Annotated in this window: 43 protein-coding genes and 1 pseudogene (1 of these 44 running past the window's edge); 12 read left to right on the top strand and 32 right to left on the bottom strand. The window is 42.9% G+C overall.

Features of this window, described 5'->3' with window-relative positions; translation table 11 throughout:
- From ACRD67_RS00220 to ACRD67_RS00120, 21 genes are all read right to left on the bottom strand, one after another.
- A protein-coding gene (locus ACRD67_RS00220; protein WP_430964934.1) for a UDP-glucuronic acid decarboxylase family protein crosses the window boundary here: on the bottom strand, positions 1-310 show its beginning. Its footprint begins 677 nt before the window's first position; the window shows 310 of its 987 coding nt (coding positions 1-310); the start codon lies at positions 308-310; its stop codon lies beyond the left edge, outside the window.
- Between the two features lie 115 nt (positions 311-425).
- Positions 426-1,775, bottom strand: a complete 1,350-nt coding sequence (locus ACRD67_RS00215; RefSeq protein ID WP_430964933.1) for an exopolysaccharide biosynthesis polyprenyl glycosylphosphotransferase — start codon at positions 1,773-1,775, stop codon at positions 426-428.
- Between the two features lie 86 nt (positions 1,776-1,861).
- Positions 1,862-2,944, bottom strand: a complete 1,083-nt coding sequence (locus ACRD67_RS00210) for a DUF1972 domain-containing protein (RefSeq protein ID WP_430964932.1) — start codon at positions 2,942-2,944, stop codon at positions 1,862-1,864.
- Positions 2,945-3,276: 332 nt separating this feature from the next.
- Positions 3,277-4,482, bottom strand: a complete 1,206-nt coding sequence (locus tag ACRD67_RS00205; protein ID WP_430964931.1) for an O-antigen ligase family protein — start codon at positions 4,480-4,482, stop codon at positions 3,277-3,279.
- Positions 4,463-5,947 carry an O-antigen ligase family protein gene (locus ACRD67_RS00200; protein WP_430964930.1) on the bottom strand — a complete coding sequence of 495 codons (1,485 nt, stop codon included), beginning with the start codon at positions 5,945-5,947 and terminating at the stop codon, positions 4,463-4,465. Before ACRD67_RS00200 ends, ACRD67_RS00205 begins: the two co-directional genes overlap by 20 nt.
- Positions 5,948-5,971: 24 nt before the next feature.
- Complete coding sequence (locus ACRD67_RS00195; protein WP_430964929.1) at positions 5,972-6,505, bottom strand: hypothetical protein; 534 nt, start codon at positions 6,503-6,505, stop codon at positions 5,972-5,974.
- A 513-nt stretch (positions 6,506-7,018) separates the two neighbouring features.
- Complete coding sequence (locus ACRD67_RS00190) at positions 7,019-8,353, bottom strand: hypothetical protein (RefSeq protein WP_430964928.1); 1,335 nt, start codon at positions 8,351-8,353, stop codon at positions 7,019-7,021.
- Between the two features lie 119 nt (positions 8,354-8,472).
- Positions 8,473-9,717, bottom strand: a complete 1,245-nt coding sequence (locus ACRD67_RS00185) for a lipopolysaccharide biosynthesis protein (RefSeq protein WP_430964927.1) — start codon at positions 9,715-9,717, stop codon at positions 8,473-8,475.
- Positions 9,718-9,847: 130 nt separating this feature from the next.
- Positions 9,848-10,075, bottom strand: a complete 228-nt coding sequence (locus tag ACRD67_RS00180) for an integrase core domain-containing protein (RefSeq protein WP_430966168.1) — start codon at positions 10,073-10,075, stop codon at positions 9,848-9,850.
- Between the two features lie 133 nt (positions 10,076-10,208).
- Positions 10,209-11,096 (bottom strand): phosphotransferase family protein, encoded by an 888-nt coding sequence (locus ACRD67_RS00175; RefSeq protein WP_430964926.1) that lies wholly within the window; start codon positions 11,094-11,096, stop codon positions 10,209-10,211.
- 3 nt (positions 11,097-11,099) lie between these two features.
- Positions 11,100-12,212 carry a hypothetical protein gene (locus ACRD67_RS00170; protein ID WP_430964925.1) on the bottom strand — a complete coding sequence of 371 codons (1,113 nt, stop codon included), beginning with the start codon at positions 12,210-12,212 and terminating at the stop codon, positions 11,100-11,102.
- A gap of 53 nt (positions 12,213-12,265) precedes the next feature.
- Positions 12,266-13,327, bottom strand: coding sequence for an N-acetylneuraminate synthase family protein (locus ACRD67_RS00165; protein WP_430964924.1), 1,062 nt, complete (start codon positions 13,325-13,327; stop codon positions 12,266-12,268).
- Positions 13,328-13,336: 9 nt separating this feature from the next.
- Positions 13,337-14,965, bottom strand: a complete 1,629-nt coding sequence (locus ACRD67_RS00160) for a cytidylyltransferase domain-containing protein (RefSeq protein WP_430964923.1) — start codon at positions 14,963-14,965, stop codon at positions 13,337-13,339.
- Positions 14,966-14,997: 32 nt separating this feature from the next.
- The gene (gene rfbD / locus ACRD67_RS00155; protein ID WP_430964922.1) at positions 14,998-15,879 is read right to left on the bottom strand and encodes a dTDP-4-dehydrorhamnose reductase; all 882 of its coding nucleotides are present in this window, start codon (positions 15,877-15,879) and stop codon (positions 14,998-15,000) included.
- Entirely contained in the window at positions 15,876-16,424 is a 549-nt protein-coding gene (gene rfbC, locus ACRD67_RS00150) for a dTDP-4-dehydrorhamnose 3,5-epimerase (RefSeq protein ID WP_430964921.1), read from the bottom strand. The genes rfbD and rfbC overlap by 4 nt, the downstream gene beginning before the upstream one ends.
- Positions 16,421-17,293: a glucose-1-phosphate thymidylyltransferase RfbA gene (gene rfbA / locus ACRD67_RS00145; protein ID WP_430964920.1), complete on the bottom strand. Its 873-nt coding sequence runs from the start codon at positions 17,291-17,293 to the stop codon at positions 16,421-16,423. Before rfbA ends, rfbC begins: the two co-directional genes overlap by 4 nt.
- A complete protein-coding gene (rfbB, locus tag ACRD67_RS00140; RefSeq protein ID WP_430964919.1) occupies positions 17,290-18,342 on the bottom strand; it encodes a dTDP-glucose 4,6-dehydratase in 1,053 nt (350 codons plus the stop codon). The genes rfbA and rfbB overlap by 4 nt, the downstream gene beginning before the upstream one ends.
- Before the next feature lie 47 nt (positions 18,343-18,389).
- Complete coding sequence (locus ACRD67_RS00135) at positions 18,390-19,382, bottom strand: hypothetical protein (protein ID WP_430964918.1); 993 nt, start codon at positions 19,380-19,382, stop codon at positions 18,390-18,392.
- 2 nt (positions 19,383-19,384) lie between these two features.
- A complete protein-coding gene (locus ACRD67_RS00130) occupies positions 19,385-21,079 on the bottom strand; it encodes a DUF6909 family protein (RefSeq protein ID WP_430964917.1) in 1,695 nt (564 codons plus the stop codon).
- A 54-nt stretch (positions 21,080-21,133) separates the two neighbouring features.
- Entirely contained in the window at positions 21,134-22,630 is a 1,497-nt protein-coding gene (locus ACRD67_RS00125) for a GH3 auxin-responsive promoter family protein (protein WP_430964916.1), read from the bottom strand.
- A gap of 7 nt (positions 22,631-22,637) precedes the next feature.
- Positions 22,638-23,507, bottom strand: a complete 870-nt coding sequence (locus tag ACRD67_RS00120) for a M23 family metallopeptidase (protein WP_430964915.1) — start codon at positions 23,505-23,507, stop codon at positions 22,638-22,640.
- A 199-nt stretch (positions 23,508-23,706) separates the two neighbouring features.
- Here ACRD67_RS00120 and tatA point away from each other — a divergent pair, with 199 nt between their 5' ends.
- The 4 genes from tatA (at position 23,707) to ACRD67_RS00100 (ending at position 27,573) form a co-directional block, all read left to right on the top strand.
- Positions 23,707-23,892, top strand: coding sequence for a twin-arginine translocase TatA/TatE family subunit (gene tatA / locus ACRD67_RS00115; RefSeq protein ID WP_430964914.1), 186 nt, complete (start codon positions 23,707-23,709; stop codon positions 23,890-23,892).
- Positions 23,893-24,175: 283 nt separating this feature from the next.
- Positions 24,176-26,710, top strand: a complete 2,535-nt coding sequence (locus ACRD67_RS00110) for an OmpA family protein (RefSeq protein ID WP_430964913.1) — start codon at positions 24,176-24,178, stop codon at positions 26,708-26,710.
- Positions 26,711-26,939: 229 nt separating this feature from the next.
- On the top strand, positions 26,940-27,110 hold the full coding sequence (locus tag ACRD67_RS00105) for a DUF6747 family protein (protein WP_430964912.1): 171 nt from the start codon (positions 26,940-26,942) through the stop codon (positions 27,108-27,110).
- Positions 27,111-27,402: 292 nt separating this feature from the next.
- Positions 27,403-27,573, top strand: coding sequence for a DUF6747 family protein (locus ACRD67_RS00100; protein ID WP_430964911.1), 171 nt, complete (start codon positions 27,403-27,405; stop codon positions 27,571-27,573).
- Between the two features lie 46 nt (positions 27,574-27,619).
- Here the strand turns inward: ACRD67_RS00100 and ACRD67_RS00095 are convergent, their stop codons facing one another.
- The 3 genes from ACRD67_RS00095 to ACRD67_RS00085 all read right to left on the bottom strand — a co-directional run bounded on the left by ACRD67_RS00095 (position 27,620) and on the right by ACRD67_RS00085 (position 31,598).
- Positions 27,620-28,642 (bottom strand): DUF4837 family protein, encoded by a 1,023-nt coding sequence (locus ACRD67_RS00095; RefSeq protein ID WP_430964910.1) that lies wholly within the window; start codon positions 28,640-28,642, stop codon positions 27,620-27,622.
- Between the two features lie 11 nt (positions 28,643-28,653).
- Positions 28,654-30,285, bottom strand: coding sequence for a LysM peptidoglycan-binding domain-containing protein (locus ACRD67_RS00090; RefSeq protein WP_430964909.1), 1,632 nt, complete (start codon positions 30,283-30,285; stop codon positions 28,654-28,656).
- 119 nt (positions 30,286-30,404) lie between these two features.
- Positions 30,405-31,598 (bottom strand): phosphoglycerate kinase, encoded by a 1,194-nt coding sequence (locus ACRD67_RS00085; RefSeq protein ID WP_430964908.1) that lies wholly within the window; start codon positions 31,596-31,598, stop codon positions 30,405-30,407.
- Between the two features lie 151 nt (positions 31,599-31,749).
- Between ACRD67_RS00085 and ACRD67_RS00080 the strand changes: the two genes are divergently transcribed.
- Both ACRD67_RS00080 and ACRD67_RS00075 read left to right on the top strand, forming a co-directional pair.
- Positions 31,750-32,901: a DNA polymerase III subunit gene (locus ACRD67_RS00080; protein WP_430966167.1), complete on the top strand. Its 1,152-nt coding sequence runs from the start codon at positions 31,750-31,752 to the stop codon at positions 32,899-32,901.
- A 10-nt stretch (positions 32,902-32,911) separates the two neighbouring features.
- Entirely contained in the window at positions 32,912-33,310 is a 399-nt protein-coding gene (locus tag ACRD67_RS00075; RefSeq protein ID WP_430964907.1) for a DoxX family protein, read from the top strand.
- 70 nt (positions 33,311-33,380) lie between these two features.
- Here ACRD67_RS00075 and ACRD67_RS00070 read toward each other — a convergent pair whose 3' ends face one another.
- The 7 genes from ACRD67_RS00070 to ACRD67_RS00040 form a co-directional block, all read right to left on the bottom strand.
- Positions 33,381-33,887, bottom strand: a complete 507-nt coding sequence (locus ACRD67_RS00070; RefSeq protein WP_430964906.1) for an OmpH/Skp family outer membrane protein — start codon at positions 33,885-33,887, stop codon at positions 33,381-33,383.
- 161 nt (positions 33,888-34,048) lie between these two features.
- On the bottom strand, positions 34,049-35,179 hold the full coding sequence (locus tag ACRD67_RS00065; protein WP_430964905.1) for a glycerate kinase: 1,131 nt from the start codon (positions 35,177-35,179) through the stop codon (positions 34,049-34,051).
- A gap of 354 nt (positions 35,180-35,533) precedes the next feature.
- The gene (locus tag ACRD67_RS00060) at positions 35,534-36,361 is read right to left on the bottom strand and encodes a class I SAM-dependent methyltransferase (protein ID WP_430964904.1); all 828 of its coding nucleotides are present in this window, start codon (positions 36,359-36,361) and stop codon (positions 35,534-35,536) included.
- On the bottom strand, positions 36,339-36,881 hold the full coding sequence (locus tag ACRD67_RS00055) for a hypothetical protein (RefSeq protein ID WP_430964903.1): 543 nt from the start codon (positions 36,879-36,881) through the stop codon (positions 36,339-36,341). The genes ACRD67_RS00060 and ACRD67_RS00055 overlap by 23 nt, the downstream gene beginning before the upstream one ends.
- Before the next feature lie 99 nt (positions 36,882-36,980).
- The gene (mnmG, locus tag ACRD67_RS00050; RefSeq protein ID WP_430966166.1) at positions 36,981-38,849 is read right to left on the bottom strand and encodes a tRNA uridine-5-carboxymethylaminomethyl(34) synthesis enzyme MnmG; all 1,869 of its coding nucleotides are present in this window, start codon (positions 38,847-38,849) and stop codon (positions 36,981-36,983) included.
- Between the two features lie 7 nt (positions 38,850-38,856).
- Positions 38,857-39,276, bottom strand: a complete 420-nt coding sequence (ybeY, locus tag ACRD67_RS00045) for an rRNA maturation RNase YbeY (RefSeq protein ID WP_430964902.1) — start codon at positions 39,274-39,276, stop codon at positions 38,857-38,859.
- Positions 39,269-42,664 (bottom strand): coiled-coil domain-containing protein, encoded by a 3,396-nt coding sequence (locus ACRD67_RS00040; protein ID WP_430964901.1) that lies wholly within the window; start codon positions 42,662-42,664, stop codon positions 39,269-39,271. Before ACRD67_RS00040 ends, ybeY begins: the two co-directional genes overlap by 8 nt.
- A 73-nt stretch (positions 42,665-42,737) precedes the next feature.
- Here ACRD67_RS00040 and ACRD67_RS00035 point away from each other — a divergent pair, with 73 nt between their 5' ends.
- The 3 genes from ACRD67_RS00035 (at position 42,738) to ACRD67_RS00025 (ending at position 46,477) form a co-directional block, all read left to right on the top strand.
- Positions 42,738-43,778, top strand: a complete 1,041-nt coding sequence (locus ACRD67_RS00035) for an alkane 1-monooxygenase (protein ID WP_430964900.1) — start codon at positions 42,738-42,740, stop codon at positions 43,776-43,778.
- 88 nt (positions 43,779-43,866) lie between these two features.
- Positions 43,867-45,375, top strand: a complete 1,509-nt coding sequence (gene gltX, locus ACRD67_RS00030; protein WP_430964899.1) for a glutamate--tRNA ligase — start codon at positions 43,867-43,869, stop codon at positions 45,373-45,375.
- Positions 45,376-45,541: 166 nt separating this feature from the next.
- Positions 45,542-46,477 (top strand): SPFH domain-containing protein, encoded by a 936-nt coding sequence (locus ACRD67_RS00025; protein WP_430964898.1) that lies wholly within the window; start codon positions 45,542-45,544, stop codon positions 46,475-46,477.
- Between the two features lie 248 nt (positions 46,478-46,725).
- Here the strand turns inward: ACRD67_RS00025 and ACRD67_RS00020 are convergent, their stop codons facing one another.
- Entirely contained in the window at positions 46,726-48,411 is a 1,686-nt protein-coding gene (locus ACRD67_RS00020; protein WP_430964897.1) for a glutamine--tRNA ligase/YqeY domain fusion protein, read from the bottom strand.
- A gap of 281 nt (positions 48,412-48,692) precedes the next feature.
- Here ACRD67_RS00020 and ACRD67_RS00015 point away from each other — a divergent pair, with 281 nt between their 5' ends.
- The 3 genes and pseudogenes from ACRD67_RS00015 to ACRD67_RS00005 form a co-directional block, all read left to right on the top strand.
- Complete coding sequence (locus ACRD67_RS00015) at positions 48,693-50,951, top strand: T9SS type B sorting domain-containing protein (protein WP_430964896.1); 2,259 nt, start codon at positions 48,693-48,695, stop codon at positions 50,949-50,951.
- 6 nt (positions 50,952-50,957) lie between these two features.
- Positions 50,958-53,069, top strand: coding sequence for a PorP/SprF family type IX secretion system membrane protein (locus ACRD67_RS00010; RefSeq protein ID WP_430964895.1), 2,112 nt, complete (start codon positions 50,958-50,960; stop codon positions 53,067-53,069).
- Positions 53,069-57,671 (top strand): annotated as a pseudogene (locus tag ACRD67_RS00005) (T9SS type B sorting domain-containing protein); the annotation flags it as partial. The gene ACRD67_RS00010 and the pseudogene ACRD67_RS00005, both read left to right, overlap by 1 nt.

The following is a 57,671-nucleotide window of genomic DNA, read 5'->3' as shown; positions in this document are numbered from 1 at the left end:
GTCCCAATAGGTTATGCGTTCCCAAAGCCCCCACCTTTAGGGTCTGGATAGGAATCTTCAGATAGTCAATGGGGCTTGCTGGAGAGGCAAAATGAAGGATATAATCCAATTTGCCAGGAACATGGACAAACTTGGTGACGTCATGATGGTAGAATTCAAAGTTTTCGAGCTTAAAAAGGTGTTCTATGTTCTTTAAGTCGCCGGTAATCAAGTTGTCCATGGCGATCACATGGCATCCTTCCCTTATAAAACGGTCGCATAAATGCGACCCCAAAAATCCGGCCGCTCCGGTAATCAATACTTTTTTCATTCGTTATGTTCGAAATAGAGTTTATGAAGAAGTCACAAAAGTAGAAATGTAATGCCGGCCTACCAATTATTTCCGTATAAAACCACTTTTTTGGGATAAACAAAATGTTTGTCCCCTAATACGCCTTTTCTTGGCCTTTGATAACGTTTAAAAACGTTTGAACAATTATTTTGATATCCAATAGGATCGACCAGTTCTCAATGTAGAAAACATCATATCGTATGCGATTGATAATTTCATCATCACTCTCAATTTCCCCTCTTAAGCCCTTGGCCTGAGCCAAACCAGTTATTCCTGGATTAACAAAATGCCTTAACATATATTTCCCCACTGTTGTTCCATATTCATGGTTCTGTCGCCATAAATGAGGCCGTGGTCCTACCACTGACATTTGTCCAATCAAGACATTTACGAATTGCGGTAATTCATCCAGACTTGTCTTCCTTAGGAACGCCCCTAATTTTGTTATCCTTGGGTCATTTCGTGTAGCGGATTGTTCAGTGCTCTCATTGGCGACCATGGTCCTGAATTTATAACACCCAAATCCTTCCTCTTTGAATCCCGGCCGGTTTTGTCTAAAATAGATAGGGCCCTTGGAATCCAATTTAATCAATAACCCAATTATCGGCATGAGCCAGGACAAAAAGAACAACAGCACAAACAGGGAAAACAGAAAGTCGAAAGACCTTTTATAAAATCGATTGAAGGGATCGTCCAAGGGCAGTTCCCTCAGCGAAAGGATGGGGAAATATTCATAATAATCAAGTTTCAAATACTTGGTGAATATTTCTCGATTGTCCGGGATGAATTTTAAATTTATCAGGTTGTTATCCGCATAGTTCACAAACCGGCCAATTTCGTTGTTTTTTAAATCATTTACGGAGCAATAAATTTCATCTATGCCATTGTCCCGAATGAAATTGAGACATTCTTCCATGTCAAAACCAGATTTTTTAGGCGAGAACTGTTTTATGACATGATACCCATATTCGCCATGCTTCTTGAACATTTTAACAAGTTGATCTGTTTTTTTGTTCTTGCCGATTACCACCACATGCCTTAGGCTTCCCTTTACCTTTGCCCGGTATTGCATCAAAAGGTAATAGTTCAGAAATTTTAATACAAGTACCGAAACAAAGACAGACAAAAAGAAAATTCCCAGATTCAATCGACTAATATTAGGTTGTTTAAAGAACCCTATAAAAGCATAAAGGGTTAAAAAGAAAAACACAAATTGCCTAAATAACAGCTTCAAAATATGGGTCACCTTGGTAAAGCGATATATCTCGTAAAATTCATTCTTAAACGAAATTATAACCCATGCCAAGGAAATATAGCTATGAAAAAGTATGGGAAATTGAAAGAGTATGGGTAAATAGTACGCAAATAGATTGATGACCACCAAATCCAAAAAAAATGAAATCGGATGTATAAAACCTGAGTATCTTCCTTTGGTAAAAAACATTTGTCGACAATAAATAAAAATGTTCTGGTAATTCCCTTTTTTAATTCTGAAATTGGTCCAAAGACCAAACAGCTCACCGTGGGTGCCTAGATTTTACTACACATAAAATCTTCATACTTTTTATTGATAATATTCCACGTAAAACTAGTGTCTATTTTATTCCGATTACTCTCCAGAAAATTCAAGTGATCGCTTTTTTTCAGAGCCATTGCGAGCGCGACGTCTTCCGAGCTATTAAAGTATTTGGCATCCTCCCCAAGAACACCTTTGTTGAACGCATTGTTGTGAGCAATGATGAAACTGTTAGATGCCATAGCCTCCAATAAAGAAGGATTTGTACCCCCTACGGAGTGACCGTGAAAATATAGGTTGGACCAATGTCTTAAGTTATTAAGATGTTCAATGTTAAAGATGCCGCCAAGAAAACGAATATTTGTATGCGCTTTGAATTTGTCTTTCAGGTAACGCCCAAATTTGGTTTGGTGCTTTCCGATTACAAGGAAAACCCGATTACTATTACTGGCCACTACCCCGTCCAAAATTACCTCCAAATTGTTCTCCGGTTCGAATCGGGCGACCAATAGATCGTATTTATACTTTTCTACCCCGTATTCTTCAATGATTTGTTCCGAAGGCTCATGAAACAATTCCGCGCCATAAGCAATGTATTCTGATTTTTCACCATACTCCGCAAATAGATATTCTTGTATCCCAAGGGAATCTGCAATCAAAAAATCACTTGTTTTAATAGCAAGTCTTTCGGCATACTTAAGAAAATAACGAACGGGTTTTGAGTATTTGCTTCGTTTCCACTCCAGCCCATCCATGTTAGAAAATATGACTGGTTTTTTTGGCAGTAACCATCCCCATATTGAGCTACTTGTATACCCCAACTGGAGAATTACGTCATATCCCCTTTTTCTGCTATCGCGAATACAGTTAAAGTCATAGATGAACTGCCCAAAAGTCCCAAAAATATATTCTGGATCTATCTTATGGATAATTTTCACCTTTTTCCATTCCTCCTCCTGATAAATATGGTTATGTGAATTATAAACATAGACTTCATGGCCGTGATTAACGAGGTATTGGGACAGGTATTCTGCAAACTGCTCAAATCCACTATAATTGTTGGGGATGCCCCGCGTGCCAATAATTGCAATTTTCATAAAACGTCTAACTTCATAATTCTGCAAATATAATATAATAATTGCTCTATCGAAGGTTACAATACGAGCTTCACCACCATGAAACCCAGATTTGCTGCATCTGACCAAAACAGCGCGCAAATGAAAGAAAACCTGAACAGCAACGCAGCGTTTATGGCATATGTACGCGGTAAAAAATTAAACCTTACCTTATCCAACCCTGATGGGTTTCCGTAAAAAATGTTTATGTAAAAAAGAATTGGAGTTCTTACCAAACGGTTTTACTATTTAGAATAGTTTGGCGCTACCAAAACCTTAGGTAAAGCATTTGTTTTCATGAACGCAAATCCGTACTATTCCCTAGGTTTCAATAAAAACAGGCAACTAAAAAAGGCAAAATTGTATATGGCCCATTGTCTGGTGAATATGGACTCTGTTATTGCGGTTAATACAACCAAAAAAAACCAAAAGATTGCCAAAGTATTCCTGTAGGCCAGTGCTCGTCTTAATGGCCATAAAAAAGCCGCAAACAGCAATAGCAAGCCCACTATTCCATAATGCAAGAGCGTCTGTAAATACTGACTATGAGCGTGGTACTTATGTTTTAATGGAATTTTTAAATCTCTAGTCTCAAACTCTTTTAGCAGCAAAGTATCGGCCTTTTTTTCCCCTAATCCCCACAAGAAATTTTCCTTAGAAACCGTGTAGGCACTTTCCCATATATCATAGCGCAGCGAGGCGCCTGAATAAAAATTACCTTTTTTATTAACCTTCAAAACCCTGTTCTTAATCACTGGGTTTTGAAGTGCAACAACAAAACAAATGCCTATTATTCCAGAAGCTATCAGCATTTTTTTTAATACTCCCTTTCCAACAACTACAAGATATGCCGGAACAAGTATTAACATGCACAAAATGGCATTTCTAGCTGCAAGTAAAACAATGCTCAAAGTGAGCAAGGTAAATGCGAAATAGTAGAAAAACTTATTATTTCCAAAATGCTTAAGCTTTACCAGAATTAATAGGGCAAACACATAAAAAAAACCGAGATATATGGGCTGAATGCCAAAGGGTTCAACAAGAAATTGATATGTAAAATACCAAAAATTTATCCCTTCATCCCTTATCAACACACCTCTGTAAATTGCAAACCCCAAGTTCACGGTAGCGTTTACCAAACACCCGATTAAAAACCATTTCAAAATAATTGGCAAATACCCCTTCATTTTGTTTGCCTGAAAACCTATTACCAACGGAAGTAACAAAAATGACAAATAGTAATAAACGACATCAACAATATTGGACGCATGTTCCACAGTCTCCCTAATAGCAATAATTAGGAATAATGCCATTAGGACCAGATTGAATTGCTTAAAATCGACTTTTATGTTTCCTTTAAATACATCATTTAGGGTAATCGTTATTCCAATGAAAAGAAAAAGGAAAAAGGCAATTGAGTTTATTGCAATACCTAGCGTAAAGGACAGTGCAAATAAAGCCGCGCTCCATTTAAGCGGGTCTGCTTTTGTTACAATTTTCTCAAAGGTTGTCAGGTTCATAGCGCAATTTAATGGTTATACACAGACAAAAGAGAAGTAGAGCCGATACCTGATGTTTAAAGAACCCTGCATTGGATAGGGCCGCTATACTCATGGCAAAATTAATTACATACAGATGAGACAACGGGCTATCGGTTTTCTTCTTTATTTTGGCAAAAGGTGGAAACGGATAAAAGAAAACCGTCCAGGCAAATAGCAGCCCTAGCACAATCCCATATTGGGACATAAGAGCCAAGTAATCATTATGCGTATCTAAAAGTACTTTGGGAATTTTGTTGTCTTCGCTATACAAATTCTTATGCCTATTCCATCTACCCACTCCAATCCCGACAGAAGGGTTTTCAACAATCATATTCAGGGATGCGTCGAAAAAGTCAATTCGCGATCTTATAGAAGAGGTCTGTTCCGTCCATTTGACATTGATGATTTTGTTCAAACTTTTTTCAGAAAAATCTATTTCAATCTTATCAGAAATTTCCCGATACGAGTACCGTTCTGGAATATAATTATTGTTGGAAGCTATAAGGTATGTAATCCCGAGCAAAAAAATGCCCATGACCACTTTCAAGGAATTGACGACAATCTTTTTATGATTACTCAGCAAATATATTGCGAAATAGGCCAAAATTAGGGTAATTATGGCTCCTCTTGTCTCTGATGCAATAATTATGACAAGGGCTATACCAATAGCAGAGAAACCCACTATACGGGATACTTTACGGTGCCTCACTAAAACAACCATATATAGGGCAATTGCGGCAGCGATATTGGCAAAGGTATTGAGTGAAAGACTCCCGCTTATGAGTCGGCTCGTGCCACGAACACTAGAATTGATATACGCTTCGATCAATAGAAATGAGAGGCTAATCACAAAACTAAAAACAATTTGTTTTTGATATTTTTTTAGGTTGTACTGCTGCACTAAAATGAGAAATAATATGAGATATCTTATATGAAAGGTATAGGCAAGAAGTATATTAACGTCCCAGAGATCCAACGCATTAAAAATATGTGCCACAAATGCAAAAAGAAGAAAAATCAAAAGGATCTTTAGTGGTAAGGTGAATTTGACGGTCTGTAATCTTGACGAGCTTTCTGTTAGTTTGAGAAGAATTCCCAAAATAAGATACAAATCTATTCTTGTAATAAGTGGAAAAAAAACCTGATCTCTATCGTCAATATTCGTTATGCGAACACTAGGAAAAAGATCATCAATAGGAGCTGGGAACGCAAGAATTACAAAGATGAGAAACAAAAAGTAAAAATTCCGCTTCCACACGGCGAGCACACATATACCCAGGAAGAGAGCAAGGGAAGGAAGCGTTAGCGCCCCAAGATTAAAAAAGATAATATTCCCTAGGTGGGCAAACGGTAAAGTAATAAGCATCCCTCCATAAACTGCCAACAAAAATGCCACAACGTAAATGGTGAAAATTTTATTCTCACTAACCCGTAAGTTTTTCATAGTGAAGGATATTGGCTCCTGATATTAGAATAGAATTACTTTGTTAACAAAATGGGCAATGTTAAAAGAGTTTAGATAGGGATCATATTTGCCATTAACATCTACAGTCCGCACCGTAAAGTCTTGAAAATTGAAATCCAATCCGGGATTTGGCCTAAAATATTTCTTGATTTCTTCCTTCGTGAAGGTATGAGTGGTTTCATTGTACCGAAATGCCAAATGACCAAAAGTCATTTCCCCTTGTTCCCTGTTTTTGCCAAAATCTATTCTAATGTGCGCTGGAAACTCCAAAAGATCAATCACATACTCTACAATTTGAAATTCTTCCGCGCCCTTCACATCAACACTAACACTCCTTTCTGCATTATAATCCTCATCTTCGTCTCTATAAAAAAGTTCAAATTGATCATCCTTCGGAATCTTGATTCTGAGCTCCACGATAAGCTGGTCCTCGTGTTTATTTTCTTGGGATTTCCCCCCTTGTTTGCAAGCCCCAAAAAGCAGCATTATTCCCAATAAAAATGGCTTCATTAAAAATCCTGGCCGTACATTTTTCATATAATTTTCTTTACTATTTTGGGAGCATCCTACAAAAGATGAATTCGAATCTTAAGTTTTTCAAATATAGGCCATATTTTGTCCAAATGACGCTTTTTTGTCCCTATGGTAGGGGAAAACGGTAATATTATTACCATACATCACCTTTAAACTTATCAGGCCAGAAGAGGGGCGGGATAGGAAAGGCTTGCATATTTCAATCACTTCTTGCAAAGGGCAATTTTGAGTAATCCCCTCCGTTTAGAGGCAACCCTTTTTTTAAACCAATCTGATAAGGGTGTGATGAACAAATTGATTTGAGCTAAATAATACCTTCCGAAATTCTGTAGAGTCTTCAACTTTGGCCTCTACCCCATTACTGGAGGTGTGCTTATCATTATCGTTTCTGAGGACGATTCCTTTGAAGTCTACTATAGGAACGACAATTCAGCTGTCATAGAAATAATTACTCTTTCCATAAGTAACATTATGCTGCTTTAGTTGTAAGTGTTTAGCCTTAAATAAATAAATCGTTCAGGCAATGAGTTTTTTTATGCGGTGTGCTGATTTCCCATCGAGAAGATAAAAATAGTCAGAAATGAACTGTTTATAGCTTGCTTTTTTAGATTCCAACTTATCGATGTTTCCAATTAGACTCTCCAATTCTTTCGCATTTTGAATAACATGACTACAATCATACTTTTCATAATCCATTGAAATATTGATATTTGAAAGTTTTATCTGAACAAGTGATTTGTTAAATGCAATGGCCTCATTACCCACAGTTGACGTGGTTGTAATAACTACATCACTATCGTAAATTAACTGATGCGTATTCTCATTTTTATAAATTCTAGTTTTGGATTTATCAAAATACTCTTCAACAATATTTCTATTGTCTATAGACCCTGGATGAAGCTTTATTGTTAGGTTGTAGTTGATATTCAATTTAGCTTCTTTAACTATTCTTAAAAATTCTCTTATGCTCTTTTCCCCAATAGGGTTTAAGATCAATAAAATGTTATCTGCCTTTTTTAAACTACCGTACTGTATTTCAAAATTCGTTATGTGGTCCATTTTTGGAGTCCCTGTGGTAATAAGTTTCGCTTCGTCCGTTCCCCTACCTACAAACCAATTATTTGATAGTTTTCCCCAAGTTAGCATATAATCAGATATTACCGGTAAATAACCATATTCCAAGACGGTAGAACCATGTTGGATAACGTAGGTTTTAATATTTCTTTTCCCCGCTAACAAAACTATTGCTTTAGAGATCTTGTGAACATCTGTATTCAATAAAATATGGGTAATATCCTTATGTGCGTCTAAAAACCGTTCAGCGCAATTGTACACAAACAAGGAATCAAATATATTGAGTAGCAATAAGTGCTTTTTTACATCAAATTCGCTACATAAATCTCTTATGGTTTGAGAATTTTGTTTTAGAAATCCTCTAGTGTTGAAGACTTGACGAATAAAGCTAATGGGGCCAAAATACTTGAATATAAACTTACTTCTTTCATTTACTAACCTTTTGTCTCCTATTAACTCGGTAAAATCTTCATCAAACTCCTTTTGAACTGCCCTCATGTTCCCTATCATACTATTATTAAAAACATCGTTTACAAAAAGATAGCGCGGACTTTTGGATTTACTAGTACTCTTGGAAAAAAAAGTGATTATAGCTTTTACATAATTATCTAAGCTAAATTTTTTTAATTGGTTTAATACCCCCTTACCTTCTAACCGCTTTAAGGATAATTCAAATACATAGATTTGAGATAAAGCGAGAAGATTAAAACCATTGAAATTAATGCGGTAGCTATTATATTTTTTAACTTGATCGTATGGGTCTTTCGGTAAGGCCATTAAAAAGTATATCTGTTTTGTTTTGTTTTTTGCATATTGAATAATTTATCTCAAATAAGAAAACCTAAAAGATGAATAATTTAAACACTATTTTGTTGAATTTGCTAGTTTTTTAGGAGCTATTTTTTCAAGTTCCACGGCATTGGATAATTTCTGTTTTGATATGAAAAGACCAATAAACTACTGGCTATAAATGCTAGAATAGTAGCATATGCAGCTCCAATAGCCCCAAAACTATCAATAAGAACATAATTAAATATCAGATTCAAAACGGCGGCAAAAACCGAACTAAAACCTAAAAACGCGGTTTTATTTATATGTACCAAATAAGGATAAAATATTTTGTAAATTCCATGAATTGCGTACCCTAATGCAATCCAAAAAATGTATATTTTCGCGCCAACATATCTTTCGTCAACTACATAGGGAAGTAAAAACTCCGCTGCCAAGGAAATTAAAATAGACAATAAAAAAATAGCAGCAATATAGGCGTATGTATATTTTACAATTTGCCTCTTTTTTTTGTCGGTAGGGTTTACTAAATTTTTATAGAACCAAGGGCTCCATGCCTTGATAAAAGCGTCTGTAAAAAGTATTACTACTAAGCCAAACGTATAACCAACACTATATATTCCAACTACTTCAAGATTAATCATATGCTCAATAAATAGTCGATCACTTACGGTTATTACGATGCCCCCAAGTACATGGGGTATGAGTGGTAATGAAGTTTTTAGTATGTCTTTTGCTGTCTTGGAATTAATCTTAAAAGTAATATAGCCCCGACGATACATATGGATATATGAGACAATATAAAAAATAAAATAGGACACCAATATGCCTATTACTTGGCTTTGCCACCCGAACTTATAACATACTAAAAGAAGTATTGTTATTGACATCGTAGTTGCAGTATTTACTATTTCAAATATGCCAAAAGTAAGCGCCTTTTCTTCATTTCTTAAAATGGTCAAATTCAGGGTGTTAACCATAAACATATAACTAATTAGCGGAATTATTAATATCCATTTTTTAGGAATCGAAAAAACCGTATCAATATATATAGAGCCGATTAACGTCACTATAAAAAATAAAATAAATGAAAAAAATAAAATGAACAGAATGTTTCCTATTATTATGGAAAGCTCTTTTTTTGAACACTTAAAAAAGTTTTTTGAAACATTAATATTTATATTCATTCCAATAAAAGCACTATAAAAGGTCACGACAATCAAAAAAATTGATAACAATCCGTACTCCTTAGGAGAAAGATAATTCGTCAATATTGGAAGTAGAAAAAAGGGAATAGACTTATTAATTATACTACTACTTAAATAAATAATTGAATCTTTAATTAATCTCATTTCCGAATAAAACCTTAGATATGTAATTTAGGTGTAATAAGAGGGTTTCTCCTTTCCTCTAATTATGGGTTAAATTTCTTTTTATTAATCATATTGGATGTGGTATTTCAACTAAAATGGAACTAAAGATTCATTTCTTTATATGATAGATTAAAGTCTCATAAGGGCTTTTGCCCCTACACGCTCCATGAGGTCTATTAAAGTTATAAAAATCTTCCCATTGCTCTATTTTTTTGTTCAAATCGACATCAGTGGTATGGCTCAAAAGTTGGCAGAACTCTTTTTTGTCCGCCAGATGGGGTTTTTCAACTTTTCCTTTGTGCTGGGGCTTTCCAGCTTTTATATAGCGGTGTCCCATTCTGGAATCCTTTACATACCAATTAAACATGGATTTGACTTCCGTTCAAATATTGCTCAATCTCATGTGCCTTTTTCATGTTAAAAGTGGTTACTAATATTTCATGATAATAGCTCACTTTTAGTTGACAAAGTCATGGTATTAACCTAACTAATAGTAGCAATTTCTGATGCGCTTTCAATGAATCTTTACTGAAACGTGGGTTAACGGATGCCGCTATTCTATAAAGATCATATATGGGCTTTAAACCCTCCTTGTCATTTATTAGGGACATCATCTTATTAGTAATGGTGCGGCTAATCTCCGCTCGGCCCACCTTAGCTTCAATCATGGTCAACAGATATAAAATGTCAAAATCAAAATATTCATTGTAAACTACATTTTCGAAATCAATAAACTTAATGTTTTTATTAGTAGTTACAAATATGTTGTTATAGTGAAAGTCCCCATGTGCAAAACATGGTTTCAAATTGTTTTGGTTTATGTTAACCAGTGCTTTTTTAAGTTTAAGCTTTAAAACAAAAGCGATTATTTTATTTATCACCTTATCAAATAGAGAAAGGGTCTTTGTTTGATAAGGTCCACTTTGGGCTAATGAAGAAATATTGGCATAAGCGATTTCAAAACTTTTAGCGCCGTTGTGTTCAGATTTATTTTCTTCGTAAAATGTTTGTATCGCTAAAACTAGGCTTTCTATAATTTCGTGGATGTTTTCACCCTCATTCAGGTATTCCCTTAGCGTTTTTCCTTTAATGTATTCTGTTATTATTACAGCGTCAGTGGATAGAACCAAATTAGGCACATAATTGTTTGAGTTTTTTAAATAAACATTTGCTTCTGTAATAAATTTGCTTTTTATTCTTAATGGCGAAATATTGGATACAGCCTTTAATATAAAATCGTCATTTTCATTCGCTATTTTTAGAACAAATGTTTTTTTCCATTTACTATGTTGAATTACCTCCTTTAAGATAAATTCATTCTTTATCAAAAAATCTTTTAAAAAATCTGGAATTTCCATAAACTATATCAGTCCATTCTCCTTTAAATATTTTAATAATTCATCAGGCGAAGTCTTAAGAGGGATAAAAATAATTTTTCTTTCGGACTGATGAAAAACCTTATTATAAACCATTTTGGTTTCATTTCTAACATCCTCGAAAGAAGGTATTTTATAGCCTATTGGTGCATTTGCTCGCATTAATAACAATAGTTCATTTAATGTTTTTAACTCTCTCATTGATGCATCCAACACTCTTTCTGATAGTTCTTCGGATGACACATCCGACATAGATATAACTTCATCATTGTTTCGAACAAAATATAGGACATTTTTAATCTTTGTTTTTTTGCCCACCCTGTTATTCATTAACCTTTTGGGCGGTATTTTTACCATAGGATTAAGACGGAGCATCTTCCTTTTAAAATACCACAATAATTTATCCTTGAGGGCAAAATTGGAAAAGTGATTTTTTAATATGGACTGTCCGAATTCCATATCAGTAGCGTAAACAGATACGGGCTTAGGATTATAATATGTATGACCCATGTTGTCAATTATTCCAAAGTCTTCAGATAGATAGCTATACTGTTCGTCTTCTAGTATCTTAAATAGGGTGCTCGTTTTTCCACATCCCCCTGTGCCTGTTATAATTGTTGCTCCTTTCGCAGATTCAAAAACCCCAGAATGTATGAAAGAACAGTTCTTTTTTAATAATGATAAATGCACTACATACCAAAATAAGGAATAAGAAAGTATAAGGTCTTTTTCCAAAGTGTTTTTACCTTTATATATTCTTTTTAGGGTTTTTTTAATGTTTGTTTTATCATTGTTAATTAGTACACCTATACCGTTCGTGCCAAACAAATTTTTAACCGTGTAATCAATCTCATTCAAGTAACCAACAAAAAATTCTTGCTTGTTGAAATTCATACTGCCTTTTGCAGAAAATATTTTCGGCACATAATTGGAATGTATATTGTTCCCATTAATGAAAATTTCAATATCTACTTGCTCTTTGTTAGGTGTTTTGGTCGCTTCTAAATCTTTAACAATTTGTGTAGAAACTGCATTAATGCTATGTAGTTTAATTACCAACGGTCCTACTTTGCAATAATATTCTTTGGCGTCTTTCATTTTCAATTAAGGAGTCTATTTTAAGCTAACTATTGGCATATTAATTGGATTTACTATCTATCGAACATATCCCAATACAACACAGTGTCTTCATTTATTTCAATAAGAGCTTTTCTACCAACAACCTGTCCAATATCTTTGGGTGAAATTCCGTGAGCAGGTCTTTTCCATGTTAAATGACTCTGGTCTACGATTTCCCCTTTTTCAATTTTCTTAAATGCGACCAAACTTCGCCTTGCGTTATTTCTAGAAATTTCTTCGGTCTCTAAAGGTGCTTTCTGTTGACTGCCAATAAAATCATATACCTCTTCCATTTTTCTGAAAAACAACTTGAGGTCCTCTTTATCCATGGCATGGTAATGATCGTTGCCGGGAAGTGTTTTATCATGTGTGAAGTGTTTTTCCAAAACTACCGCTCCTAGTAAATGAGCAATTTTTAAAGCTTCCATATCCCTGGGAAGGGTATGATCCGAATATCCTGGAATAGTACCTGGGAATTTGCCAATAAGGTCCTTGATCATCCCCAAATTGGCATTTTTATCCAATGTAGGGTAATTCAATACGCAATGCATTAAACATAAAGGGACATTATACTTGTTAATGGTTTCCAGCGCTTGTTGAATTTCCCAAACATAGGAGGCTCCCGTAGATAAAATTATAGGCTTGCCAAAAGAGCACATGTGCTCTATAAAAGGTAAATTAGTTATGTCTGAGGAAGATATCTTGAAAACATCCATCAAATCATTTAAAAACTCGGCAGATTGCGTATCAAATGGCGTTGATAGAAATTCAATCTCAACTTCGTCGCAGTGGTGTTTTAGTTTTTCATACTCCGATTTCCAAAACTTATCATATTTTTTAAAAAGCTCAAATTGGCTTTTTGTACGCTCCTTGGTTGTGTCCCAATAGGATGGACTGTTTTTGGAAGCTATCGTATTTGCCTTGTAAGTTTGGAATTTAATGGCCTGAGCTCCACCTTCTTTGGCCTCATCAATTAATCTTTTGGCCAAGTCCATGGAACCTTCATGGTTAACACCGGCCTCTGCAATTATATATGGCCTCTGAAAGGCTTTTTCATTATAATTATATGTGCTGATTAAATCTATAAGTTTCATTTCGCTGTTTTAAATAGTCTTATTTATTAACTTGAGGACATTTGTTTTTCCTTTTTTTAATCGATTCCTTAACATTCTCCTGTTCATTAACTTTCTTAAATTATACTGCAGCGTTTCATTAAATGCTTCCAATATTGAATCGTCTGAAGCATCTTCCCCAAGACCTAAGTTGTAGAAGCCGTTTTTTTCAGATGCAAAAAAATGTGTTGTTTCCCTTAGGTTTTGACATAAAACAATACACGGCACTCCGATTGAAGCAACCTCAAAAGTAGTCCTTCCTGCCGAAGTAAATACTATATCGGCATTTAAAATTTCCTCGGAGATATTAGTAATATTAGTCTTTACTTTAATCATGGGAAAATCTCGAACCAATTCTTTCGTATATCTATATCCCATCCCGGTAATAACGATTATCCCAATGGCACTTTTAGTGCAAAATTCCTGTAAAAGTGTTAAAACTCTCCTTGTGAAATTATTGGGGTCCACTCCTCCAAACGAAACAAGTATATTTTTTACATTTTCTTCAATTACTTTTTCGGGAGTATACAAGAATTCATCTCTCAAAATAAAATACTCATGCCCATAATAATGATTTAGAATTAGTTTGTGTTCGGGATACATGGCGTTGATTACCAAATCTGCGTGTTTAGATCCTTGTCCAATGTCTTCAAAATTAATAATTCGATATTCTCTCTGTCGCAGCTCTAAAATATATTCCTCAGATGTATCCAAAATATCATTTATTATGACATCAGGCTTAATAAGTTCTATATCCTGTATTACTGAAGGCTGCTCTTGAATATATACCTCATAATTGGATTCCGCAATTTTATCATATGCTAGTTTACTGGTACTATCGACTAAAAAGACAATGCGATGATCTAATATTTCATTTGCAATACTTAGGGTGTTATAAACATGCCCCATTCCTATTCTCGAATTTCCGGAAACCACAAATAGAATAGTTTTTCTCTTCAAATAATATTCGCACAAATTCCAATCATCAAAATCATCAATGTCTATGGCTTCCTTTTTAGAAAGTGGAAACAGTTCTATTTTCTTTCCAAACCTTGAGTTTTTCGTTATGAATGGAGTTCTAGTAATGACGAAGCCACCCGTTTCCTTATAAATTTGGGGTAATTCCTGTCTGTTGACCCTTTTCTCATAATTTGGAACATAACCGTCCCTTAATTTGATCCAAGTAAGATGACTGTCATAAACACCGGATATAACGGTATCCAGATTATTATTAATAAGTCTATCTATAGCTTCTTCTACAGATTCTTTACTCAGTAAGGGTGAGGTTGGCTGAAGCGTAATCACCAAATCGTATTCCTTATTTTCTTTCTCTTTGATTTTTTTATACGCATCATAAATAACAGGGTCCAAAGTGGTATTATCTCCCGATATGCTTTCATCTCTTGTTACAGCTTTAGCCCCAAATTTGGAAGCAATCAACAATATTTCATTGTCATTGCTTGAAACGTAACAATCAACTTCACAAGAACTAATCTTTAAAGCATTTGAAATGGAATATGAAATTAGAGGCTTCCCATTTAGGGTTCTAAGGTTTTTCCTTGGGATTCCTTTGGACCCGCCTCTAGCCGGAATAATAATTAGTATTTTAGTTTTATCCATGTCTTAATTACGCAAAATCTTACTCCAAATAGTTATTGATTCTCCCTATGACCATTTAAAGTACTTTTAAAATTTATTGAGCATTTTTTTAAACTATCCTCCCACTTATATATTTGAAATTCAAAACTCTTTTTAACTTTTAGTGTATTTAAATCACTTCTATCAGGTCTTTTAGCTGGAGTTAAATAGTCTTTGGAAGGAATAGGATTTACGTTAACTTTCATTCCAAACTGTTTAAATATTTGAACTGCAAAGTCATACCAACTTATTGTACCTTCATTACTATAATGGTATAGACCATATTCCTCCCTCTTATTCGTTATCAAGAACAATATGAAGGTGGCCAAGTCCCCAGCATAAGTTGGAGAACCAACCTGATCATTGACCACGCTTATTTCTTTATTTTCATTTCCCAGCTTTAGCATTGTTTTCATAAAATTGCGTCCATATTCCGAATACACCCATGATGTTCTTACAATGAAGTATTCTTCCAATATGTCCTGGACATAGCTTTCGCCTAGCAATTTGGAAGCTCCATAAACACCTAAGGGTCTCGGTTTGTCTTCCTCTGTATAGGGCATTGTTTTTTTTCCATCAAATACAAAATCCGTAGAAATATGAATTAATTTGCTATTATTTGCGCTACATGCTTCCGCCAAAGTTTTTACCGCTTCCGCATTAATCAAATACGCCTTATCCACTTGAGATTCAGCAAGGTCAACGGCCGTATATGCAGCACAATTTATACAGTAGTCAAATTTGTATTCTTTGAAGCAGTTTTCAATAGCCCTGGAATCTGTAATGTCCAATTCTTTGTAATCCGTAAAAACAAATTGCCATTCCGGGTAACCCTTGGCAACATCTTGAATACATCTTCCCAGCTGTCCCTTAGAACCGGTAACCAATATTTTCATGCTATCTTGGCATTTTTGAATTCGGGCAAAAGCCTATCCCTTTCAGAAACGCTTATATCCGTTTGCGGCAGGCCCCAATCGATACCCAATTCTTTATCATTGTAGACGATTCCCCCTTCTGAAGACTTGTTATAAAAATTATCGCATTTGTAAAAAAAGGTGGCTGATTCGCTCAGTACCGCAAAGCCATGGGCAAAGCCTCTTGGAACAAAAAGTTGTTTTTTGTTTTCCGCTGATAATTCTATGGCTACATGTTTGCCAAAAGTCTCAGACTCTCTTCTGATATCTACGGCCACGTCCAAAACCCTTCCTTGTAGTACTCTAACCAATTTGGCCTGGGCATACGCTTCTAACTGATAATGCAAGGCCCTAACAACCCCGTAATGGGAAAATGATTGGTTATCCTGGACGAAATGAACTTCACTTTCCACCAGGGCATTGAATTTCCTTTGATTGAAGCTTTCAAAAAAATAACCTCTTTCATCAACGAAAACATTCGGTTCCAATACGAAACAGCCTTTAAGCTCGGTTTCCGTAGCAATCATTTTATCTTCCTTTTTAAAATCCCCAGTAGATTTCTGCCGTAACCGCTTTTCATTAGCGGTTTCGTCAATGCTATGAATTGGTCCCTGTCTATAAATCCCATCTCAAAAGCAGCAGCTTCAATTGCTCCTATTTTTAAACCTTGGCGTTCTTCGATTACTTCTACAAACTGCGAGGCCTGCATTAGAGATTGAAACGTTCCCGTGTCTAGCCAAGCGGTTCCCCTGTCCAAAATGCTAACATTCAGCTTTCGCTTGTGCAAATAGACTTTGTTTACATCTGTAATTTCCAATTCACCTCGAGCGCTTGGTGATATATTCTTGGCAATTTGCACCACCTCATTGTCATAAAAATAAATTCCTGGAACCGCATAGTTCGATTTTGGATGCTCGGGTTTTTCCTCTATACTAATGGCCTTCCCCTCTTCGTTAAATTCCACTACCCCATACCGTTCAGGATCATTGACCCTATATGCATAGATGATTCCCCCATCGGGGTCGTTATTGGCCTGTAGCAGTTTGGCCAATCCAGAACCATAAAATATATTGTCTCCCAAGATAAGGGCCACCTTGTCCTTGCCAATAAACTGTTCCGCTATGATAAAGGCTTCCGCAAGCCCATTTGGCGCTTGCTGCACGGCATACGAAAAGCTACATCCGTATTTTTTTCCATCCCCCAATAGATCCTCAAAAAGGCTCAGGTCCTTGGGTGTAGAAATAATCAATATTTCGCGAATACCGGCATACATCAGTGTAGACAACGGATAATAGATCATCGGCTTGTCATATATGGGCATCAATTGCTTGCTTACCGAAAGCGTCAATGGATGTAAACGTGTGCCGGAACCACCGGCCAAAACAATTCCCTTCATTCGGCGTACATTTTTTTATAATATTCCCGGTACTCACCAGAAGTAACATGTTCCAACCAGGCTCCATTGGTCAAGTACCAGTCTATCGTATATTCCAATCCCTCTTCAAAAGTCACAGACGGTTCCCAACCCAGTTCCTTGTTTATTTTACTTGCGTCTATTGCATAACGCAGGTCATGACCCGGGCGGTCCTTGACAAAAGAAATTAGCCTTTCCGAGGTCCCTTTCGCTCTTCCCAGCTTCTGGTCCATAAGCTTGCAAAGCAATTTGACCAGGTCAATATTTTGCCATTCGTTAAATCCCCCGATGTTATAAGTCTCCTGCCCTTTCCCTTTATGGAATATCAAGTCAATTGCCACAGCGTGATCTTCAACGAACAACCAGTCGCGGGTATATTTTCCATCACCATATACGGGCAAGGGAATATTGTTTATTATATTGTTTATGAAAAGTGGTATGAGTTTTTCCGGGAAATGGTTTGGCCCATAGTTATTAGAGCAGTTCGATATTACATAGGGAAGCCCATAAGTTTCTCCATAAGCCCTTACAAAATGATCTGAACTTGCCTTGGAGGCAGAATATGGCGAATTGGGATCATAAGCGGTACGCTCGGTAAACAATCCTTTACTGCCCAAGGTGCCATAAACCTCATCCGTACTAATGTGATAAAAGCGCTTTTTGGAATACGCTCCTTTCCAAGCGTCCCTGGCTGAATTCAGTAAATTGACCGTGCCGATAATGTTTGTTCTTACGAAGGCCAAGGGGTCGGAAATGGATCGGTCCACATGTGATTCTGCGGCCAAATGTATTACGCCATCAAAATCATATTTGGCAAACAGGCTTTGGACAAAATCGACATCAACGATATCTCCCTTTATAAAAGTGTAATTGGAATACCCTTCAACATCTTTTAAATTCTCCAAATTTCCCGCATAGGTCAGCACATCGAGATTGTAAATGTTATACCCAGCATAGCCTTTCACAAACCTCCTTACAACATGGGATCCGATAAAACCTGCTCCTCCTGTGATTAAAATATTCTTTGCCATAATTATGCGTCCTGTGAAATAATGGAATTAATGCTTGGTGTTGATTCTTACAACTGCATTTCGGCAGCCTTGCGATTAAGGTATTTGCCTATGGAAATTAAAAAGAAAAGCCCAATGAGAATAGAGGGAATCAAAATAATGTTCTTCCCAAAAAAAGGCTTTTGAACTTGCTGCGGTTTTCCAAAATTGATGATGCTTATGGCCTGTGTATGTTCCTTCAGCTCGATTCTTTTTTGTTCCGTATCCCTGATCAAAAAGTTCTTTAGCTCAAAAAGCCCTCGGACGTCCACGCGTTCCTCGTTGTCCAAGACAATCCTATTCTCATTTTGGGAATCTCCTGCAACCGCTAATTTATCCGTATAGTTTGCGATTAGCTCATCGAGCTGTGCAATCAAAACCTCATTCTTGGCTATTTTCTCCTTGGCGTTTTCATTGTACACTTGGGTCAAATCAGCAAAATAACCATTGGAATTAACATAATCCATTATTTTTTTCGCGGCTTCCTGTCCTTTTTTGGCATCCTTGAAGTAAAAGCTGATACGATGGTTCAAAGAGCTTTTGTTCAGGATTTCCGACCGAACCACATCCGAGACTATAGCGCTGTTGTCAAACTTCTCCAAGAGTTCCAAATACTCCAAATCTATCTCATTGTCTGTTCCGGTGGCCGGACCAATTATGATTTCAAACCCGCGCCAATCCATGTCCTCAATCCCGATGGAATTAAAGAAAGTCGAATCCTTGGCCTTTGCATTGGCTTGTATTTCATCGACCACGTCGTAGAGATAGTTCTTACTCTCCAAATTCGGCTTTACGATGACGTCTGTCTTTAGTTTTTCATTGGTGATTTGGTTCAAACCAAAACCTAGGGCAGCGCCCAATATCGCCAACCCCCCTAAAACAATCGCATTTCGCTTTAGGTATAAAAACAACCTTAAAAATGTTTTAAACAGCTTTTGAAATCCATTCCCGATCATCTGGAACAATTGCCCCAAATCTATCTCATCCGAGGAATTACTGCTGTGTGGTCCGTTTTCCGCCATGTTTATGAATTGAATATTTGTTCTAAAATCTTATCGGTAATCAGGTAGGTGGGCTTTACTCCCGTGGTCCCCAAACCGCCCGACGCTAAGGTACTTCCTGTTTCCAAGGGGTTATCCGAGGCATAATAGGCATATCTGACCTTTACATCCTCGCGGATGCTCTTCCGAACTTTCGAGGCGGACTGTATGGCCTTTTGATAATGTACACCTTCCATTTCCAGGCCGATAACGTTCCAGGTGGATTCATGGAAGAATTTCAAAATGTCCCTATTCTGCAGGGAAGTTCCCAAAACCGTAACCATGGTCCCTTCAAGCACCTTAAGCCCATAGCCCTTAAAATCCACGGAACACAATTCATTTTCGAAGGGATAATTATCCCCTGTACCCTCAAAGATATGGGCCGATGGTATCATTAAATCGCCCTTTCCACCTTCCAAAATACCGGCTTTCCCCATGATGGAAATGGAGGCTACATCCAGGAACACTTTTTCACCCTCTTGATTTTCAAAAGGTTTTAGAAACTCGTCAATGGTCTCATAGGCCTGCTCGCCAAAAGCGTAGTCCATCACAAATATAACCGGCTTTGTGTCGTCTACGGCTCCCTTCGGAAAATCATAACAACAGGCGCCCTTGCTCAATTTTGCCGTATCAAAAATCTGGACATCTATGTTGGTCCCCGATAGATCGTCCATGGCAATCATGCCATTTTTCTTCGCCAGGGTGGTCACTTTTTGGCGCAGGGCCATATTGTCCGATGAACTCAGCGCCTCGTAAATCTCCAGGGAGCCATTATCAGGGAATTCCTTTGCCAACGCCTTTCGGGCGAACAGGGAATTCATCACACTGTGCATATTGGCGCTTATGATATGGATGGGCCTACCCAGAAGTCCATGTGCCTTCAATAGCTCCTTTATCGTATTTGCCCATCGCTCCCCGTGAATATGATGGCCAAGACGTTCGCGCAGGATGGTGCCGAAGGTAATCGCTCTGCGCTCTCCTGTAGTTTCCTCCTCTATTGCCAGTTTTCCCAGCCAGTAGATTATTTTCAAAAAACGCTCGGGGTTTTTCTTGCTTGCCAAACGCTGGTACACCTCCAGCACTTCCACAAAGGAGCGCCCAAGAATATTTGCAGTATGCAACAAGGCTACCTCCCTTTCGTCTTGGGAGAGCTTTTCCTTTTTCACCGCCACTTCCAGTTTGTTCCAATCGCGTATGGTCTTGTCCGTATCCTCGATCAAAACACGTTTGCTGATTTTGCTGGACTCAATAAACAAAAAGGTAAGGTGGGTAAGGATATCATAAATATCCGATCGCCCCCGTGTAATCTCTATGTTCATCTGCTCTTCATCTATCCGATAGCAGTTTCTCCTTCTTTTTGGCGGGATAATGGGCTTAAAGTGCGACTTGGCATAGCCCTCATCCGAGGTTAGGTTAATGAAACGACACTGCTCTATGCCTTCTGGAAGGCGTTCCAAAACGTAGACCAGGCCATTTAGCTCGGCCTTTTCTTCCGCAATGGATCCGTAAATCTCCGGACGCAACAGTAGGAGCGCATTCCTAAGCGCTTCCCCGGATACTCCGGACGGCTTATAAAATCCCCTATTGAACAAATGGCGCATGGTAATGTACAAACGTTCAATGGCATTGGTAGATTCCTGTGCTCGGGTATTGTTCGTTGTGTTCGCTGTTTTGCTCATAAAAAAAGTTCTGGCAAAATTACAATTTAAATTTATGATTTTAAGGACTGGCGCCTACTTTCTATACTTGCTTAGAAGGTCTGCCACCTTCCGGTCGTTCGCCAAACGCTGCACCTTGTTTTGTCCTCCCAGTTTTCCAATGGATTTCATATAATCCCGGAACCCCCCTGGTCTAATGGACGTTATTTTGAGCGGCTGCAGTATTTTCCCCGTTATCAAGTCCAAATAATAGCTGTTCTGCTCCTGCAAGGTGATATCCAATATATGGGCAAAGTGGGCTGGGTCTTCTGGAGTCTTCTCGAACTCGATCAACCATTCGTGGTAAGGGAGTTCCTCCTTTTCCGGTGTTATTTTCGGCGCTACCGTAAATTCGTTTACGCTGGCCCCGGTTTGGTCAATGGCCGCCTTCATGGCCTCTTCCACTTCCTTGGCAATAACGTGTTCACCAAAGGCCGAGATAAAGTGCTTTATTCGCCCCGAGACCACTATCCTATAGGGTTTGGTAGAAATAAACTGAACGGTATCTCCTAGGTTATAGGCCCAAAGGCCGGCATTGGTCGTGATAATCATTACATAGTTTACCCCTAGGGCCACTTCTCCAAGGGTAAGACGCTTGGCGCCATCGTTAAAAAACTCTTCGGCCTTAACAAACTCATAAAAGATGCCCGAATTGAGCAGTAGCAGCATCCCTTTTTCCTTTTGTGAATCCTGGTAGGCAAAGAATCCTTCGCTGGCCGGAAACAACTCGATACTATCTACCCGTCTTCCGATCAGTCTTTCAAACTTGGCCCGATAGGGTTCGTAGTTGACCCCCCCATAAATAAAGAGCTGAAAATTTGGGAAAAGTTCACCCACCTTCTGGTGGTGCTTAGCGTTTAGTTTTTCAAAGTACATCTGCACCCAGGAGGGGATTCCGGCAATCACGGTCATATTTTGGTCCTCCGTCTCCCGAACTATCTCATTTACCTTGGTTTCCCAATCTGCTATGCAATTGGTCTCCCAGCTGGGCAATCGGTTTTTTTGAAGGTACTTGGGTACGTAGTGGGCCGATATTCCGGACAAGCGCCCCAATTTAATGCCGTTCTTTTCCTGCATTTCCGGGCTGCCTTGTAAAAAAATCATTTTGCCGTTTACAAAATTGGCATTCCTCGTTTCATGGATGTAACTCAAAATGGCATTTCTGGAGGCCTCTACCTGGTGCTTTATGGAGGCCTTGGTTATCGGAATGTACTTGGCTCCGGAGGTGGTGCCCGAAGTCTTCGCGAAATAAATGGGCTTTCCGGGCCATAGTACATGTTGCTCCCCTGCAACGACCCTTTCCACATAGGACTTTAAGGCCTCATAATCCCTTATGGGTACACGGGATACAAAATCGCTATGCGATTGAATTTGATCAAAGCCGTGGTCCCTTCCAAAATGGGTATCCCTGGCGGTACGGACAAGGTCATGGAAGACCTGCTCTTGCGTCCTCAAGGGATCATTGACCCATTTGGCCGTTTTTCCGGCAATTTTTTTGGCGAAAATTTTAGCGGCAAACGATTTTATCGACATGCAATGATTATTTAAAATCGATATAGTCCTTAGGGTTTACCGGACTTCCGTTGTTCCAAAGTTCAAAATGGAGATGGGGACCTGTGGTCAATTCCCCGGTATTGCCCACGGACGCAATGACCTCTCCAATGCGGACAATATCTCCCTGGGCCTTGTTTAACGAACCGTTGTGTTTATAAACCGAGATAAGGCCTTCCTTGTGTTCCAGGATGATGACATAACCGGTTTCGGAGGTCCACTCGGCAAAAATGACCATGCCATCGGCCACAGCCTTGACCGGTGCGTCCTTAGCGGCAACCACGTCTACTGCAAAATGTTTTTTCTCCGCATCGTACTCTTGCGACACCGTGCCGCTTACCGGGGTAAACAGGATTAGGCTTTTACTTCCCGGTGCGCGCTCAAAAAGATTGTACTTGTCTTCCAAAGCCACCTGGGCCCTTAATAGGGAGTCCTCCCTGATAGGGGTTAAATCAACGGTGGATGGGTCCAATTTAAACTGTTCGAAGAGCGAATCCCTATTAATCTCACTGTTTTCGATATCTCCCTTTAGAACCAGCCGTATGTTATCCAAATACCTATTGGTATAATTTAAAACCGTCACCAGGGAATCCGTTTTATAGGTCAGTTCGGTGGCCTGGCGTTTAAGGCGGGTGGAGGAATATCCGGGAATATATTCCCGCAAGGGGGTAAAAGCGATCAAAAGGGTAGTAAGGCCAATAAGACCAATGATGACCAGAGATCCGGTAACAAATACATTGAGCCGGCTTAATTTAAAGGAAAGCTTTTCTTCAAAAGTACTTTCATTGAGAATAACCAAGCGATACTTGTGCAGTAACTTTCTTTTGATTTCCTTCCTTTTTCTTTCTTTTTTGGCCATCGTACGCAAATATAAGGTTAGTATTGAATTTTGAGGGCAATCCCTTTTAAATTTCCATAAATTTCAAACTTGGTGCCATCCCCTATGTATACGAAAAATATCCACATATGGTCCAGCACAATTAAAATAGTACGGAGGCGTTATTATTAACAGCTTTCTAGTAACTTTTTTAGTACATTTGTCTTATAAATAAAATACCATGATATCTTTACTTACATTTTTAGCGATAGGACCTTGGCAAATAGCCATTGTTGTAATGGTTGTGCTCCTTTTGTTTGGAGGGAAAAAAATTCCGGAATTAATGCGGGGTTTAGGAAGCGGCATCAAGGAATTTAAGGACGCTTCCAAGGAAGACGAAAAATTGGAGGAGAAAAAAGAAGATTAGCGAACAAGTATATAATCGTTGCAAAAACATCCTTTTTCAAGGATGTTTTTTTGTGCTTGTGCCTAAAAAATTCCAATTGGTACAAAAGTGTTTTGGCTGCCTAGAACAATCCCCGGCCGTGCCTTTGTTGACAGTACTTTATCGTTAAGGTGCACAGGCCTTAAGGGTGCTTTTAGGGCCTCAGATCAGGTCTACGCGACAAAAAACAGCCGTTTCACAACAAAATTTAACAGGGGTGCATTAGAACTGTTAAATTTGACGTTTAGTCTAGAACAAATAGCTAATGCATAAACACTTACCCGAAATAATAACTGACTTTTTTGCGTTCCTGGTATCGATTTCCGGCATAAAAAAAAGTATTGCGATACTCGCTTTTCTGCTATCGCTCGGAATTTCCGCCCAGGATGTCCCCCAAAAAGGCTTGTTGGCCAACCCCAACACTTCAGGTGTGGTAGCCAATACCTCTTCACCAACGGTCAAAACAGAGGCTAGGGATGCGGCTAGCGCAAGCACGTCCATAAAAAGCAGGACCCTCCACAACCTGGAAGGAGCCAAGGACGGGCATTATATTATTTCTGGTGTTTTTGGCAATAAGAAGAATACAAAAAGGGTCGTAAAAAAATTGCTGAACCAAGGGTTCAACGCGGGTTATATCGCCAACCCCAACAACGGGTTAAACTATATCTATCTGGAACGCTATACCTCGGAACAGGAGGCGATGGCAGCTGCAAAATCACAACTTTATGGGCGTTATATCCAGGAAGTGTGGATCCTTCACATAGAAAATGAGGTCTTGGAATCCCTCGAAAAAGAAACATTGGAGCCTGTCCCTGAACAGACCATGCCCGTAGAGGAGGTGACCTATGATATGATCCAAGCATCCCAAATAGACCAAAACAAGGCTCCAATAGGAAGTTCCGGTCAAAACAAGCTGTTGGAGAAAGCGGATCTCTATTTCAACAAAATGTGGTATGCCGAAGCAGCCGAACTCTATGAGGAAGCCCTTGGTAAGGGCAAACGACAGCAATTTTCCTATGACATTGTACAAAGGGCGGGAGATGCCCATTACTTCAACACCAATATGGAAAAGGCCTACTATTGGTATAATGTGTTGTATGAGCAGTACCAAGAGGAAATGTCGGCCGACAACATCTTTAAATTTGCCCATTCCCTAAAAGGGACGGGCAAATATGCCCGAGCAAAACGTTTGATGCGTCTGTACAACAAGAAGCTGAAAGAAGGAAAGGTAGCTTATGATCCGTCCAAAAGAGCTAGGAAGGAAGCGGTATTGGACCAGATCAGGGGCCAGGAAGGGCTTTTTGAGATAAAGAATCTGGCCATCAATACCAAATATTCTGAATTTTCGCCCATGTTCCACGAAGGGAATAAAATGGTCTACGCTTCGGCCAAGGATTCCTCCTTTTTTACGACCCGGCGGTATAAATGGAACAACCAGCCCTATCTGGATCTCTATGTGGCCAAAATCAACGAAGAATCGCAAGAGGTAAAAAATGCCATAAAATTCTCCAAAAAAATAAACACCAAGTACCACGAGGCCGCGGTAACCTTTTCGCCAGACAACAAGACCATGTACTTTACACGGAACAACTACGGCAAAAAATTAAAGCGCGACAAGAACGGGATCAACAACCTAAAAATCTATACCTCGACCAAAGTAGATGGGGAGTGGACCGAGGCCCGGGAAGTTCCCTTTAATAGTGACAGCTATTCCACAGGGCATCCCGCGTTGAGCCCAGATGGAAAACTCTTGTACTTTGTTTCCGATATGCCTGGAAGTTTGGGCGCTACTGACATTTTTGTGGTCGATGTGCTTTCCGAGGGCCGTTTTTCCGAACCGAGAAACCTGGGGCCGGAAATCAATACGGAACAAAAGGAAATGTTCCCTTTTATCAATGAAAAAAAGCTTTACTTCTCTTCCAATGGGCATGTGGGACTTGGCGGACTGGATATCTATGAGGCCGCCTACGATGAGGATGGGTTCCAAGAGGTGAAGAATATGGGCAAGCCTATAAATAGTCGTAGGGACGATTTTTCATACATCATTAACGAGGAGACCCAAAAAGGTTTTTTCGCTTCCAACCGAAAGGGTGGGAAAGGAGATGATGATATCTACTCCGTTGCCCGTCTCATCCCTGAAGAGGTAAATGAAAATGCCATTGCCGGCGTGGTCACCGAGATAATTACCGGGGAGGTTATGCCAGAAGCCCTTGTGATGCTTTTGGATGAGCACAATATGAAGCTCAAGGAAGTGGTTACGGACACAGATGGTAGCTTTGTCTTTGAGGATCTGGACAGTACCACCAAGTATACCATCAAGACCTTAAAGGGATCCTATTTTGATGATGAACAGACTATTACCACCAAAGAAAACGAACTGGTAAACGTATCGGTTTCCATGAAAAAGTTAAAGGAACTTATCGTAATCGAGGAAGGCATCAAGAAACTTAAGACAGATCTGATTTATTTCGATTTTGATAAATTCTCGATACGAAGGGACGCTTCGGAAGAGCTCAACAAGTTGGTCGAGGTCATGGCCGAATATCCTGATATGGTCATTAAGATAGAGTCGCACACCGATTCCAGGGGCAGTAGGGTATACAATAAGTACCTGTCGGACAAACGGGCCAAATCCTCCAGGGATTATCTGATCTCCAAAGGGGTGTCCCCTGATCGCATCGAAAGCGCCATTGGGTACGGTGAGGAAAGATTGCTCAACGAGTGCGACGGCACGGTGCGCTGCAGTGGTCAAAAACATGAATTTAACAGACGATCCGAATTTATTATTGTACGTATGTAGCAGCCATTGGGGTGGGCGCTACACGCATCCAAAACCGCTCTCATCCATATGGGGGCGGTTTTGGTTTTTAGGCCCTCTGTACTACGCTTAAAAGGCCCATCAAGTTTAAAGTTTTACGTTTCACCACGATATCACTTCCATTCACAACAAACGGGCCCGGAAAAATACCTAAACCTCTAATTTTGAGTTATATGGTAAGGAAAACGATTCTAACCTAAAACCCAATACCATGAAAAACCTACTACTCATCAAGCAGATTTATTTGGATGCTTTTAAAAACTTGGGGCATGTCTTTGTGAAATCTTATTTTAAAGCATTTGCATGGTTTTGTTTTGCAAGCTTTTTAATCGTCTTATACGCTTTTTTGTTCAGGGTTTCCACAGGTTTCGCCTTTGATTGACCCAGGAACACCTTATAGGTTATGGAAAAGCATCCTTATTGAGGATGCTTTTCTATTTTAAAACCTTTTCCATGGCACCCCACAGTATCTCCTAAGCTGACAAAAATATGTACTGCCCCCATGGCCCCAGTAGATATCTACTGTGCTTAACCCAAGAAAATTGACCTTTGGTCGGACAAAAAAAGAGCGCGATTTGGGATATCCAGAATTCGTGGCCTTTTATCCAATTAATTTATTCCGGTAGGGCTAAACATGGACCTTTGCACCAGTACTAAACTCAAAAATTAGGTGTATGAGGAAATTTTTACTTGTAAAGGAAATTTATGTGGATGCTTTTAGAAATTTAGGGAATATCATACTTACAAAGTACTTTAAGGCCTTTTCTTGGTTCTGTTTTGCTTTGTTCTTTGTGGTACTTTACGCCTTCATCTTCAGGTTATCCACGGGCTTTGCGTTCGATTAGAGATGAACGCTCCCGCACAAAAAAAGGCGCCCAAAAGGGCGCTTTTTTATTCCTGGGCAATTTCTTTATTGCTTACTTGGCCTTTTCCGAAGTTTATGGTTTTTAAAATGGCCTCCAATTCAAACATGAATTCTCTTTTTTCCGTAGCAGGGGCAAAGGTGAAGCCTTCTATGACCACTTTTCTGCGGTTTTCTTGATCATTGATAATATAGGTGATAAAGGGTCCGGCCATAGGATAATTGTTGATTTCCCATATGCCCTTGACTTCCACGGCCTTTCTTCCGGCTACCTCGGCAGGGAACACATAGGGTGCAAAAGCCTTTTCTGTCACCATAAATGTGGTCTTTCCGGGCACGTCCGGGCCAGGAATATATTTCTGTCCTATAGAGTCGCGCATACGTACTATATCACGTACAAAAGTGGAATCATTGGTAAAGCTGTCCCACGGCATGGTGTATGCTATAATGTTCATGGTTCCCTTTAGAATCTGACGGTCGATCCACACAAAATTGTCTTCCTCTTTGCCCACTTTATAGACCGAGGGCATGGTCAGGGAAATATTGAACTTTTCCTCCAACGCTTTTTCTTTGTTCAAGGACCTTAGAAAGCGCTTCTGTGTTTCCCGTATCTCCAGATTCTTAAAGGACGCTATGATTTCTCCCGACTTCCTTTCCAGATTTTCTATGATCTCTTCCTCCGTTCTACCCTTGATTACCGATATTCTTTGCGGCCTGGCATACACATCGCTCTTTATATGGGCTAGATTAAGGCTGTCCTGGTCTATGACCAAGACCGAGCGGGTGTTCCTCACTGTCCCCGTAAATACCTTGGCGGGCATATGATTAATGGTGAAGAGGGGTTCTTCCCAGGAAAGTCCAAGTATAGGTGCGGCAAAGGTTTCCCGAACCTTGTCGCCAACGGGCCCCTCCCAAAGTTGTTTGTCCATTACAACGGCCAAGGAATTAATGGCCCCAATGGAGGTGGGCCGATAATCCTTTCGTTTTGCTCCGTCGTTGCAAGAGATGGTTACAAGGATGGCGGCAATCAATAGTGTTCCTATTTTTTTCATAAGATTATTTTTTACGAAGAACAATCGCACAATTTCAGTTTTGTGCCCGGTTTTAGATTGTTACCGCTAATACCGTTCCATTCTCGTAAATTTTCAATGGAAACTCCCGGATATTTTCTGGAGATGGTCCAAAGGGAGTCCCCCTCTTTGACCGTATGGACCTTGGTGCCCGCGGGAATCGATGCTGTGCTGGAGGTGGTTTTGGTGCCACTTCCCTTGGCGGCACTAGTGGCTACAGGCCTTCTGGAAAAAATAGTCAGCCGTTGTCCTACTCGCAGGTTATTGCTGCGCAGGCCGTTCCAACGTTTTATCTGGCTTACCCCTACGCCGTACCTTTCCGCAATCTTTCCGAGATAATCGCCGCTTCGCACCTTATACCGAATGCGGTTGTCTGCCTTCACCAGTTGTGGCAGGGGTTTTTCCTTTTTCTTTAATTCCTCGGTCACGTGTGCATAGATGGCGGTTTCGTTGTTCACGAATTTGCCCATGGCCTCCTTGGGAAGCCGCAAAGCATAATTCTTGCCCTTCACGTAAGGGATAATATTCAATTTATAGGAAGGATTAAGCACCTCTAGTTCCTTGACGCCCACCCCGACCAACTCGGAAATTTGATCAAAGGTTATCAAGCTTTTTACATGGACCGTGTCGGTCTCAAAATATGGTCGTTCGGCCTTCCTGGCTTTAAGGCCGTGTTCCTCGGCATACTCAAACAGGTACATCGTAGCCAAAAATGCAGGGACGTAGCCCGCTGTTTCACGTGGAAGGTTTCTCCGAATGTTCCAATAGTTCTTATAGCCTCCTGATCTTCTGATCGCTTTGTTCACGTTCCCCGGGCCAGAATTGTATGCGGCAAGCGCCAAGTCCCAATCCCCAAAAATATCATACAGTCTTGACAAATAAGCACAAGCGGCCTTGGTGGAGGCAATGGGATCTCTTCTTTCATCTACATAACTGCTTACATCCAATTTGTACATTTTGCCTGTGCTGTACATGAATTGCCAAAGTCCAGTTGCCCCGACCCGTGATCTTGCCCTGGGGTTCAGGGCAGATTCTACTATGGCCAGGTATTTAATTTCCAAAGGGATATTGTAACTATCCAATTCTTGTTCGAACATCGGGAAATAGAACTGGCTTGCGGTAAGCATGCGTTCCATCAGGTCCCTTCTACGGGTCAGGAAGGATTTTATAACATTTTCCAAGGAAGGATTGTACGCAATGTTGAACGGGGTTTTTTGGTTTAGGGCCTCCAATCTTTTTTTTAGCGTTTCCGTATCAAGGGTATACTCCGGTACGGTTTCCACGTCCAATTGCGACACCTCTTCATACATGGCATCGAAAAGCGATGCGTTTTCCGAAAGCTCCTTGAGCCAAAGGCTATCGAATTTAGCTGCTTCCGGATGGTCCTTGAGGGTGTAGTTGTTTTCTTCCTTGGTCAACAGCAACGGGTTGCCCTCAGGTCCGGAGGGGGCCGACATCAGCTCCATTTGCTTGACACCTTCCATGTCCATGGCAAGTGTATCCAATGGTACCCGATTGGTGGTGTCGTTTTCCTTTTTTGGAATGGAATCTGCCTGTTGTGCCAAGCTGTGCCCGGTAAAAGCCAACAAGGTGCCAATTCCAATAATAAACGTCCTTAATCCCATAATAACAGTCCTTTTCAAAGAAAGGGAGCTAACGAAAATCGTATTTTTTTTGGAAAGAATAAAATTTAAGTCGTTAAACCGCCCTTAAAAGCCCTGGGGCCCGTTTATCGATAACGCCTTTAGGGCTCCAATATTGCAGCAATTCCGGGTAAGGATCTTCCCTCAAGACTCTCCAACATGGCGCCACCTCCTGTAGACACATAACTTACCTTGTCCTGAAATCCAAATTGTTTTACAGCTGCTACCGAATCGCCTCCTCCCACCAGGGAAAAAGCGCCATTTTGTGTAGCCTCGTCAATGAAATTGCCAACGGCCACGGTTCCCTTTGCAAAGGACTCCATTTCAAAAACCCCAACAGGACCGTTCCATAGGATGGTCTTGGATGCCAAGATGACTGCTTTAAAGTTCTCCAAGGTTACGGGTCCGGCATCCAGGCCTTGCCATCCGTCGGGAATTGCGTTCACCGCCACAATCCGGGTTTGGGCGTCATTGCTAAAATCATCGGCCGCCAGGACATCAACGGGCAAATGAATTGCTACACCCTTTGCTTTGGCCTGCTCTAAAATCTCCAGGGCCAGGGTCATCTTGTCGTCCTCACAAATGGAGTCGCCCACAAGTCCTCCTTGTGCCTTAACGAAGGTATAGGTCATTCCGCCACCAATAATCAAATGGTCTACCTTATCCAAAATGTTTTCGATAATGGTAATTTTGGAAGACACTTTGGCGCCCCCTAAAATGGCGGTCACCGGTTTTTCACCTGTGCGCATCACCTTTTCAATGGCCTCAATCTCCTTGGCCAAGAGATATCCAAAGCACTTCTGTCCCGGGAAAAACCTGGCAACAATGGTGGTAGAGGCATGGGCCCTATGAGCGGTGCCAAAGGCATCGTTCACATAAATGTCGCCCAGGCGCGAAAGCTGTTCGGCGAAGTCTACATCCCCAGTGGTTTCCTCGGCGTGGAACCGAAGATTTTCCAATAACAACACCTCGCCGCTTTGCAGTTCGGAAACTGCCTTTTCGGCTTTCTCCCCTACACAATCATCCACAAATTTTACCGAGACCCCTATGATTTCCGAAACCGTCTGGCAGATATGGCCCAGGGACATATCCGGATTTCGAATCCCTTTTGGGCGCCCCAAATGACTCATCAGCACAGCACTGCCGCCATCTTCCAATACTTTTATAATGGTAGGTTTTGCCGCTTCTATGCGATTGGTGTCGGTTACATTGAAATCTGCGTCCAAGGGAACGTTGAAATCCACGCGAATCAATACTCGTTTGTCTTCAAAATTGAAATCTTTAAGGGTTTTCATGTGCTAGCGGCGTTTATACGAAAGGCAAATGTAAAGATTTATGCTTGGCATAAAAAGAAGGGCGCCCTATTATTTGTTACGTTCGTTTTAACCCTCTTTCCCAATAGATAGGAGCAATGGGCGAAATATCAAAATAATGTATCTTTGGTCAATGCTTTTTGAGGATATTTTAGCACAAACACATATCAAAAACCACTTGGCCTTCAGTGCGGATGCAGGACGTCTCCCGCACGCCCAATTATTTGTGGGCCCTGAAGGGTGTGGTACCTTGCCCATGGCCGTGGCCTATGCACAGTACATACTATGTGGCCACCACCAAGACAAAAACGTCCCGGGGGATGAAGCCTGTAATCTGAAGTGTGCTTCCCTCACCCATCCAGACCTGCATTTTGCGTTCCCGGTAGCCAATAGTGCCAAGGTCAAGAGCCATGCGGTAAGCAACCACTATATGCAGGATTGGCGCCAATTTTTTAAGGAACAGCCTTATGGAAACCTCTTTGACTGGTACCGGCTTATTGGCGTTGAAAAGAAACAAGCTCAAATAGGGGTCGACGAGGCCCAGGATATCGTTAAAAAGCTATCGTTAAAAGCTTATGAGGGTGGCTATAAAATCATGATTATTTGGATGGCCGACAAAATGAATGTTGCCGCCTCCAACAAGCTTTTGAAACTGATCGAGGAACCTCCGGAAAAGACCATCTTTATTTTGGTGGCCGAAGATGAGGAGCAAATCATACAGACCATTCGTTCCCGTTGCCAACTATTACATTTTCCGGCCCTGCCAGAGGAAGCTATCGCGAACGCCCTGGTTCAAGAAGGCATTAAAAGGGAAGAGGCTTTAAAAATAGCCCATGAGGCAAACGGGAATTTTAACAAGGCCCTGGACCTCTCCCATAATGACTCTGAAGATCTGGTGTTTGAACGCTGGTTTGTGCAATGGGTGCGCAGCGCTTTTAAGGCCAAAGGTAACCGGGCCGCTGTTCACGAGCTTATCCTTTGGAGCGAGGAGGTGGCCAAAACAGGTCGAGAAACCCAAAAGAACTTTTTGCGCTATTGCCTTGCGATGATGCGGCAGGCCCTATTGATCAACTATAAGGTGGAGGAGTTGGCTTATATGCGAATCCATGTGGATACGTTTCAAATGGAAAAATTTGCCCCTTTTGTGCACGAGAACAATATTGAGGCCATTGTTCATGAGTTGGAAACTGCCATTTTTCACATTGAGCGCAACGGCAACTCAAAAATCATATTGACCGATCTGTCCATTAAACTAACACGTCTGCTACATAAAAAAGCGGCCTAAAACCTTTGCTATGGAATACCTGTTTGACAATGCCACGGAAATCCTATTATTGCTTTTTCTCATCATTACCTTTCTACAAAGCGGTATAGACAAAGTGTTCGATTGGGCAGGAAACCTAGCATGGCTCAAAGGACATTTTGCAGACACCCCTTTTAAGAATATCGTGCCGCTGCTATTGGGTGTTGTACTATTGTCCGAGGTAATTGCGGGCACCCTGTGCGCCATTGGGATATATCAACTGGTCATCCAAGGGAAAGGCACCATGGCACTATATGGGGCCATTATGTCCTGTGTGTCCCTTTTGATGCTGTTGTTCGGGCAACGCTTGGCCAAGGATTATGAAGGGGCCAAAACTATTGCGGTCTATTTTGTTCCCGCCGTTTTTCTGGTATTCCTATTGCAGCAATAAGGTAGGCCCTACACCAAAAAAAAGCCCCAACGATATCCGTTCGGGCCCTGTGGTTTCCAAAGTTCCAAGTCTATTTCTTATACCCGTCGTTTAATTCCTTCAGAATCATTTCCGTGAGGTCCTTGGATCCTTCACCATAAAGCACGCTTCCGCTATCTCCTCCGCCAAAGATATAGGTATATCCATTGGTCTTGCCGTATTCCCTAATGTGCTTTTTTACCTTGCTTACCAAACTATCCAACTCGGTCTGATTTAAAAGCTGTAATTGTTGCTCCTCCTGTTGTAGTTGCTGACTTATGAACTGTCCCTTCTGCTGTAGCACGGCGTACTCTTCCTGTGCTTTCTTTTGGGGCATGCCCTGGGCCTTGGTCTGAAAAGCCTGGGCCTCTATTTGAAAGGCTTGTGATATACTATCCCGCTTTTTTGCAAAGGATTCGGCCTTACCCTTAAACTTGTTGTCGATATCCACTTTTTCCTGGTAGCCTTCCATAAGTTTTATGCTATCCACAAAAGCTATCTTGTCTTGTTTACAGGACATGAGCCCTAACAGGGCTAAGCCCAATACTATTTTTTTCATCCGTTTATATTTTTTATCGGTCAAATGCAACGAGCCATTTACTATACGGGTAAGTCCCAACGTTCAGTTATGGCACGTGCTCTCTTTTTAAGTTGCGCAAAAATAGGAAAGCTTTATGGAATTTTCGTCAATTTATGTCGGCAAAAACCATTTTTTGGGCCCTAGTTCCCCAAATCCCTGAAAAAATCCGCGGTCGCCTTTTCCAAAAGTACAGCCGCATGTTCCATATTATACTGTAGGGATTTTGCAGGGTCACCGCTCTCAATAATATGATCCAGCCCAAGCTCCTGCAGGTTCCGATGTTTCAGATCTAGCTTGCCGCACACCCCTATTACGGGTATGTTCAAGCGAGTGCCCATATCAATTACACCCTTGATCAATTTTCCGTTCAAGGTTTGGTCATCCAGTTTTCCCTCGCCGGTAATGATATAGTCTATCCTTATGCTGTTCACCAAGCGGTCTACCCGGGCCAGATCAAGAACAAAATCTACACCACTGATAAACTCGGCCTTAAAAAAAGCTTTCAATCCGAACGCCGATCCCCCAGCAGCTCCAGCGCCGGGAATGCCGGCCAGATCACTCCCTAAATGTTGTTTCACTGTTTGGCTCAGCTTTATAAGGCCTCGATCTAGGGTTTTAATGTCTGCCGGTCCTGCACCTTTCTGTTGGGCATAGACATGGGCAGCTCCCTGCACACCGAACAGCGGGTTGTTTACATCGTTAATGGCGAAAAAGGAAACCTTGGTGAAACCAGGTGTTTTTGGCCCCTCAATACGTGCCATTTGTTCCAGGTTTCCGCCAATGGGCAGCAATTCCGTTCCATGTAAATCCAGAAATCGAAAACCCAAAGCCCTGGCCATACCGGTACCACCGTCATTGGTTGCACTTCCCCCAAGCCCCAAATAAATATTTCTGGCCCCTTTGGCAATAGCGTGTTTGATCTGCAGTCCTGTGCCGTAAGTGGTTGTTTTAAGTGGATTCCGTTCCGCTTCGTCCAAGAGGACCATGCCCGAAGCTGTTGCCAGTTCTATATAGGCCGATGCCGTTTTGGGCTCCCATAGATATGCGGCCTTGATGGGACGGCCCAAGGGGTCTTGGGTGTCTGTAATCACTTGTTGGGTATCCTTATGGATAGCGACAGCATCCAAAAAACCGTCTCCCCCATCGGAAGCCAGTACGGAATGAATCTCGGCCTTGGGTCTTACATGACGTATGCCCTTTGACAAAGATGCGATGACCTCTTCCGAGGAAAGGGAGCCTTTAAATTTATCCGGGATCAGTAAGATGTTCATGGTTTAACATTTTGCCGTGCTCCAAGCCGTGCCAAAAAACGTTCTGCCTTCCTAAGAAGTCCTTTAGTCCTCTTAAGTAAAATTGGAGTGTTTTTCATATGCGTTGGTGAATTTAAGCGAACTGTTTCTTTCTTCCCTAAGCGCGTTCGAAAATTGAGCGAAAAAAATCATAGGCCACGAGTGTTTGCTAAAGATCATTCGATATAGATAAAATTTATTCCCAAAACCAATTGTCATTGTTTTTTCTTATTTAAATAGCTTCCTTTTTTGCGCCTCTTTTGGGAAATCTTTTTGCGCCGGCCCCTTCCTATGGCCGACATATCAAAAATGCGTGAGACGTCCTTAAAACAGTTTTTAACCTTTTTTCAACACATATATGTGGGAGGAGTATTCACCGCTGCGCCAAGCGCTTAGGTTGGACCGCAAGCCTACCCAAAATGCCTTCAGCAAATTTTGTTTCCCCGTTTTATATTTTTCGGAAAGCAGGGAAACGTAAAAAGCATCATAGTGCATAGGTAAGGTATGCACCAGCTGCATCCCATGCTTCTCAAATATTTTTTGGATGGCCGTTTTGGAAAAATGCCACAGATGTCTTGGTACGTCATAAGCAGCCCAAAAGTTTTTGTAATATCGAGCATCGTAGGATTTGAAGTTCGGCACCGCAACGATCAGGGTGCCGTTCTGCGCAAGGACCTTTTTCATTTGGACAATTTGCTCTTCCAAATTGGGAAGATGCTCCAAGACATGCCAAAGCGTAATCAGTTCATACTCCTGCTTGGGCAAAAGGCGTAGCTCTGGCGCCAAGGTCAACCCCTTCGCCGCTGCCAATTGTGCCGCTTTTTGGTTAGGCTCCACTCCAAACACCTCGTAGTTCCCTCGCTTTGCTGCCAGCAAAAAATCGCCCGTGCCCGCACCAATGTCCAAGAGGCTTTTTTTTGATTGCACATAGGTGTCCAACAGTTTTACCTTCTTGCGAAGGCTTCGCTTCTTTATCTGCTGATAAATACGATCCACAAAACTTTTATTGGCGTCGGTATGCGATATATAGGCCTCGCTTTCGTAATACTTTTTCAGGTCGCTGGGCTGTGGCTTCGTAATGAGCATATCCAACTCGGTATCGTGCACCAATTCAAACCCTTCGCCGGAAATGGAATGATCCTTAGTCTTTAAAAACAGTTTCATGATAGTTGTGGGTGGACAAATACTCTTCCTTTAAAGTTCGAAGATAGTTCAAAACCAAACTTCTTGAAAGGGAATTTTCATGTAAACAGTCGTTCTCATCATCGCTGTACACCTCAATAGCCAAGTACCAATTCCCCTCCCTAGTGCTGTGCACCTCTTCCAGCAGGGGATCCATCTCGGCCTGATCCAACAGGCCGTCAATCATAATCGGGATAAGATTAATGGTCTTGGTGGGTATTTCCACCTCATAAAAGGAAAAGAAAAACTGTTTGCCCTTTATGCGAAAAGGGACATCGTCATACACTTGCTGATGTTCAAGAGCGAATTTTGTGTTGACGTAATCGTAAAAGGCATTGGCCTCCTTAGGGTCTTCAAAGATGAACATTTGACGTTTGGGCAAACTTCTTTTGAACCGTTTTCCCTGGGTGATTTTGTGATCCTTGATCTTTGGTGCTATCCTTAGTGGAATGCAGGAACCAAAAAGGACAAAGGACAATAAAAGGAGTAGTGTTTTTTTCATTTTGGCTTGGTGTTTCCCTAGGCTCAACACCTATCAAAAACCAAACCAAAGCCCTTCTTTTTGGGAATGTACCCTCAATGTTCCACGTGGAACATTCTGCTATCTGCCCATAAAAACCAATAAAACGCTGATGTCGCTAGGGGATACCCCGCTAATTCTGGAAGCCTGGGATATCGTTACCGGACGTATGGCGCTAAGCTTTTCCCGTGCTTCAAAGGAGAGGGATTTAAGCTTGGAGTAATCAAAATCAGCGGGGATCTTGATGTTTTCCAACCGCTGCAGTTTGTCCGCATTGTTTTTTTCCTTTTCAATATAGCCCGCATACTTGACCTGTATCTCCGCCTGTTCCATCACTTCTCTGTCCAAATCCTTTTCCGACACAAAACTGGACACCTTTTCCAATTGCATCATATGATCCATGGTTACCTTGGGCCTTGAAAAAACCTTGAACATTTTGTCGGATTGTTTTACCGGGGAAGAAGAAACACTTTCCAAGATCGGATTGATGTCTTCCGGCAGTACGCTGGTGTCCCTAAAAAATTTTACAAAAACGTCGGATTTGCGACGTTTCTCCTCCATACGCTTAAGACGCTCTTCCCTGGCCAAACCGATTTCATGACTTTTCGGGGTAAGCCGTAGGTCTGCATTATCCTGCCGCAATAAGGTACGGTATTCCGCTCTGGAGGTAAACATTCTATAGGGTTCTTCCGTTCCTTTCGTAATCAGGTCGTCAATAAGCACCCCTATATAGGCCTCGTCCCTGCGGAGCACAAAGGGGTCCTTTTCATTAATCTTAAGGTGTGCATTGATGCCGGACATAAGCCCCTGCGAGGCTGCTTCCTCGTAACCTGTGGTGCCATTAATCTGTCCTGCAAAATACAGGTTTTCCACCAGCTTGGTCTCCAAAGTGTGCCTTAGCTGCGTTGGAGGAAAGTAGTCATATTCTATCGCATAGCCAGGTCGGAAAAATTTAACCTTCTCAAAGCCTTTAACGGACTTCAACGCCTTGTACTGTACATCTTCCGGCAAGGAAGTGGAAAACCCATTGACATAAACCTCAACCGTATGCCACCCTTCCGGCTCTACAAAAATCTGGTGGCTGTCCTTATCCGCAAAACGATTGATCTTATCCTCAATGGATGGGCAGTAACGCGGGCCAATGCTCTTAATCCGTCCATTGAACATGGGTGAGCGGTCAAAGCCTTCGCGTAACAGCTCATGTACCGTCGCACTGGTATGGGTCATATGGCAGTCCCGTTGCGCTTTTAAAACAGAGGTCTCCAAATACGAAAACTTCTCCGGATTGGTATCACCGGGTTGGGGGATCATCTTGGTATAGTCAAGTGACCGCCCATCTACCCTGGGCGGTGTACCGGTTTTCATTCGGCCGCTATCAAACCCAAAATCCACCAATTGTTCCGTTATTCCCGTGGCCGCCTTTTCCCCTGCGCGTCCGCCACCGAACTGCTTTTCCCCAATATGGATGAGTCCATTTAAAAATGTTCCGTTTGTCAGGACCACGGCCTTGGCCCTAACATCAATTCCAAGGGACGTTCTTACGCCCACAACCCGTGTGCCCTCCACTAATAAACCGGACACCATCTCCTGGTAAAAATCCACATTCGGAGTGCCCTCCAATGCCAGTCTCCATTCCTCTGCAAAGCGCATACGGTCGTTCTGGGTCCTTGGACTCCACATGGCAGGACCCTTGGATTTGTTCAACATTTTAAACTGGATAGCCGAATGGTCTGTAATAATGCCGCTATAGCCCCCTAGTGCATCTATCTCACGTACAATTTGTCCTTTTGCAATTCCGCCCATAGCTGGGTTGCATGACATTTGCCCTATGGTCTGCAAATTCATGGTAATCAACAGGGTCTTGGACCCCATATTGGCAGCCGCGGCCGCGGCTTCCGCACCAGCATGCCCCCCGCCTACTACAATAATATCGTACGCCTTTTCAAACATAATCTTTCTAATGTTCCACGTGGAACAATGCAATCATTTCGTTTTCCTTGTTCCGCATCAAGGTCTTATCCTTATCGGTCTTGTCCTTATACCCCATCAAATGAAGCACCCCATGCACCATGACCCGTAACACCTCCTCTCGAAAGGAAACACCAAAAGTTGCTGCGTTTTCCCTTAAGCGGTCTGTGGAAATAAAGATGTCCCCAGACAGTTCCTCGCCCTCCGTGTAATCAAAGGTGATAATATCGGTAAAGGTGTCGTGGTCCAGGTATTTCTTATTCATCTCCAACATAGATTCATCCGAACAAAAAATATAGGCCAGCGGTCCAAGATCCCGTGTCTCCGTCTTAATTACCCTAGTAATCCAATCGGTAAAGTGTTTTTCCCCTTCCAGCTTAAAATCCGTCTGGTAATGATACTCAATCATTTTTCCTAAAATAGTTCTTCACCTTGTTCTGGAAAATTTGCTGCAAAGGTAGTGCTTGCCTGCTTAAAATCTCTATTTCATTGCGATAATTCTCAAGCAGCTCCGGTTTCGTGGTCACTGGGTTTTGAAAGGTATTCTTGTTGGTGTTGCTCTCCCGTTCCGGCTTTTTGCCCTGCTTTAGGGCCGCATTTTCCAACTTCAGAAGCTCATATTGAATCCGATTTACCTTGTTCAACGCCCGTTCGGTAAAACCATTCTCGAGCAAGTCGCGCTCAAAATCCTCCATCTGTTGAATAAGTCGCTGCGCCAATTGCTTATCCCTTGTACGTATCATATCCTCAAGCTGCTGCTCCAATTGCTCCCGCAAGCGCTGCTGCTCCTTGTAAATTTCATAAATCTCCTTCAGCTCTTGTTCGCTTTTGCCATCTCCTCCGGACTGGGTGCCCTGCTGCTTTCCTTCCTGGCCATCACCGCTTTCTCCATTTTCACCCTGGCCCTGACCTTTTTTATCACCTTCCCCCTTCTTGTCACCCTCTCCTTCACCAGATTCTCCGGATCCTTTGGAACTGCCAGATTTTCCCCTTTCTCCCATTTTCTCCTGTAGCTCTCCCTGGCCCTTAATAATATCCGGAAGTTGAAATCCCTCGGAACTATTGCCCGATCCCGCACCCGGCTTCATGCTCTGCTGCATATTGTCCAAAACATTTGCCAAAAAGTCGGCCAAGCTATTGGAAGCCGTTAATATGCGTTGTTGGTAAGCCACTCCCTGATACATTTGGCGTTCTGCCATACTTTCCAGAGCCTTATCCGTGTTATAATAGACTTCCGTAATTTGTTCGTTTACAAACTCAGCCAGTTCCGCCCGGCGCAACGACAACGCAAACAAACTGTCATCCACATGCTCAAAAAGCTCCCTCAACTGCTGCTGCTGGCGCACGCTACTTGAAAAATGCGCAATGTCGGTATCCGCACCTTCCAAACTATCGTACAGGGCCTCTTGCTTAAAAGAAAAAGTCACCAAGTTGTCCAAAATTTGCCTTAGCATCTCGGCGTCCTCGGTAATACTTGATCCCCCTCCGCCAGAAGCGGACTGCTGTAACTGTTCGCTCATCTCCTTCATCTTTTCGGCAGCCGATTTCTGCTTTTGGGCCGCTTTGTTGGCATCATTTTTCTTTTCTCCTTCCGATTGGGGGCTCTCCCCTTTCTCTTGTTTCCCCAACTCCTCCAATGCTTCCTGTTGGTCTTTTTTGATACCCTCCTGTTTGGCCTTATCGAAATCAATATTTAAGGGCTTCTTTAAATTCTTGTTGTCCTTTTTCAATTCCTCCATCTCCTTTGCAAGTTCTTCGAATGCCTTATTGAGATCCGACTGCTCCTTTTTCTCACTACCGTCACGCTCCTTTTCCGCAGCGGCCTGTTGCTTCTCCGCCAAGCGTTCCAAATCCCGGGCCAATTGTGCAGTCTTTTCGGTAACATAGTACCTTTTGGTGAGCTCCAATAACTGCTCCAGGCCCCGCTCACTATTCTGCTGTTTCTTGCCCAGTTCCTCCAAACGCTTAGTAAGCTCCTCCTTGTCTATTTTATCCGCAATCTTGTTCAACTCCTCCAAGAGCTTCTCATTTTTTTGTGCCTCCAATTCCTGTCGTTCCAATCGCTCTTTCATTAACTCGCTTAGCCGATCGTCCTTCTTTAAGTTCTCTTTAAGCTGTTTGCTGAACTTTTGCATCAGATTTTCTTGCCGCTGCTGTTTCTGAAGAAAATCCTTTATCTTATTTTGGTCGTTGAAGTTCAAAAGGTTCTTTTCACGTTGTTCCTTATTAATCTGCTTTAAGGTCTCCTTTTGTTCCTTAAACTTCTCCAAAGACCTATCCATATTGGATATGACCGATTGTTGAAAATCTAACTGCTTGTTTTTCAGTTGGTTACTATTCAAAACTGCAAAATTAAAGGTGCGGGTACGCGCCGTTTTGCCCTTGTGCAAGGCATCATTATCCGTTGCTTGGAAATAAAAACTGTAGGCCCTGCCCGCCTCCAGATCGAGGCCTGATGGGAATGTATAGTAGAATTGATCTACGTTGGTACCCGGTCTGCCAAGTTCTAAAACCTGTGTGCTTTTTGGGTCTTGGTCCGGATAACACACCAAGGAAATGGAGCGTATCTTATAATCATCGGAAGCTTCCCCGACATAATAGGAAATGTTGGGATTTAAGGAATCCAAAACCTGGGAAGCCCTAATAAGCGGATAGGCGTCCTTAACCACATTAAAATTATAATCCAGCGTTTCATAATCCCTCACATTTTCGTTGGAAGTGGTCAATTGATAGGGAAAATCCGCAAAGATCCGTTTTGACAGGGTGAACTCGTTCCCCTGTTTTTCAAATTGTAAGGTGGTGTCCCGGATCGTTAACCCAATCCTGTCCGTATGCCGTCCGGCTATGGACCAGCTTACCCGGGTGCCCTCAGGAAAAGTCGCGTTCCCCGTGCTTTTAATGGTCTGTGTGGGTTTGTTGGTGTAGTCCGGATAGTCCAAGATTAACTTAAAGTCTTGGATAGAGGGTGTTTTCAAGACGTTTAACGTATAGGTCCCGGATTTGATCCCATTAGCGGAAAAATAAAATTCCACGCCTTGTAAGGGGGGCGAAAAGACATATTGATATGCTCCGTTCTCTTCCTGCAAAAACAACTCTTTGCCATTAACGACCATGGATATGCCCTCAGGTTTTACCTCCCCTACCGTGGTGACCCTGGCCGTATAGGTCTCGCTCTCCAGCACATCCAAGTTCTCCGACAGGAAATTAAAACGGAAGGGTGCGGGCGGCTCATAGGCCAGATCGTAATTTACCACCCGGTCATAAGAACCAAAAAAGGAACTAAGGTTTCCAGAAAGCCAGATAGCGGCAAAAATTAAGAGGGGTATTGCCAAAAACTTAAGGTATTTTAGGTTTTCCCGTAAATTAATGGCGTTGACAAAGGGGATCGGTTTGAGCTTTTGCGAACGTTGTTCTATACTGGCCATGAGCAATTCCGAGCTGTTGGGGTCGTCCGCCAGATCCAACAGGTTACGCAACTTATCGCCCACCTCGGGGAAATGCTTCCCGATAAGTATGGAGGCCTGCTTGTTGCTGATGCCCTTCTTTAATCTGACCAAATAGAAAATTGGGGTAAGCAGATACCTATACAGCAAAAAGAACGCTACCCCCATAAACAGAAGAAACAGGATAAGGCGTCCAACGGAATTCAGCCAAAGAAAATATTCAACGGCAAGAATGCCCATAAAAAACAATATCCCTAAAAACAAAAATAGCAAGGTGCCCTTCATCAGCATCTTGCCGTAATACTTCTTGGAAAACTTATTCAGCTTCTCTAGTATGTTGTGATAACTGTCCAAAATCCGCTATATTTAATACCAAGATACCCGTTACCACAAAATAAAGCATCAAAAATTTGTTAAAAAGCACACCATGAAGGATTTAAAGTATTTGGCCGCCCTGAGCATCCCCGCTTCCATACTCATCGGCCTCTATTTTAAGGGATACTGGAGTTTCTTCACCCCCATCTATGCTTTTGTCTTGATTCCCATTTTAGAATTGCTGTTACCGCACGATGCTTCCAACTATGAAGGTGCGCTACGGGAAGCAAAGAAGAAAAACGTTGTTTTTGATTGGATGTTGTACCTCAACATTCCCATTGTTTTTGGACTATTGTTCTATATTTTGGTCCAGTTGCCCCAAAATACCTACGCGTTCCATGAACTTGTGGGCCTGGTCCTTTCTATGGGCATTGTATTGGGTACCAACGGAATCAATGTTGCACACGAGCTCGGCCATAGACAGGGTAGCAAAGAACGCTATTGGGCCAAACTATTGCTCTTGCCTTCCTTTTATATGCACTTTTACATTGAGCACAATTATGGTCATCACCTGTACGCCGCTACCCGGGAAGATCCTGCCACGGCGAGATACAACCAATCGGTATACTCCTTTTGGGTCAGCTCCGTAGTCCGACAATATTTTAGTGCTTGGAAATTACAGGCAAAGCTTCTAAAAGCTTCTGATCGATCTTTCCTATCCACAAAAAACGATATGTTGTGGTATAGTATTTTCCAGGCGACCTATCTATTGGCCCTTTTTCTATTTTTTGGTCAGGCGGGGCTTTTCTTTGCCATGGCCGCTGGCGTGGTCGGCTTCCTTTTGCTCGAAACGGTGAACTATATTGAGCATTATGGTCTCCTCCGTAAAAAATTGCCCTCGGGCAGGTATGAGCGCGTACGCGAAATCCATTCCTGGAACAGCAATCATGTAATGGGCCGCATTATCCTCTACGAACTCACCCGGCATAGCGACCATCACTACAAGTCTTCCAAAAAGTATCAGCTATTGGACTATCACGACACCTCCCCGCAAATGCCCTACGGATATCCCACCTCCATGGTCCTGTCCTTTTTTCCGCCCCTTTGGTTCAATATCATGAACAAAAGGATTCCTCTGGAGATGAAAGTATAGGGCTGTACCATAGGCTGTGGTCAAAGAGGCCGTATTTTATTTTTTCTTGTAGGGTCATATTCTATCTTTGCACCTCAATTCAATATCCATGAGTCAAAAAGTCCGTGTCCGTTTTGCGCCCAGTCCCACCGGGCCCTTACATATTGGAGGTGTGCGCACCGCCCTTTTCAATTATCTCTTTGCCAAAAAACACGGCGGCGATTTCGTGCTTAGGATAGAGGATACTGACCAGAATCGGTACGTGGAAGGCGCCGAGGATTATATTATAGCCGCCTTAAACTGGTGCGGTATACCCTTTGATGAGGGTCCCGGTAAAGACGGGGGCTTTGGGCCGTACCGACAAAGCGAGCGCAAAACGATCTATAAGAAATACGCGGACGAGCTGGTAGCCAAGGGTATGGCCTATTACGCCTTTGATTCGGCGGAAAAGCTCGACTTTCATCGAAAGGACCACGAAGCCAAGGGAAAGACCTTTATTTACAACTGGCACAATCGGTTAAAGTTGATGAATTCCCTCTCGCTGTCCCCGGAGGAGACCCGGACCCGACTGGATGCCGGTGAGGACTATGTAATCCGCTTTAAGACTCCACAAGATGAAAAGGTGGTGTTGCACGACCTCGTGCGGGGTACTATTGAAATTGATACGAATATTCTTGATGATAAGGTTTTGTTCAAGAGCGATGGTATGCCAACCTATCATTTGGCCAATATTGTAGATGATCATCTTATGGAAATTACCCATGTAATACGAGGGGAGGAGTGGTTGCCCTCCCTAGCACTACATCAGCAATTGTACGATGCTTTGGGTTGGACCGCCCCGCAATTTGCCCATCTGCCTTTGATCATGAAGCCCGTAGGCAAGGGCAAACTAAGCAAGCGCGATGGGGACAAAGGCGGTTTTCCCGTCTTTCCGCTAGCGTGGAAAGAGGCCCAGGGGTACCGTGAAGCAGGTTATTTTCCCGAAGCAGTCGTTAACTTTCTGGCACTATTGGGCTGGAATCCAGGAACCGAACAAGAGCTCTTTACTTTAGAAGAGTTGGTCCACGCCTTTAGTCTGGAGCGCGTTAACAAGGCAGGCGCGCGCTTTGACCCCGAAAAGACCATGTGGTACAATCAACAGATGCTGCAACGGAAGAGCACACCAGCGTTGGCCCAGCTTTTCCTGCCCTTTGTGGAAAAACACGGTTTGGTGGCCAAAGAAAAAACGACGCCGGACTATTTGGAAAGGGTAGTCTCACTGATCAAGGAACGGGCCACTTTTGTGTCCGATTTATGTGAGCTTGGCCAATACTTTTTTTTGGCGCCCACCACCTATGCCGAAAAGGCGGTAAGAAAACAATGGAAGGAAGATACGCCCGGAATACTGAATGAGGTGATAGGGGTTTTGGAAAGTGTGGACGAGTTTTCCTCCCAGCAGATAGAGATCCAATTAAAGACATGGATCGCGGATCGGGAACTGCCCTTTGGAAAAGTGATGGCCCCGTTGCGGCTGGCCCTAGTGGGCGACCTAAAGGGACCCCATGTATTTGATATTCTTGAACTGTTGGGCCAAACAGAAAGCGTCGCCCGTATCAAAAGGGCCGTTGCTCAACTTTAACCGCATTGTCCATGATGGTTTTTAAGGACAATTTTCCCGACTGTAACAAATGCGTCAAAAAAGCTACAGATATATTGGGGAGTTTTGTAAATTACCGAGATAGGGACATTTAGCTGACTCTTCGCATAGACGTCTCAAATTAATACAAACTTAAAACTTTAAAATTATGGGCAATTTATTGTGGGTACCTGTAATCCTTTTTGGTATCCTTCTTCTTTTTTCTTTCGTTTTTATTGTAAAACAACAGACCGCCGTCTTAATTGAAACTTTCGGCAGGTTTACCAGTGTTCGGCATTCGGGCATTCAATTGAAAATTCCGTTTGTTCAACGAATATCGGCGCGGGTGGGACTAAAAATCCAACAACTGGATGTTATTATTGAAACAAAAACCCTGGACGATGTCTTTGTAAAACTCAAGGTATCCGTGCAGTATGTAGTCATCAAGGAAAAGGTCTATGAGGCCTTCTACAAATTGGAATACCCGCATGATCAAATTACCTCTTACGTTTTTGATGTGGTCCGGGCCGAGGTTCCAAAAATGAAATTGGACGATGTCTTTGTGAAAAAGGACGATATTGCCATTGCTGTAAAGTCGGAACTTCAGGAGGCCATGTTGGAATACGGCTATGATATTATCAAGACCCTGGTGACAGACATTGATCCCGATGCGCAGGTAAAAGAGGCCATGAACCGAATCAACGCTTCTGAGCGCGAAAAGATTGCCGCCCAGTTTGAAGGGGATGCGGCACGCATTCTAATTGTGGAAAAAGCAAAGGCCGAAGCCGAGAGCAAGCGCCTGCAGGGACAAGGTATTGCCGATCAGCGCCGTGAAATCGCGCGTGGTCTGGAAGAATCCGTTGAAGTCTTGAACAAGGTGGGTATCAACTCCCAGGAAGCCTCTGCCCTAATTGTGGTTACCCAACATTACGACACCTTGCAGTCCATCGGGGAGGAAACCAACACCAATTTGATTCTCTTACCGAATTCCCCCCAAGCGGGTAGTGACATGTTGAACAATATGGTTGCCTCATTTACCGCAAGCAACATGATCGGCGAATCCATGAAAAAACAAGATCCAAAAAACAAAGGCAAGGAAGCATAGTCGTCCACTACAGGGGCATACAACTTTTCATCACAACCGGGGCCAACGCTCCGGTTTTTTTTGTCCCGAATGGGCATTTGAAAGGGTTGGTCACCAAAAAGCACACAGAGGCCCGTACTGCCGTTTTAAGGCCCTGAGTCGTACCAATCGGTTCTTTATTTCCAAAACCCCCTTAAAACGACCTGAAACAAGTGCGTTTGAATAGAAAATACCAATTGTTATAATTAGATCGATAAGGAATCCCTATACTATCCCTGTCCCTGGATTTTCGCCCAGGTGTCGCGCAATCCCACCGTTTTGTTAAAAACCAAATGTTCTGGCGAGGAATCCAAATCGACATTAAAATAGCCCAAACGCTGAAACTGGAATTGTTCCTCCGGCTTCGCGGTTTTTAAGCTCGGTTCCACGTAGGCGGTAATGAGCTTTAAGGAATCGGGGTTGATGAACTCCATAAAATCTTTATCCTTGTGCGTATCCGGGCTTTCGTCCGAAAAGAGTCGGTCGTATAACCGCACCTCGGCTGGTATGGCATGTGCGACCGAGACCCAGTGCAGGGTGCCCTTCACTTTTCTGAGGCTCTCTTCGCTGCCGCTGCCACTCTTGCTTTTGGGGTCGTAGCTGCATTGAATTTCCGTAATGTTCCCATCGGTATCTTTTGTACAGCTCTCTGCCTTAATGATATAGCCGTTTTTAAGTCGCACTTCCCCACCAAGTTTCAATCGAAAGAACTTTCGGTTGGCCTCCTCCCTAAAGTCTTCCCTTTCTATATAGAGTTCCCTGGAAAAAGGTACTTTTCTGGATCCTGCCTCCTCATCTCCTGGGTTGTTCTCCGCATCGAGCCATTCTTCCTGCCCCTCTGGGTAATTGGTAATAACTAGTTTAACCGGATCCAGTACGGCCATTACCCTTGGCGCAATCTTGTTCAAATGCTCCCGAGCATGGAACTCCAAGAGGGAAACGTCTATGAGATTCTCCCTTTTGGCAATACCGATGGTTTCCGCAAAATTACGGATAGATTCGGGTGTATACCCTCTTCTGCGAAGTCCAGAAATGGTGGGCATCCTAGGATCGTCCCACCCCTTCACAACGCCTTCCTCCACCAAACGAAGCAATTTTCTTTTGCTCACTACGGTATGGCTTAGGTTTCTTCTGGCAAATTCCCGTTGCTTTGGGCGCACTTTTTCGGTCTCGGTCACTTGGTCCAGGAACCAATCGTAGAGCTCCCTGTGCATGGCAAATTCCAACGTGCACAGGGAATGGGAAACCTGCTCTATATAATCGCTCTCCCCATGTGTCCAGTCGTACATCGGATAAATACACCAATCGGTATTTGTTCTGTGGTGCGCCTTGTGCAGTACCCTGTACATAATGGGGTCACGCATCAGCATATTGGAGGAGCCCATATCGATCTTGGCCCGTAAGACGTGCGTGCCCTCTTCGAAGTCGCCCTTTTTCATCCCCTCGAAAAGCGCAAGGTTCTCTTCTACGGGCCGGTCCCTATAGGGGCTGGGGGTCCCGGGTTCTGATGGGGCGCCCTTTTGGGCGGCCATTTCCTCTGAGGACTGGCTATCCACATACGCTTTCCCCTGTTTGATGAGCGCTACCGCCCAGTCGTACAATTGTTGAAAATAATCAGACGCATAACACTCTGTATCCCATTGATAACCAAGCCATTCCACGTCCTTTTTTATAGCATCTACATACGCCTTTTCCTCCTTGGCCGGATTGGTGTCGTCAAACCTAAGGTTTACCGGAGCACCATACCGCAGCCCAAGTCCAAAATTGAGGCAAATGGAGCTTGCATGACCTATGTGGAGGTACCCATTGGGTTCGGGAGGAAAACGAAAGCGCAGTTGTGCCCTGGGAAAGCCATTGCCCAAATCTTCCTCTACGATATGCTCTATAAAATTCAGCGATTTCGAGGCTTCGCCCATAGCTTATAAATTTAAGGCACAAATGTAGGAAAAATGCAGTGATCACAGTCTATAAAAAGCCTTCACCATACAATAAATGCATTTCACAACATATTTAAATGCCGCTACAACATTATATTTTCCACCATGTAATTATATGTCATATTTGTTGTTGGATACTAGGTAAACCAAAGCCTATTGCATTTTTGGCTTCCCTAGCACCGGAAAAACCGTAACGTTTTACGTGTTGTTCCAACCCAAATCTGAAAGATAAACCACAGGGGCTCAAAACTGCACTACTTATGAAACGAAAACTATTTTACAGAATCCCTTTCGTATTGGTTGTATTTCTCATGCTGGGCACCCTTCAGGTGGCAGCACAGGTTCTTAACAAGCCAATACCAGCTGACAATCCCAACTTGGCGGGTAACTCCCCCTGGACGGCGGCATGTGCTTCCTCGACTTTTAACGAATACTTTGTGAATTTTACCTGGGGGCCTCCCTTGGTAAACAGTGATAATGAATTTATACTGGAACTATCTGATGCCAGTGGCAATTTCGGCAGTGCCGTAGAATTGGCCCGGCTAAGTGATAAAAACACCAACTTCGACTTTGAGTTTCAAATGGCCATTCCCACGACAACTAGGGGAGAAGGCTATCGCATGCGGGTAAGGAGCACCAGTCCGGCCATGACAAGCCCTGTCTCCGACCCCTACGCCATGTACTATATAGACGTGGACACCGGTCTTACCATTAGACAATCGGGGCAAGCCGATTTTGGCGATGGTACCGCTCAGGTCTGTGATGGAAATTCCATCACTTTGGAGGTTTACGACCTTCCAAACGCCGGTACCTATCAGTACAACTGGTACCGAAGCGGCACCCTTTTAAGTGAAAAAAGCGAATCGATCTCTGCTACCCAAGCAGGAATGTACAATGCTGAAATTGATTATGGTAGCTGTTCGGGATCTGGAAATACACTGTCTAACCTTATTGATGTATCCACGGGAAGCAGCTTGGGAATTGCCATTAATCCTCCCACAAAGACCGCTTTGTGCAGCGGAGAAACAGAAATCCTACAAGCCAACATTACCGGGCAGGGCCTTACCTATACCTGGTTTAAGGACGGTTCGGCCATCACGACACCAACGGTAGACGATGACAGTTATACCGTAGATGCATCGGTCGCAGGTTTCGAAGGCGATTACCAGGTAGAGATCTTTGGTACCGGCGCTTGTGTTGAGCGTTCTGCTGCCATAACGATCACCAATGCAGGAAATTTCACAGTAACCCGAGTGAACGCCGCCAATCTGGTGGTGCTCCCAGGACAGCCCCAAACCTTAAGCGTTACCACCGATGCTTCGGCTCCAACCTACCAATGGTATAGGGATGGAAACCCGGTCTCCGGTGCAACCGGAAGCAGCATAACCGTTAACGATACGGAAACAGGAACCTACTTTGTGCGCGTTAGCCTCACCGGCGGATCTTGTTCTTCCACTTCCATAGATTCCGATGCCACTGTGGTGGTTTCACCGGCCTCTTTTGAGCTTATTGCCGACTATGCCACCTCCTATACCGCCTGCGGAAATACCAGTATTGTGCTGCAGATAGCCACTATAAATGCGGTGGCTTCGGACGGCAGCAGGACCGATGTTACCAGCAGTCTAGTGAACAGCTTTGTCTATCAATGGAAGAAAGATGGAGTAAACATTGGGGGTGCCACATCAAACAGTATTAGTCTAACCGATACGAGTGAAAACGGAAGCTATGAAGTAGATGGTGTTTTGAGCACCTATAATGCTACTTCAAACCAATTGCCCGTGCAACTCAGGGTCAATATAGATATTAGCATTACCAGTACCAGTTTGGTCTATTGCGCGGGAGGAGATCCCGTAAGCATGGATAGCGCCCTGGACCTTAATGGGGAAAGCTTTCAATGGGAGCGAGATGGGGCAGTGCTAAGCACGACCGACATTACGCTCGCTGTAAACGCCACTGGAACATACCGATTGGTAGTTTCTAGGGGAGGCTGTGATATTATTTCCAATGAGGTGGTTATATCGCCTTTTGATGATTCCTCTATTACCATGGATTCCCCTGCCAATGTGGTCTTCCCAGAGGGCAGTTCACGGACTGTTACCGCAAGCGGAGGAACCGCCTATCAGTGGTTCGATGTCAACAATACACTATTGAGCAGCACAGACTCCTACACGTTCACGGAAGAAGGCAACTTCGTCTTGATAGCCACTGTAGGAAGTTGCGAAGTGGTAAGACAACTCACCGCGGAATACCTGGACACTTTTAAGGTGCCCAATGTAATCACCGTTAACGGCGATGGCATAAACGACTTGTGGGTCATTCCCAATTCGTACTCCAACGACCCTGAAGTAAATATCATCATTTATAGCGATCAGGGTGAAGAGATACTGAATGAATTTAATTATCAAAATAACTGGCCGCAGTCCTCTACGGCCTTCCCGAAACAAAACATGGTGTTCTTCTATAAAATAAGGAATGCACAAGAAGTCTTGAAGCAGGGAACCATAACCATTATACGTTAACCAAAAATGTTAAAGAGAAGTTCCATATACATCGTATTATTTATGCTGTCACTGATTACCGCCAGTGCTCAGGAAGACAGCCCTTTCGTCGCCTATGATGTGCCTGCTCAGAACTTGCTGAAATTCAACAGGTTCTTGATCAACCCCACCTTTTCAACGGTTAGGGAGAACAACTCTTACATTAATTTGTTTCATAGAAACCAATCGGTATCTTTTGATGACAACAACCAGACCTACTTCCTAAGCTACAGCGGTCGTATCAACGACCGCACCGGCTTGGGACTTAGCTTATACACACAACGCGAAGGGATCATCACCAATTTTGGTGTCCTTGCCAATTATGCTTACGGCATAAAACTAAGCGACAAAAGCAACTTTACCTTTGGGGCCAATATTTCCTATTACAATAGTGGCTTTGACGAGAGTAGGGCCAACCCCGTGCAGGTAGACCCTTTGTTAAATGGGTTTCAAGACAGTAATTTACTGTCCTTTCAGCCCGGGTTTAACCTTTCCTATGACAAATTTGATTTCGGTCTTTTAGCGGAAAACTTGTTTGACTACAACTTAAAGACCAGTGAATCGGTTACCAGTTTCAATGAAAAGACCTTTTCCGGGCACTTGCAATACACCTACGACTTTGAAAATGGTGACGGTGTGCTGGAAGGCGGACGCTTAATGCCTTTGGCGCGTGTTCGCAAAGTGGGCGAAGGGGATATCACCCTTGGAGGCAGCCTTATTTTTGACCTCCCAAAAATTGGGTGGTTACAGGCCGGGTATGACGATTTTTATGGCGCCTCTGCAGGTCTTGGTTTTAATCTAAACCGTAAACTGTCCCTGGGCTACACCATGGAAAAAGGCCTTTCGAATAGCCTGGACAATTTTGGGCTGACCCATGAAATTTCCTTTGCCTATTCCTTTACTCCCAATCTTACCGAAGATCGGGTCATGTTGGAGGACAATCCGGATGAGGTAGTGGAAAATAATGCCGATGAAAACAGCAATGGATCCTTGGCATCCAAGGACGAGGAAATTGAAAAATTAAAACAGCGCCTACAGGAAAATGACGCTATTCTGGCCGAACTGATGTTCCGTCAGGACTCTTTGGAGGCCAACCGACAAAAGGACTTGGAGCGACGCTTCGAAATGGTGATGCGCATGGTCCGTTCAGAAACGGACGGTGATCGTCCGGACCTGGAGGAAAAGGCCAAACAGATCTATTTCCTTAACAATGACCAAAGCGGAGCCAATTCAGAACTTGCACAAACGGAAACATCTGTGGATGAGGCCTCAACCCATCACACAGCAGGTTCCAATGGAATTAAAACAAACGGTATAAAAAGAAAGGATGTCCTTGTGGCCAACCAAGCGCCCACCAAGGTCTACCCTACAGCAAAAAAAGACCGTACAAGCACCCAAAACAAAACAAAACAAGCCCAGCGCAAACAGGTTAAAAGCCAAAAATTCAGAGATCTGGATGGAGTAACCGATGGCTATTATGTAGTGGCCAATGTGTATCGGGGAGAGCACTATTTAAACAAATTTATAGATGGGCTCAACGAACAGGGGCTGCAAGCCGATTATATTGACAATCCCAAGAACGGTTTAAAATACGTATACCTTGACCGTTATGACACCTGGCAGGAAGCCTTACAGGCCCATAGATCCAAGCTAAACGGCAGCTACGATGGCGACCTGTGGATCATGAATGTGCAAAACAGATATTCCAATGAGGCCTATGCCGAGAATGTGAACAAGATCAAGGAGAAATCATCCAAATACGGCACGGACGTCTTGCAAAAGAATGTCATCGTAAAAGACAAGGTGGCTTCCCAAAACCCTTCAGCCCGGGATTACAAAATAAATGGTGTTGGCAGTGGCTATTATATCATAGCCAATGTATTTGCCAGCCCAAAAAACGCCAACCGATTCGTAAAATTATTGAATTCCAGAGGGCTCAGTGCCAGTTATTTTATCAACCCAAAAAACAACTGGCGCTATGTCTATTTAAAGAAACACGGCTCTTGGAACAACGCACTCATATCTTACTACTCCCAACTGAACGACTCGTATAATGACAAAATGTGGATTATGCGGGTAACACCAAACCTACTGACCTAATGAAACCAAATCTTAGTAAAGTACTCCTACTGATCTGTATCGGTTTATTTTCCTATGCAGGCTTTTCGCAAGAATACAACACCTTTGATGTTAGATACCAGGATAACATCAAGGGCGATCTTACTTTTATAGCCAATAATATTGTCAACCGTGACGATGGAACAGCCACCGGGGAGCCGGAGGACGCCTATGATCTGACAGGGAATTCATCCACGTATAACGACTGGTTGGACATGCAATATATAGATGTGGACAGTGACCCAACCACCTTCAGTTCCAGTACGGCCACTTTAACCTACCCACAAGCAGATTGTAATCTCATCCGTTACGCAGGATTGTACTGGTCCGCGACCTATCCGAGCGCAAACGCCGGAGATCCTGTAGGAACTGGCCGGCAAAGCGATTTTAACCAAGTAAAATTTATGGTTCCAGGAGGAACCTATGTGGACGTCGTTGCCGATGAAATTCTTTTCGATGGCTTTACAAATGCAAGCACCCAGCAAAATAGCCCATACGCCTGTTACGCAGATGTTACGGCTTTGGTTACACCTCTTACGAATCCCGAAGGAGACTACACAGTTGCCAATGTACGGTCTGTTGTAGGCTCACTTTCTCCGGGTGGTGGGGCCGCAGGCGGATGGACCCTGATCATCGTTTATGAAAACCCCAACCTTACCGGTAAACTTATTACCACCTTTGATGGTTTTGCCAGGGTACGAAGTGCAAACCCAAGTGTGGACATCAACTATTCTGGGTTTAACACCATCCCTTCGGGGCCCGTAAATGCCAACATAGGTGTGGCCGCCCTAGAGGGCGACAATAGAATTACCGGTGATGGAATGCGCATTAGAGCCAATAGCAGTGGTTCGTTTACTACCATTAGCAACACCACCAATCCATCAAACAATTTTTTTAACAGTAATATTACCTTGGATGGCGTGGTGACCACCAATAGAACCCCCAACAGTATTAACACCCTGGGGTATGACACGGATATCTTCTTACTGAGCAACCCGGCAAACTCTGTCATACCCAATGATGAAACTGCAGCGACTTTCAGATTTACATCTAGTGGAGATCAGTACTACCCTTTTTTCAATTCCTTTAACGTTGAAATTATTGAGCCCAACATTGTTTTGGAGAAAAAGGTAGAGGATATTGCCGGAAATGATATTACCGGCTTAGGGGTTAACTTAGGGCAACAGTTGGATTATGTACTTTCTTTCCAGAATATTGGAAACGATGATGGAACCAACTACACCATTCGGGATGTACTGCCCATTAATGTTACCTTGGACGAACTTAATATTACACTACCTGCTGGGGTAACCTATACCTATGACGCACCCACACGTGCGGTGGTATTTACCATCCCCGACAACCTGATAGAGGAAGGGGATCCAGCTTCAGCAATACGTATGCGGGTGCAAGTGGCCTCAAATTGTTTTGACTTTGTGGATGCTTGTACGGACCTAATCGAAAACCTGGCCTATTCTACCTATGAAGGTGTTATAAACGACAATCAAATTACGGACGACCCCAGTGTGTCGGACTTTGACAATTGTGGGTTTGTTACGCCCGGGGCCACCAATTTTTTGTTGGACGACCTTTCTACCTGTGGTTTTGACCGAACCGTAGAGCTCTGTGGGGACACTGCAGTCCTGGATGCAGGGGACAATTTTGATAATTATATCTGGTACCGTGATGAAAATGGGAACAACCTCATAGATGCTGGGGACACCGTCCTTAGCGATGGAGATCCGGATGGTGACCCTAGCACGCTGCTGGTTTCTGAAATAGGCACCTATATTGTGGACAAGCAGGTGGCCGACCCCTGTAAAGGGTTCCAAGAAATAATCAACTTAGTATTTTTCGGTACCACACAAACCAATCCGATCACCGCCCTGATCAATGATACCACCAATACCGTAGAGGGCGAGGTTGTAATCTGCCCCAATGATGGGGACGAACTGCCTAAGGTTTTCCTTTGCGGTCTCAATGACACCGAACTCATTTCGATCAATATTCCAGATGCGACCAGCATAGACTGGGAACAACTGGATGAAGCTAGTTGTACTGCATCTGTAGCCGATTGTGCCAATAAGAACGCTTCTTGTACCTGGAACAGTGTGGGTACGGGCAACGATTTTCTGGCCTCCGATGCCGGGGAATATAGAGTGGTCATCAACTACCTTAACGGTTGTTTTACCCGCTTCTATTTCAACATCTTTAAAAATCCGCTAGACCCGCAATACAACAGCACCGACCTTATCTGTACCACCCCTGGGAACATAACGGTCACCAATATGCCGGTAGATTATGAGTATCAACTCTTGGATGCCACAGATAGTTCTGTTTTGGTGCCTTATAGTGCCAACAACGGCCCCAGTTTTACCATCAACAGTAACGGGGCCTACCGGGTTGAAATGCGCCAGCAAGGTGTTGTGGACGGTTGTGTCTTTGTACTGGACAATATCGGTATTTTAACGCGGGATTTTCAAGTGGATGTCATCACTCAAGATGCAGATTGTAATGGTTTGGGCGAGATTTCCATCTCGGCTTTAAACGTGGAGCCCCAGTACTACTATGAAATATCGCAGGGAGGTACTTCAGTGGATACTTTTGGACCTTCTAGTGACAATAACTATACCTTTCAAAATCTCAATCCTGGGGTATATGATGTCCTATTGACAACGGACGATGGCTGTTCCTATACCGAACAGGTGACCATCAATGACAACAGCGATCTGGACCTTCAGGCCGTAATATCCCAACACATCACTTGTAGGGAGGGTAACATTCAAATGCAATCCACAGGCGGCCAAACGCCCCACAACTATGCCATTTGGTCCTTTGTGGACGATGGTGGTACTACCGTTATTTCATACCCCACCGTAGGTGATATTCCGGCCTCGGCCTATCAGACCAGTGTTATTTTTGACGTTTTGACCCCTGGTGATTACACTTTTGTGGTGGTAGACCGAAACAATTGTTCTGCCATTTCCAATACAGTGACCATTGTATTGGAGCCTTCTGTGGATTATACCGTTGTAACAACGGATGAAAGTTGTTTGGGGGCATCCGATGGAACGGTGTCCTACAACATCGTTACCTCCAACGGTTATAGCGTGGAGTACACCCTGACCTATCCTGACACCTCCACCGCCACCAACAGCTCCGGAACCTTTACCGGTTTGCCCCAAGGCAACTATTCCGTAGTGCTGACACAGCGAAAGGGAAGTAGCGTTTGTGATTTTACGGACACTTTTACCATTGGTGGCCCCGCCGACGCAGTGACAGGTACCGCAGCATTGATACAGGATTATACCTGTTTACAAAATGGAATTATAGAAGCGCAGGGTGTTACGGGCGGAACTCCTCCCTATGAATACAGCATTGATGGAGTAAACTTTGTCAGCGGTGCAGGGGCGGAAACCTTTTCCAACCTTACCGATGGCACATACAATATTACTATTAGGGACGATAACGGGTGTACCTTTGTTACCAATGCCATAACCCTAGATCCCTTAAACCCGCCGACCGACCTAACTTTTGCGGCCACCGTGCCCAATTGTCCCGCACTCACCTCGGATGTAACCGTAAGTGTAATAGGCGGCAACACCCCTTTTATTTATGAAATCACGGCCCCAGCGGCCAGTGCGGTCAACAACGGCAACGATCCGGTCTTTACCGGTTTGGCGCCAGGAACCTATACCTATCAGGTCACCGATGCCAAGGGGTGTACCTATAGCGAGGACCATACCATCGCTCCGGTAAGCCCGATCAATGTGGTAGGGCAGTTGATAAGCAATATCACTTGTTTAACCGATACGGATGGGGAGGTGCTCTTCACAATTTCCGGTTTTAATACCAGCTATGATTACAGTGTTACGGGACCAGCGGCCTTTAATGGTGTCGCTGAAACCAGTACTACCATTCCTTTGCCCAATTTGGATGATGGCACCTATACGATTACCGTAACCGACAATGATACCAACTGCACGGATACGGCTAACGTAACCGTGGCCGCCCCAAGTGCGGTCTTAACCTTGAGTGCCAGCGAAATACACCCTACCTGTGTTTCCGATGGCAGCGTGACCTTGACTTCTACCGGTGGGTGGGGCGGCAATGATTTTAGCCTTACCTATCCCGATGGTGTTACTGTGGTAAACAACACCACCGGCGCTTTTGCCGGACTTACACAGACCGGCACCTACAACGCCACTGTAACGGATGCCAATGGTTGCGTGGTAGCTACCAACTTTGATTTGGATCCCGCTGTCGCGCCGGTTTTACAGATCGTACCCAACGACACTTGTTATGATGCTGTGGTAGGACTTGCCTTGACCGCAAACGTAACTTCTGGGGGCGACGGCAATTATGAATACAGTCTTAACGGGGGAGTCTTTGGGGCTACCAACGTTTTTACTGGCTTAGCACCAGGAACGCACAGTATTGAAGTTCGTGATGGCAAGGATTGTACCGATACGGCGACCATCACGATAGATCCAGAACTTACTTTGGTTGCCACGGCCCCGAACATCACGGCCTGTGGCACCGATACCGATATCACCGTTGCCGCCGCGGGCGGCGACGGTTCCT

The organism is Eudoraea algarum, from assembly GCF_050589645.1.
In the GTDB taxonomy this organism is placed as follows: domain Bacteria; phylum Bacteroidota; class Bacteroidia; order Flavobacteriales; family Flavobacteriaceae; genus JBNGOQ01.
The sequence above is the reverse complement of the archived record's forward strand: the minus strand, read 5'-3'. Positions and strand labels throughout refer to the sequence as shown.

Excerpts from the sequence above, each read along its gene's own strand:
- ACRD67_RS00060 (WP_430964904.1), bottom strand. The coding sequence starts at position 36,361 with ATGAAACTGTTTTTAAAGACTAAGGATCATTCCATTTCCGGCGAAGGG.
- ACRD67_RS00135 (WP_430964918.1), bottom strand. The coding sequence starts at position 19,382 with ATGGCGGAAAACGGACCACACAGCAGTAATTCCTCGGATGAGATAGAT.
- ACRD67_RS00175 (WP_430964926.1), bottom strand. The coding sequence starts at position 11,096 with ATGGAAATTCCAGATTTTTTAAAAGATTTTTTGATAAAGAATGAATTT.
- ACRD67_RS00205 (WP_430964931.1), bottom strand. The coding sequence starts at position 4,482 with ATGAACCTGACAACCTTTGAGAAAATTGTAACAAAAGCAGACCCGCTT.
- ACRD67_RS00055 (WP_430964903.1), bottom strand. The coding sequence starts at position 36,881 with ATGAAAAAAACACTACTCCTTTTATTGTCCTTTGTCCTTTTTGGTTCC.
- ACRD67_RS00185 (WP_430964927.1), bottom strand. The coding sequence starts at position 9,717 with ATGAGATTAATTAAAGATTCAATTATTTATTTAAGTAGTAGTATAATT.
- gltX (WP_430964899.1), top strand. The coding sequence starts at position 43,867 with ATGAGTCAAAAAGTCCGTGTCCGTTTTGCGCCCAGTCCCACCGGGCCC.
- ACRD67_RS00165 (WP_430964924.1), bottom strand. The coding sequence starts at position 13,327 with ATGAAACTTATAGATTTAATCAGCACATATAATTATAATGAAAAAGCC.
- ACRD67_RS00080 (WP_430966167.1), top strand. The coding sequence starts at position 31,750 with ATGCTTTTTGAGGATATTTTAGCACAAACACATATCAAAAACCACTTG.
- ACRD67_RS00200 (WP_430964930.1), bottom strand. The coding sequence starts at position 5,947 with ATGAAAAACTTACGGGTTAGTGAGAATAAAATTTTCACCATTTACGTT.
- ACRD67_RS00075 (WP_430964907.1), top strand. The coding sequence starts at position 32,912 with ATGGAATACCTGTTTGACAATGCCACGGAAATCCTATTATTGCTTTTT.
- ACRD67_RS00195 (WP_430964929.1), bottom strand. The coding sequence starts at position 6,505 with ATGAAAAATGTACGGCCAGGATTTTTAATGAAGCCATTTTTATTGGGA.
- mnmG (WP_430966166.1), bottom strand. The coding sequence starts at position 38,849 with ATGTTTGAAAAGGCGTACGATATTATTGTAGTAGGCGGGGGGCATGCT.
- ACRD67_RS00095 (WP_430964910.1), bottom strand. The coding sequence starts at position 28,642 with ATGAAAAAAATAGGAACACTATTGATTGCCGCCATCCTTGTAACCATC.
- ACRD67_RS00105 (WP_430964912.1), top strand. The coding sequence starts at position 26,940 with ATGAAAAACCTACTACTCATCAAGCAGATTTATTTGGATGCTTTTAAA.
- ACRD67_RS00130 (WP_430964917.1), bottom strand. The coding sequence starts at position 21,079 with ATGAGCAAAACAGCGAACACAACGAACAATACCCGAGCACAGGAATCT.
- ACRD67_RS00190 (WP_430964928.1), bottom strand. The coding sequence starts at position 8,353 with ATGGCCTTACCGAAAGACCCATACGATCAAGTTAAAAAATATAATAGC.
- ACRD67_RS00215 (WP_430964933.1), bottom strand. The coding sequence starts at position 1,775 with ATGTTTTTTACCAAAGGAAGATACTCAGGTTTTATACATCCGATTTCA.
- ACRD67_RS00065 (WP_430964905.1), bottom strand. The coding sequence starts at position 35,179 with ATGAACATCTTACTGATCCCGGATAAATTTAAAGGCTCCCTTTCCTCG.
- tatA (WP_430964914.1), top strand. The coding sequence starts at position 23,707 with ATGATATCTTTACTTACATTTTTAGCGATAGGACCTTGGCAAATAGCC.
- ACRD67_RS00210 (WP_430964932.1), bottom strand. The coding sequence starts at position 2,944 with ATGAAAATTGCAATTATTGGCACGCGGGGCATCCCCAACAATTATAGT.
- ACRD67_RS00015 (WP_430964896.1), top strand. The coding sequence starts at position 48,693 with ATGAAACGAAAACTATTTTACAGAATCCCTTTCGTATTGGTTGTATTT.
- ACRD67_RS00070 (WP_430964906.1), bottom strand. The coding sequence starts at position 33,887 with ATGAAAAAAATAGTATTGGGCTTAGCCCTGTTAGGGCTCATGTCCTGT.
- ACRD67_RS00090 (WP_430964909.1), bottom strand. The coding sequence starts at position 30,285 with ATGGGATTAAGGACGTTTATTATTGGAATTGGCACCTTGTTGGCTTTT.
- ACRD67_RS00125 (WP_430964916.1), bottom strand. The coding sequence starts at position 22,630 with ATGTCGATAAAATCGTTTGCCGCTAAAATTTTCGCCAAAAAAATTGCC.
- ACRD67_RS00100 (WP_430964911.1), top strand. The coding sequence starts at position 27,403 with ATGAGGAAATTTTTACTTGTAAAGGAAATTTATGTGGATGCTTTTAGA.
- ACRD67_RS00160 (WP_430964923.1), bottom strand. The coding sequence starts at position 14,965 with ATGGATAAAACTAAAATACTAATTATTATTCCGGCTAGAGGCGGGTCC.
- ACRD67_RS00110 (WP_430964913.1), top strand. The coding sequence starts at position 24,176 with ATGCATAAACACTTACCCGAAATAATAACTGACTTTTTTGCGTTCCTG.
- ACRD67_RS00025 (WP_430964898.1), top strand. The coding sequence starts at position 45,542 with ATGGGCAATTTATTGTGGGTACCTGTAATCCTTTTTGGTATCCTTCTT.
- ACRD67_RS00010 (WP_430964895.1), top strand. The coding sequence starts at position 50,958 with ATGTTAAAGAGAAGTTCCATATACATCGTATTATTTATGCTGTCACTG.
- ACRD67_RS00180 (WP_430966168.1), bottom strand. The coding sequence starts at position 10,075 with ATGGGACACCGCTATATAAAAGCTGGAAAGCCCCAGCACAAAGGAAAA.
- ACRD67_RS00085 (WP_430964908.1), bottom strand. The coding sequence starts at position 31,598 with ATGAAAACCCTTAAAGATTTCAATTTTGAAGACAAACGAGTATTGATT.
- ybeY (WP_430964902.1), bottom strand. The coding sequence starts at position 39,276 with ATGATTGAGTATCATTACCAGACGGATTTTAAGCTGGAAGGGGAAAAA.
- rfbC (WP_430964921.1), bottom strand. The coding sequence starts at position 16,424 with ATGATTGCTACGGAAACCGAGCTTAAAGGCTGTTTCGTATTGGAACCG.
- rfbB (WP_430964919.1), bottom strand. The coding sequence starts at position 18,342 with ATGGCAAAGAATATTTTAATCACAGGAGGAGCAGGTTTTATCGGATCC.
- rfbD (WP_430964922.1), bottom strand. The coding sequence starts at position 15,879 with ATGAAAATATTGGTTACCGGTTCTAAGGGACAGCTGGGAAGATGTATT.
- ACRD67_RS00170 (WP_430964925.1), bottom strand. The coding sequence starts at position 12,212 with ATGAAAGACGCCAAAGAATATTATTGCAAAGTAGGACCGTTGGTAATT.
- ACRD67_RS00035 (WP_430964900.1), top strand. The coding sequence starts at position 42,738 with ATGAAGGATTTAAAGTATTTGGCCGCCCTGAGCATCCCCGCTTCCATA.
- ACRD67_RS00120 (WP_430964915.1), bottom strand. The coding sequence starts at position 23,507 with ATGGCCAAAAAAGAAAGAAAAAGGAAGGAAATCAAAAGAAAGTTACTG.
- ACRD67_RS00020 (WP_430964897.1), bottom strand. The coding sequence starts at position 48,411 with ATGGGCGAAGCCTCGAAATCGCTGAATTTTATAGAGCATATCGTAGAG.
- rfbA (WP_430964920.1), bottom strand. The coding sequence starts at position 17,293 with ATGAAGGGAATTGTTTTGGCCGGTGGTTCCGGCACACGTTTACATCCA.